Source organism: Dyadobacter sandarakinus (genome assembly GCF_016894445.1).
Taxonomy (GTDB): domain Bacteria; phylum Bacteroidota; class Bacteroidia; order Cytophagales; family Spirosomataceae; genus Dyadobacter; species Dyadobacter sandarakinus.
Genome location: NZ_CP056775.1, coordinates 1,158,357 through 1,216,027, shown reverse-complemented (window position 1 = coordinate 1,216,027; position 57,671 = coordinate 1,158,357). Strand labels below are relative to the sequence as shown.

Here is a 57,671-nt window from a genome sequence, read left to right as displayed (position 1 = left end):
GTCGCACTTTTTGTATTGACGGAAGTCATTTCCAAAGTTTCCATGCGGGTTATCTGAATAATTGGTCAAAATTCAGGCTTATATAATACAGCCCTCCTACTGCCGGCGAACCGTAAGCCTGCACCACATATTTGTTGGTGATATTGGAACCACCCACTTTCACGATCGTTTTCAGGCCTGGAATACGGTAACTTATCTGGGCGTCAAGGAGGTTATAAGCCTGCACGCGGCCGGGTCTGTTTTCGGTGAAGGTACCGTACCAGTCAAATGCACTCTGCCAGTGCCACGCCACATTGAAGCCGATCTTGTCGGTCAGCCGGGCGTTACCGAAAATCAGGTTGGTCTTCCATTCCGGTGTGTTGAATGCAGGAACATTGTTCGCATCGGCATCTCTCAGATTGAAATTGATCCAGGTACTGTTGGCGGTGAGCTTGTAGTTTTTGGGTAAAGCATAAGTCAGTCCGGCCGAGATGCCCTGAATAGATACCTTGTCCGCCGCATTGGTATACAGCTGGAACAATTGACGATCGGCTCCCAGCAGCTCAGCGGCCGCTGCCGGGTTCACCGATCCGTCGGCTAATAGAATGTCGGATTTCGCACGTGCTACCACCGTATTGATCATAAAATCGGTGTACTCACTGAAATAATAATTGATATCAAACAGGAATTTCTGCCCCAGCAAACCTTTGTAGCCCACCTCGTAGCTCTTCACTTTCTCAGATTTGATATAGGGTACGTTGGACTTCACGAGCTTGTCTTTGTTGTTTGCCACTGCCTGTGGGAAAGGCACGCCTTTCTGCATATCGGCTCCGAATGCGCTGGCAAACTGCGAAAAAGAAGCAATCGTCACCGAGTTCTCATACGCATTCAAACCCGCCGAGTTCACCGGCGCGCCGCCAAGGATAATGATCGGGCCTACGTTCAGCTTGATAAACTGGTCAGCAACAGTCGGGTTGCGGAAGCCGGTCTGGTAGGAGGCGCGGATGTGGTGGTTTTCTGTGGGTGAAAAAACAGCGGAAGCGCGGGGCGTGAAGCGGCCTACAAAGTTTTCATTCTTGTCGTACCGACCAGAAACTGTCAGCTTCAAATGTTCTTTGAACAAAGATTTGGAAGCCTGCGCAAATGCACCATATTCGTCGTTCGTCAGGTTTTTGTCTTTATCATCAAAAAGCGTCCCGCCGGTATTAAGGTAATATTTGCGGTAATTTCCACCCACCTGCAAGTTGAAAACCTTCAATGCAGAGCTGAGATCATACATACCTTCCACATGGCGCAGGCTGCATTCGCTCAGGATACCCGCTCCCGCCAGTCCGCGTGTCTGGATCAACCGGTCTTTGGCAGCTTCATACGCTTCGGAGCCCGGGAGTACACGACCCTGATCCGCAAATGAACGGGCTGCATCATGGTTTTTGCTGCCGGTTCCATTGACCAATCCATTGTAAGCTGCGGTATATCTTTCAAACCAGGTTGCATCCGCTTTGTCCGGCGTCACCACATTTCCTGCCAGGTCACGCACCCAGGTGCGGTTGATCTGCTGGCCGAGCGCGCGCGTATTATAGGAGTTGGTAGACAGCTCCTGGTTGGAGTATGCGCGCACGTAAAAGTTACTGCCACGCAACTCCAGTCTGTGCTGGATAAATTTAAAATCATTGATCACAAAGCGGTTACTGCCTGTATACTGTGCCGTACCCTGATTGAAATTTCCCTGGTAAATCGCTTCCAGCTTATCGGTAATGCGGTAATGCAGGGCTGCATTCAGTTTCAGACTGTACACGCCGTAAGTCGCCAGGTCTTTTTCCTCATAACCCGTCCGCGACACGCGGCCGATGTTCGGGATCGTCTGCGCCACTTCATCCCCGTAGATATTCAGCTGGTTCTTGCCGGGATTGGCCGGGCCGCGGTTCTCGGGAGAAGTATTGGGGTCAATGTCGGTGTAGTCGTTTGCATACCAGTCAGTTCCTTTTAAATAGGAAGCATTTACTTTAAATGCAAACTTGTTATTGAATGCTTTTGCATACCGGATTGCCAGGTCGTACAGCGGCTTTGCGCCAGGTTCAGTGCCGTCTCCTATGTGATTGAAGCCAAACTTCGTCTGCACGCTCAGTCCCTGGTATGCAAATGGATTCTTCGTCCGGGTGTTCAGCATGCCGTTGAAGGCAATCGGACCGTACAATGCAGAGGCTGCGCCGGGGATCAGCTCGGCACTTTCCACGTCGATATCGTGCGGCCCAAATAAATTACCCATCGCAAAGCCCAAACCCGAAGGCTGGTTATCGACGCCGTCGACCAGCTGCAAAAAGCGGCTGTTGCCGGTCGTGTTGAACCCGCGGGTGTTGATCTGCTTGTACGTAATGCTGCTGGTTACCATATCCAGCGATTTCATATTTACCAGACCATCGTAATAATTGGCCGAAGGTGTCTGCTGGATCTGCCGCGCATCCATTTTCTCAATGCTTACCGGCGAGCGGAGAATACTTTCCTCCACGCGGGAGGCAGTCACCACCACCTGATTCAGCTCTTCAATGGAAGGTACCAGGAAAATGCGCAGTTCTTCATTTGTGGTTCCTTCGGTCTCCATGCGGGCGTAACCCACCAGCGTAATCGTCAGTGTAGCGGGGGTACTGGTTTTCAATTCAAAATGTCCCTCCGCATTGGTTACCGTGCCGGTATTCTTTCCTTTCACCGAAACAGCAGCACCCGCAACCGGCCTTTGATTATCAGCATCCAAAACATAACCGCGGATTTGTGCCCACGCATTCTGACTCGCAGCAAGCCCCGCCACCAGGCAGAGCAGGAGTAAAAGTTTTTTCATAAAAAATGTTTGAAATCAGGAAGGTTGGTTTTCTTTTTTTAAATGGTCGTAACCATTCGGCAATCTGTTGTAACCATGCTCTTTGAGCCGCTGGCCCAAGCCTTTGTAAAAAGCTGGGTCAGCCGGCGCAACGGTATTCATCCCGTCGACATAGCGGTTGTACAGGCAAAACAAAGCGGCGATCAGCACCGTGTCGTGGATTTCCACATCGGTCGCTCCGGCGGATTTTGCCAGCGCAACTGCCTCGGGCGTAACTGCTTTTCCGCTTATCTGTACGAGTTTGGCAATTTTCAGCAAAGCCTTCATCTTGTCGCTCACGGGCGCAGTATCGATATCCTGCTTTACCATTTCGCAGGTTTCACTTTCCCCCAGCAGCACATCCGCAGCAGCCGTGTGCGCTGCCGTGCAGAACCTGCATTCGTTGTTGTGTGAAACGATAGTGGCAATCAGCTCACGCTCCGCTTCGGTCAGGCTGTTTTCACCCCGAAGCAGAAATTGCGTAAGCACGCGGATCGGATGCGCGGTAACCTTGCTGTATTCCAGCAATCCGGTAATGCCCGGCAGGTGGCCGGGCAGTGGTATGTAGGGCATCGCTTAGTCCTGCGGGGTAGCGTCAGCGTATCTGACATAACCCGTAAAAGCCATGCGCTGGCCCATTTCGCGGTAATCCTCATTGTTTTGAGGCGCCCAGGTAGCGAGTCCGTCCACATAGCGGTTGAACATGCAGAATGCAGCCGCGATCAGCACGGTATCATGGATTTCCTGATCATTGGCTCCTTCGGCACGCGCCGCGGCGATATCTTCCTCGCGCACTTCCTTGCCTGAAACCTGCACTTTGGCAGCTATATTCAACAAGGCACGCAGCTTGGAAGAGATTTCAATTTGCCGGAAATTCTGCTTTATATCGTCAAGCAGCGAAATGTCACAATCCAGGTGCGCCATGGCGGCAGCCCCGTGGGAGGTGTGGCAGAAGTGGCAGTTGTTGAGGTGCGAGACGTGGGATGCGATCAGCTCGCGCTCGCCGCCGGTCAGGGGAGATTCGCCTCTCAGCAGGGTTTCCGCGAGTAAGTTCAGGGGGCCGTGGGTTTCAGGCCGGAAGGCAAACAGGCCGACAATGCCCGGAAGGGATTCATCGGGTAAGGAGATATGCGCCATTTTTTTTGAAAGTGATCTTTGGTTAGTAAAAATTTTGAATGCTCCTTGTTGCAAATGCATGCACGTGATACAGGCCGCTACGACATATACGTCGCGGAAAGCTGTTTTTTCAGGAGAACAAAAAAGCGATTTACTAAGCCAGATCCGGCGGTGGCGAAGGTACCGAGTGTAGATTTTCTGCAGAAATAAATTGCGGCGCTGGAAAAGCCACCGTGCGGGCAGGCGCCCATTCGAGCAGGTAGAAAGTATGCTTCCTGTTCTGGCTCATGTATTCTTTAAGGAAATGTTTTAAAACAGTAGCGTGCGAGCCTTTTTGTGTATCAGAAGTATGCCCGGTTACCTGATCTGTTACCCTGGAAACCAGCTCAGTAAATCGGTCACGGGCATTCTGATCAAATTCGCAGCGCACATATAATGTGTCATTGAGTAGCTGGCGGCTCTTCATCTGGTAAAACTGGCCTTCATGCTCAATCTGCCCTGTGGCGGCCTCCGGCGCATCCCAGCTATTCTGATAAGGTACAGCAACCGGAATTTTAAGCAAAAGTTCACCGCTACCCGCAGCCTCCACATAGGGTCTGCCGCCCCTGCCCACTTCAAGCCGCTCTTCCATGAGGTACACTACCGGGTAGCCGACCATGTTGTAGAGCAACAGTCCGAAGAGCAATATGGAGATAATCCTGCCCAATGCCTGAATGATAAGATTTGAGGATGGGTAAATGTAAAAACTTGGCTTAAAGATTTTGCATTTTACCCTGAAAAAATTTTCTCACAAAAAAACGCCGGTGCCTGAGCACCGGCGTTTCTGCAAGCTTTGACAAATTACTTACTGAATTGAATCCTGCAAAGCTTCGGCCATTTCGAGGTGGTGCTGCAATGCAGGTACCTTGCTGCCTGCCCAGGTTTTAATCTCCGTATCATTCCCGCCCGACGTTTCTGTCTGGAAAACTTTGATAGTCTCCATGTGGGAGGCCACCATCATCTTGGCATACAACCTGCTGAAGGCAGCACCATTTGCGGCCGACAAACTGTCGATCTTCTGCTGCTTCGCGGCACTCAGGGTTTTTGGAACAGCGGCGCCCTTACGAGTGGCAAGCGACATCAATTCTTCGTTTACCTTGGTATGATCCATGATCATCATACGGCCATATGCCTTCACACTGAGCGTATCACCATGCATGGAGCCGAGTTTTGTGGTATCACCTTTGGATACCGCCAGCTCTCCGGCCTTTACCTCAAACATGCCTCCGTCGGCAGCATTGGTAACAAAGGTCTGGTCAACCTGCGACACCATATTTCCATTATCGTCGTCATCATCATCGTCGCATGCGACGGCAAAAAACATCGCTGCAACGAGCAGCAGGTGCACTTTCTTCATAACAAATGTTTTTAGAATGTTGATTATTGAAAGGGGCAGCCTGTGCAAAGAACCGTGCCAGCCAGCACCCTGCTCCTGTGCTTTTTATTTCGGCTCGTCCGTATTGGTGGTATCCCTGCCGGGGAGCGTCTGCTTGGCCGGGTCGCTCAGCTCGATGTCCCGGCGCACGTCTGCCTGGCTCGAATCTTTCCCGATCACTGTGCTATCAACGGGTGTGCCCTGCGCGGCATCGGAATCCTGTTTTTTGTTGTCTGCACAGCCGAATGTGATCACTGCCAGCAGCATCAGTTTTGTGATGTTTCCTGTTTTCATAATTGTTTGTTGATAAAAGTTTAAACCTTCCTTTACGCTAGAATATTTTTTTCTCGCAATACATAGCAAGCAACTTTTGCGGGGAATGCCCTCCTATGATCACCAGCCGGCATCTTCGCAGATCCCGATGGGGACAAATTCCTGTAAATCAAAATTGCTCAGCAAGCCGGGAGAAACGGCCCTAGGCTAATAAAAATGCATGCCAATATTCTTTCGGGCAGCAAACCCATCCTCCACCTCCACAATGCATTTCAGCAGCGACTCCGTACAGGAACCTTCCCGAATTATCCCTCCGGACAGCGCAAGCGAAGGCGGGCTAATCGCACTAGATTGTTGCAGGAATGTTCAGCTGACATTTAATCGGAAGAGTGTCTTTCGCGGGTGGAGAGAGCTTGCGGGCAGCCGTAAAGTGGCAATCTGGAAGTAGATTGAGTTGGATGATTTTTGATCACAACTATTAACCAAAAAGGCCGGACGAAAATCATCCGGCCTTTCCGCACCACTCAATCAAACATTAGTCTTTGATGGTGTACATGGCTGAGGGTCATTCTGCGGTGCGGAAGCACGAGCCGCGTGGATGACCCTTTTGCCAATCGTGTATGTAATCGTGTTATCATTTACGGATTCGAAATTAAGAATAAAATTGCATACCCCACAAAAATTTGGGGGTACAAAACAGTAAAATGTTGAAATAATTACTACGTATTACTTTTAAGATGCTTGGAGTTATGTAAAAAATACCCCTTCATTGCCCAAAAAAGCTGACGCCGCAATCAGCTGGCTCAGGAATTGTACGCCGGACGGTCAGAACGGGACATTTTCCCCGCACCTTATTTTTCGATACTGAACATGATAGTAAACTATACAGCGGAAGGCTGGTCCATGATCATGCAGCGATCACACGGACTTCTGGCCGCACAGATTTGTGCGCAATGGAAAAAAGAAGACCAACCTGCCCGGTGGGTGGACACGCTGATCGCCACGGCGGAGCACGACGACGCCAATGAAGAGCTCAGCATGCCTGAGATTAATCCCGAAACTGGCGGGCCGAAAAACTTTAAAATGAAGCCTTTTGACGAGGAATATTGTGACCGGCTCCTCAACATGGCATTTGCAAAGGGACGCTATGTAGGCCTGCTCATCGCAAGGCACATCCGGTTTTTGTATCGGGATGAACCCACTGCCGGAAAGTACTGCGAACAACTGGAACAAAAAGAAGCAGAATGGATTACAGAAGCCGGAACCACCGAAAAGGCCGTCGCAGCCAGCTACGAGCTGCTGGAATTTTGTGATGCCTTGTCGCTGATCATGTGCCAGGACCTGATCCCGCCGGAAGGACGTAAAATGGAGATCAGCAATGGTCCGGACGGGACGACCTACCAGCTTTTCAGGGCTGAAAACGGTGACCTGGCCGTGCAGCCATGGCCGTTTGAGCCTGCGTCCTTTGAGGTCAGCTATGAGAGCCGGTGCATCAGTCAGCTGTCATTCAAGCGGCCGGAAGCATTGCGGGACCTGCTCCAACAGGCGAATGCAAGGCTGCACGCATTTACTTTTTCCAAACCATAAACCGGCACGATAACCCTGCCGGTATATGCGCAACTTCCATCAGGACGTTCGTGGTGTTTTTGAGATAGGGCGTCTTTTCCCTGCTCAGGCACAAAGATTGCTGTACTCTGGCCCAAACCAAAGAACGTTGTTATGGAACAAATGCAGATTGATCCCGAGAACCTGATCTCCATCGATTTTGAGAATGGGCCGTATTCAAAAACGATACGCACGTTCCGTCCCGATGTTTATACAGAAGACGGCACGTACTATGCGTTGCTGGGTCCTGACAAGGCGACGGGCATTCTCGGATCAGGAGCCGGGCCCGATGAGGCGCTGCTCGACTGGGACAAGCAACTGGCCGTATTCATCTCGCAAAAACACAGTCCGGACGATCCGGTAGCAGAGTTTGTGTTTGATACCCTGGGCACTTCGAAAAAAGATGTCGGGTGACCGGAGCCGCTTCTTATTTGCCGGCACTTGGGTGGCTTGCTGCATTTACCGGCGGCCTGCCAATCGGGATGAAAAAGACAACGCATGGGATCGTTCCCGGCAGGTTTCGCTTGCTTCATGACAAATTCGGGGCACGTTGTCCGCTTCATCCAGCAATGTGCCCAGCTGTTGAAACTTATCAGATATTTAAGGGTACTTTTCCGGGTTCATTGTCTTTCCGAAGCATAGATATGCCCAAAAAAGACAGCAGAAATTTTTCCGGATAACCCTTGACGAAATGCAGGACGATGATTTGACACACCAATGGCAGCTGGCCCTGGCTGGTGACCGGACTTCATTTCAGGCGCTTCTCGACGGGACTTACGGACTGATGTTCCAGTATGGCTGCAAGTTTACCCGCGACCGCGAGCTTGTTAAGGATGGCATTCAGGATGTCTTCCTGGAAATTTTCGAGAAGCGCGCCACCATCAATGCCGATATTCCCCCAAAAGCTTATCTGCTCGCCTCCCTGCGGCGCAGGCTCCACCGCCTCGGCGAACGCCAGCGCTGGGTAGTACTCGAAGAAGACCTGCCCGAGCAGGAAGGATTCGGGATCGAAATGAGCTTTGAACATCACCTGATTCACTCGGAAACTACCCGTGACGAGGCCGACCAGCTTGCCCGCTTGATCAACCAGTTGCCGGCCCGGCAGCAGGAAGCCCTGTACCTGCGTTTTTTCCAGGGACTTGAACGGGATGATATTGCCTACCTGATGGACATCCAGCCACAATCCGTTTCTAACCTTCAGCAGGAAGCATTCAAATGGCTCCGGTTACAATGGAAGCCATTTATGGGTCTTTTCCCGCTAATTCTGCCTGCATTGTTGTTTTTTGAAAAAAAAATCTAGAATGTGCAGTATCCGGGATAAGGCCGCGTCTAATGTTGGGTGAAAGAGATGATTAAAATATGAAAAGCTATCAGGATTTTTTCTTGGAGGAATTCTACTTCGACGAAGCATTTCGCAAGTGGGTCCTCAAACCGGAGCCGGAAGATCATGCACGGTGGGAACAATGGCTGAGCGAACACACTGAAAAAGAAACGGTGGTAGCACAAGCCCGGGAACTCGTACATGCATTGCAACCTGCTGCCCAGCCTCTCAGTGCCTTCGAAAAGAAGGAAGCAATGGACGCCATCATGCGCCGATTCGACGAACATACGGTTGTTCCGCTGCACCAGAAACCCACTTTCCTGATGTCGCGCCTGCGGCTGGCAGCTGCTGCCAGTGTTGTTTTCGTGGCGCTGGCCTGCCTCTGGTTTTTCCGTAATCCGGCCGAGCGTTCGCTGAGCTACACACAACTGGTATCCGCGTCCGCCGTCGCACTTCGCGAAGTGCAAAATACGGGAACAACCGCCATGCTCATCAGCCTGAGCGACCAGAGTACTGTAAGCCTCGATCCTGGGAGCAAGCTCAGTTATCCTGATCATTTCGAGGATGGCAGCAGGACGGTGTACCTTTCCGGAAGCGCGTTTTTTCAGGTAAATGGAAATCCGTTACAGCCATTTTACGTCTATGCCGATGATGTTGTTACCAAAGTGCTGGGTACGGGCTTCCGGGTACGTTCTGTACAGGGAGAACGCAGCGCGCTTGTATCTGTGAAAACCGGACGAGTGGCCGTATTTACACGCGAAACCATCGAGGACGACCGCAAATCCGGTAATGCCGACCTGGCGGGTGTACTCATCGAACCTAATCAGCAGGTAAGTGTGGACAAGGAGAGTGCGGTGACGACCAAGACGCTTGTTGAAGAACCATACCCCACGGATCCGGGTATTATCCCCACGGATTTTGAAGATTCACCGGTTTCTGTTATTTTCAAAACACTTCAGAAAGCCTACGGCATCGAAATCACTTTTGATGAAGAGCTGATGAAAAACTGTCCTGTAACCGCTTCGCTGGCAGGACTCACCTTTTACGAGCAGCTCGAACTGGTTTGTGACGCCGTGGGAGCCGAATATAAAGTAACCGGCGACCACATTACCATTACGGGAGGAGGCTGCGGTACACCCTGAATTCACACATTATCTTATCCGGACAAGGAAAAAGCGCAGAACGAATTAATAAAAGCAATCAGACATGAGAAAGCCTGTCCGGGACGGGGATCAGCGCAACAGGATACCGCGCATGTGCTTTCTGCATCTGTTGCTGATTTTCAGCTTTTTTCATCTGGCCTCTGCGGGTGACGTATGGTCGCAGGAGTTGCTGGGCAAAAAGGTCACGATCCGGGTGGAAAATGAAGAGATGCGGACGCTGCTCAAACGCATTCAGAAGCAGACCAGTGTCCGGTTCGCATTCAGTTCCAGGCTGATACAATCTGAGAAGAAAGTATCGCTCTCGGCCCAGGACAAGCCGCTTTCGGAAGTTCTGGACGAGCTGCTTCTGCCGCGCGGGCTGATGTATGAAGTGAAGGGCAAAAGCGTCGTGATCAAACCGGCCGAACGTACCGGGGCTATCGAGGGTGCAACTTCCAAAGCTGCTCTCTCCCAGCCTGTTCTGGCCGAGATTGCGATCAGAGGCAAGGTGACCGATGCACAGACTTCCGAACCGTTGCCCGGTGTTAACATATTGCTGAAAGGCACCCAGACCGGCACGTCTACAGACAAGGACGGCCGGTATCAGATACGCGTTCCGGAAAACCATACTACCCTGATGTTCAGCTTTGTCGGGTACACTTCACTCGAAACTGTGGCAGGCAGGCAGACGGAAATCAATGTCGCCCTGAAAACGGATCACAAGGCATTGGAGGAAGTGCTGGTCGTAGGGTATGGTACGGTAAAAAAAAGTGATGTTACGGGTTCGCTCTCCTCGGTAAGGTCCGAAGATATTACGGCTTACCCCGCCCTGAGCGCTATACAGGCACTTCAGGGCCGGGCAGCCGGTGTACAGATCCAGGCCAACAACGGTGAGCCGGGATCTTCCTTCAAGGTCCGTGTCCGGGGTAGCAGCTCGATCAATGCCAATAGTGAACCTCTCTATGTAGTGGATGGCCTGGTAGGCGGCGCAATGCCGCCTCCAGAAGACATCGAGTCCGTTGAAATTCTCAAAGATGCATCGGCTACTTCCATCTACGGCTCACGCGGGTCCAACGGGGTGATGATGATTACCACAAAAAAGGGAGTACCCGGTAAAACGACCATCGCGTACAACACATCCTATTCTTCGCAGAAAGAAATCCGCCGGCTGGATTTGCTGAATGCAACCCAGTTTCTGGACTATGTCCGGGAGGTGCGGCCTGACATAGAATCAGGTGGGTATGACACCAACTGGCAGGACATGATCCTGCGAACCGGCAGCATTCAGAACCACCAGCTATCGCTTACCGGCGGCAATGATGCGGTGCGATACTACATTTCAGGATCGCTGTACAATCAGAAAGGCATTATCATCAACTCGGATTACAAGCGGTTTTCCATCACCAGCAACATTGATATCCAAGCCACCAAGCGGCTGAAAGTAGGACTTAACCTTTTTGCGCAGCGCGTCAAAAGGAACCAGTCGAAAACACAGGAAGAATCGGCAGCGCTGACGCCCGGCGTGATTGCTGCTGCCTACAAGTTTGCCCCCGACCAGCCTATCCGGGACTCATCCGGACAATTTACCATTTCCAGGGTTGACGTTCCCATTGATAACCCGTATGCCATCGCTACGCAGCTGCAGAATGAATCCCTGGCTGACCTCATGCAGGGCAATGTACTGGCGGAATATACTTTGCTTCCAAGCGTAAAGCTGAGGGCAACACTGGGGGCTTCCACCAACAGCGGCCGCATCGGCAACTACATTCCATCCACGCTGAACGACGGCCGGAATGTGGGCGGCTCGGCCACGGTTGCCGGACTGAAAAGCACGCTGATGCTCAATGAAGATTATCTGCTGTATCAGAAAAAACTCGGAGAAAACCATGATCTGTCGGCCATGGCGGGGTTTTCATACCAAACATCCTCTGTTGAAAACTGGTCAGCTACCGGCCAGTCCTTTCTGACGGATGTGGTTTCTTTCTGGGATCTGGGAGGATCGTCGGTGTGGCAAAGCCCCACATCATCCCTGACGCAGTGGCAGCTTGCATCGCTTTATGCAAGGCTTACGTACTCCCTGGCAGACCGGTATCTTTTCACGGCCAATTTCCGCCGGGACGGTTCATCCAATTTCAGCAAGAACCATAAGTGGGCCAACTTTCCGTCTGCTGCCATTGCCTGGAAAATGTCGTCCGAGCCTTTCATGAAAGACATGCACGTCATTTCGCAATGGAAATGGCGCGCGAGCTATGGACTTACCGGTAACCAGGCGATCAGCCCGTATCAGACGCTCGCGCGTTTTTCCAATGTATATACGGTGATCAATGGTGTGGCCGTAAACGGCATCCGGCCAACTTCGGTAGCCAATGAAGACCTGACCTGGGAAACGACAAAGCAATTTAACATCGGGGCAGATATCAGCTTTTTCAGGAACCGGATTAACTTGGTCGCTGATTATTACCGGCGGGTGACGTACGATCTGTTGTTTGCCGTTCAGCTGCCACGCTACTCGGGCTATGTCGACCAGCTACAAAATGTCGGGTCGGTCGAAAATAAGGGCTTTGAAGTAAGCCTGAACTCCCGCAATCTGGACGGGGCGTTCAAATGGGGTACCGAGCTCAACTTGTCGCTCAACAGGAACAAGGTTCTCCAATTACCCGGGGGCGATGATATCCTTTACAACTCTGCCCCGGGACATATGGTAGGCATCGGTCAGTCGCAGATACTTCGGGAGGGAGCGCCTGTGGGGAGTTTTTACGGCTGGATTTATGACGGTGTGTATCAGGAAAATGACCAGTTTCTGCCGGGTGCAGGTTTTGAAAAGACGGCTGGCGGAGAGAAGTTCAGGGACGTTAACGGAACCAAAGATGCCAGTGGAAAGCTCACAGGGAAGCCCGACGGTATCCTCAACAGCGACGACCGGCAGATTATCGGCAACCCTCATCCCAAGTATACCCTGGGGTTCAACAACGATTTCAGGTGGAAAGGATTTGACCTGAATGCATTTTTCCAGGTATCGCAGGGCAACGATCTGCTGAGCTACACGCTGATGGAACTGAACCTGCTTTCGGCAATCAATAATGCCACCACCGAGGCATTGGATCGTTGGACGCCCACACACACCAATACGTCAGTACCCAAAGCCTCCGCCGGTCGCAGCAGGCGGGTGTCCACGCGCTGGGTATATGATGGTAGTTTTATCAGGTTAAAAAACATGGCAATCGGCTACAATCTGCCGCGGCCGGCACTCGAAAAGCTGCGCCTGTCCAAGTTCCGTATTTATGCAAGCGCTCAGAATATCCTGACATTTACGCACTACAAAGGCTATGACCCTGAGGTGAATTACTCGTCTGAGGGCAATACGCAGGTGAACCGGAACCTCGGTCTCGATTACGCCAGCTACCCCAATGCAAAGTCCTACACCGTGGGGCTCAGCATTGGATTCTAATTGTCATGCACGTTGTATTTATTACCATGAAAAAACATTTACACAGAATCATCCTGATCATAATCCCGGCCATGCTGGCATCGTGCTTTGACATAGCCGAAAAGCCGGTCGGCCTGCTGGATCCACAAGCCATATTCAGAACACCGAAAGATGTAGAAGCCGTCATCTTCGGGGCTTATGGATGGATTGCTTCGGAGCGCCTGTATGGACGGCAGTTTGTGTCGGCACTCATGCTTCGCGACGACATGTCAGACATCGGTGATCGCGGCACGCCGGCAGAACGCCAGCAGGTAAATGATTTCAACATGGACGATAACAACTACATGGTCTACCAGTTCTGGCCTTACTGGTACCAGGTTATCAGCGCGGCGAATGCGGCCATCACCGGTGCAGGGTCGCTGGGTGTTCCCGCTGCCGAGATCAACCCGCTGGTGGCGGAAGCACGCTTTATTCGTGCATTTGCGTACTTCCATCTGGTGCGGCTGTTCGGCGACATTCCCTACGTTGATTTTTTCATTGCCGATGCGGAGTCCGTCAGCAAGCTGAACCGTACCCCTGCTGCGGTGGTGTATAAAGGCATCAGGGCAGACCTTGAATTTGCCAAACAATGGCTGCCGGACAAGCAGCCTGCCGAGGTAAGAAGCCGTGCTACCAAAGGCACCGCCGCTGCCTACCTGGCGGATCTTTACCTCACCCTGCACGATTACACGGGTGCATACCGGGAAGCCAAATGGGTGATCGAAAATAAGTCCAGATTTGGCTACGACCTCGAACCCGACTTCCAGACACTATTTCAGGCGCCTCAGGCCAATGATATGCAGGAACATATTTTTGCAATCGACTTCCTCGGGTTGCAGATCGGACTCGCCGGAGCCAACGACGACATCATGGCTCCCATGACAGGCATTCGGGGCGGTGATGCGCCGCGCAGTGGTTGGAGCGTGATTGTACCAAGCCAGCGGGTTTTTGATACCTGGGACGGTCGCGATTACCGCAAGCAAGTAAGCTTCGACACCACGATCCTGATCGGAGGCAAAGTGGTACCGTATACCGAATTTCCCAACGTCAGGCGGCCGCATATCGCGAAGTACGCGCGGTTTGCAGGTAATTCCAATGCCGAGGGCCGGGACTCCGACCAGAACTATGCGGCCATGCGCTATGCCGAAGTGCTGCTGATTGCTGCCGAAGCCGCCGGGGAGCTGGGCGGAACCACGAATGAGGCAATGGGTTATGTGAATGAAGTACGTGCGCGCGCCAGGAACCGGGCAGGTACCCTCACAGACTTCCCTGCAGATGTCGATCCGAAGCTCAGCAAAGAAGAATTTATCAGCCTGGTGCTGGAAGAACGCCGGCTGGAACTTGCGTTTGAATACAAGCGGTGGTATGACATTCAGCGCAGGAAACTGGGTGAGGTCGCATTCAAAGATTCCAGCTCGCTTGAACCCCATGCCAATTTCAGCCCGGGACGCGATTACCTGATGCCCATTCCGCGGGTAGACCTGCAAACCAACCCCAACCTGACACAGAATCCCGGGTACTAACAAGAATATGTAAAGCAAAGCTCGGAATACATTGCCATGTACTTCCGGGCAGGTTGTTGCGGCAGTTTTTGTGATTTTGGTAAACAAAAAAAGGAAGGCTCGCGTTAGCTTTTGATACTGGCATTCTATTTCGCCGAATATATCAGGATCCATGGAGCTTAAAACTTACCGCGTAAAAAAATCCCGCAGGGTATCTGCAGTCCTTCTTGCAGCAGTGATCACAGGCTGTTTTTCCGCACTTCTGGCCGACACGCTGAAAGTGATCACAGAGCATTATGAAGAGTCTTTTCTGGAAAAACTGCATCATAACCCCTACCTGATTTTTATTATTCCTCTTTTCGGATTGACGATCATCCACGTACTGCGCTACTTCTTGTTTCATAACAAAGCAAACAAAGGGATCAAGGAGGTACTCGACACGATCAACAAAAACGCGCATACCCTGCCGGCCTACAAGATTCCCTCCCATTATTTCAACGGATTTCTGACGGTGATTTTTGGCGGCTCAACGGGCATTGAAGTGTCGACCGTAGTGTCCACAGCCGCCATCGGCGCTTTGTCGAGCCGGAAAGTAGATTACCTGCGCAGGTACCGGACTGCACTCGTGTGCGGCGGTCTGGCAGCGGGCGTGACAGCCCTTTTCAATGCACCTGTCGCCGGTTTCCTGTTTGCATTTGAGGTTTTTACACGTAAAAAAAGCAAGCTGCACCACGCAGTCGTGGCTACGGCCGTACTTACTTCTTTCCTGGTCACGCACTTCTTCTTTTACCACCAGATTTTTCACTTTGCCGTAACCGACTGGCAACTGGATGCACTTCCCTACATCGTTTTGCTCGGCATCCTGGCGGGGCTGAACTCGGTGTACCTGACAAAAAGTGTCTTATTTTTTAAGAAATTCTTTGCCGCTCTGCCCAATGATCATACCCGCATCCTAGGCGGCTCACTGCTGATATCAACCCTCATCTTTTTCGTCCCACATCTGTACGGAGAAGGTTATGCGGGCATCAAAAACGTGTTTACCTATGCACAAGCCCCCTCTCCTGCGATTGTTTTTTCGGTACTCGCCCTGCTCCTGCTGAAACCGGTGGCTACTTCGGTGACCCTTGGCGCAGGGGGTGACGGTGGTGTTTTTGCTCCGAGCCTGTTTATCGGTGCTTTCCTCGGGATGCTGGTATGCAGTATCCTCAACCACTTTTTCGGGCTGGGACTTATTCCTGTCAATTTTGTCCTGATCGGCATGGCGGCGGTACTCAGCGGCAGCATCCACGCGCCTTTTACATCTATTTTCCTGGTTTGTGCACTCGCAGACAATTACGTCCTCTTCATCCCGATTGTCATTGCCAGCCTCGTTTCCAAGTGGGTCGCCTCAGCCATCTTTGCTGATTCAGTTTATACGTACCAGGTAAAACAGGCCGGATAAAAGCAGGCAGCTCCGGGAAAGCACAATTTTGTAACCGAGGGAAAGGTTAACTATCTTGTTTCGCCGTGCGAAATGTACTCGCAGGCCGCAACGAATTTGCAGTCTTTAACCTATCCTCCGCAATATGAAGCACACGTTACTAGTCCTGGTCTGCATGTTCTGCTGCTTTTCCTGCGCGAATGAACAGGGAAATAATGCTGTAACCGAGGATGTGGCCCTAATGATGCAGGTTCCTCCTCCTGTCGATGCACAGAATAATCCGGCTCCGGCCCAGAATGATAAACCTAAGATTGCCAGACAGCTGATCAAGACCGGGAACGTAGAGTTTGAGACGGATGACATTGAAAAGGCCAGAAAACAGATCCTGCAGGCCGTGACTGCAAGCCAGGCCTACGTCGGGCGTGATGAGCAGCAAAGCTTTCCGGACAAGATCCAGTACACCATCGCTGTAAGAGTCCCAGCCGCGAAATTTGACGATTTTCTGACTGCGGCTACGCGGAATGTTGCCCATTTCGACTACAAGAAGATCCATGTGGAAGACGTCACCGCACAGTACCTCGACTTTGAAGCACGCCTGAAAACAAAAAAGGACATCGAAAAAAGGTACCTTCAGCTACTGGCCTCCGCCTTAAAAGTGGGCGATATCCTCAACATTCAGAAAGAGCTCGGCGCCATACGTACCGAAATTGAGTCGACAGAGGGACAATTGAAGTACCTGGGCGATCAGATGCAATATTCTACCCTGACCATTATTTTTTACGAAGAAAATGTTGCCCCGGGCGGTTTTTTCCGTGAAGTAGTGCCTGCTTTCAGGAAAGGTTGGGACATCTTCCTCTCCTTCATCATTGTGCTCATCAGTCTCTGGCCTTTTCTGCTCACCGGTGCTGTCATTTACCTGCTTTCAAATGCATTTATAAAGAAGCGGAAGCGCCGGAAAGCATTGCAATCGCCGGCAAACGACTAGCAGGACTGCTATCCCGGAAGCTGCAACCCTGCGTTTTCATCCCGCTGCGAGCTGCCTGACACTTTGTGCCGTCACCCGAAGGCCTTTGAGGTACTTGATCCTCTTCCCGATATCCGCGCTGAACTCAAAGGTTGTTTCAGGATCAAACTGTGCCTTGAATGCATCCAGGACTTTGTTCAGCTGTGCCCGCGACACGCCGCTGTATTCCAGCTGAAGGTATTGCGATTTCTCTGCGGAGTAGGTTTTGAATTTCCAGTACTGCGGATGATTGACACCTATAAGCGGGGTGAAATCCTTTTCATGATGGTTTTTTATAAAAAAATCAAGTGTGATCGTGATTGCATTCCGTTTTTTCCCGTGTGCTCCTGTTACCTGTATCTTCACCTCGCGGTTAACCGCCAGCCGGATAATTTGTTCGTATTGCATGTATGTTGATTCTGTATGTTCAAATGGCTCCTTCACTTTCTCAATTGCCCTGCTTTCTTCCCCATATCTGACCCGATTGAGACGGGTATCCTGTCTATCCTGCACCGATATACGCCCGATACGTCAATCCCGATCGGAAAGCTCAGATTTTGAATGAATGATCGTCAGTAAGGCGAATGCCTTAATTGGTGGTGGTTGTGGTGCAAATTTAATTAAACTATTTAGTCTACCAATTTTATAGTTTAATATTTGTCACGAATAAAATTCTACTATGATAGTACATCCTGGAATACCAGCTGGAAAAGAAAGAAGTTAGTCCGCCGGATCAATGCATGCCTGCAACCCTGTCGATTAATGCATGGTACCTTTCGTCCGCCAGGTCGCCCGCAAGCCAGTCACGCGCAATGTACCTGAAAAAAAGCATCGGAGGCTCGTGCTTGTCTACCGCAGCCTGAAAGTACGCCACTGCCGTGTCCGACTCGCCGATACAGGCATGCACAATGCCGAAATCGTAGTTGGATACCACCTGCGATTTGCTGAGCGAGGCCATTTGAGTCAGTATATCATGCGCGCTTTCGGGCTCGCCGGACAAGCCGAACAAAGCGCCGCAGGCACTGAGCGTTATGCCATTATAGTTGATCTCCATCGCAGTTTCCAGTGCTTCCTGTGCTTCCGCATAATCCTGCAGGGTAATCAGGTTGAGGCCTGTGATCATATGCCCGCCCCAAAAAGCAGGGTCGAGTGCGGCAAGCTTTCTGCCCTGCGCAACCGCATTACCGAAATCACCCGCAATCCAGTACACGTAACCGCCGTAGAAGTTGTTGATCAGGGAAAACGGTTCCAGCGACAAGGCTTGCGCAATGTGTTCCTGTGCATCCGCCGTATTGCCGGTCAGTGCGAGATAAAGCCCGTACTGGCCGTGCAGTTCGGGCGCATTGGGGTTCAATGCCAGGGCTTTTTCGAATGCCTGCGCCGCACTGGCAAAGTCCCACTCGTAGAGCATGTGCATACGCGCGAGTGCCAGGTAGCTTTCATCAATGTCGGGATCCAGCTCCAATGCACGCTTCGTGGCTTCGGTCATCAGCGGGATTGCGCGGGAAGCCGGCATGAGCCTGTAAAACCACATGTTCAGGTAGCAGGAGGCAATGCCGGCGTGGGCGATTGCATAGTCAGGCTCGATGGCGAGTGCCGACTGGAAGTAGCCGATTGCCTTGTTAAACTCGGTGGTTCCGGCAAATTTATTATGAAAAAACCGCCCGTGCAGGTATAGCTGGTAAGCTTCCGGACTATTTGTATAGCGCTTGAATGTGGCGCGTGGCTCCTCGCCAAACAGCTGCACTTTCACCTGCCGCAGGATTGAGAGCGCAATTTCATCCTGTATATCAAAAATGTCTGCAATCTCACGGTCGTACTGGTCAGACCAGAGGTGTTGCCCATCGGCCGCATTGACGAGCCGGGCTGTGATACAGATGCGGTTACCCGACATCTGCACGCTGCCTTCCAGGATATGGCTCACACCCAGCTGTTCCCCGATGCTGCGAAGGTCCTGGTTTTTTCCTTTGAAGGTAAAAGAAGAAGTACGGCCGGCTACCTTCAGCCCCGGCGTGCGGCTGAGCAGATTGATAATTTCCTCGGTAACTCCGTCACTGAAATATTCCTGCTCCATATCCTGGCTCAGGTTGGCAAACGGCAGGACTGCAATGGATTTTTGCCCGTCAGGCTGAGCGGTCACATTTATTTCAGACATAAAAACGTATTCAGATTTTATGCAAGATAATAAATCCGGCAAGGCCGGGCGGCAGTAACGTCACTTTCCTACGATAGCGCTGCCGGTGCGAGCCTGAGCCTCAATGTTCTCCGTAGCGCATCTCACCGGCCTTCACGGCCAGTGCCAGCTTGTTTTGCTTAGGCGGCAACGGGCAGGTTGCGTAGGGTGAAAACGCACAGGGCGGATTGATCGCCTTGTTGAAATCGAGCCAGGCGGAGCCATCTTTTTCAACAGACGAGTACAAAAACCGTCCGGATCCGTAAGTTTCGGTCTTATTTGTGAGGTCGGCAAAAATAATGAAGAGCTCATCGGTAGTGCCTACGGCATCAAGGCTGTACTCCTGTCCATCTCTGGTAAATACCAGTCTGCCCGGCGATACCTGCTCGTCGGTCCGGCCGGTAACATCTGTGATAGCGACAGTACGACCGGTTGTAGGCTCAAAGCGGGCTTTTACGCGCCACTTCGTTTCAACCGGAAATCGGTCGATGCCGGTGAATTCTTTCAGATACGGACTTTCGAGGTCACGCAAACGGATCGCGTACTTGTCTCCTCTTTTGATGACGAACCAGCGCAAGGAATTGTGTTTCAGTGTAACTGCCTCTCCGCCAGGAAAAATATCCAGACTGGTTACCGGCTGGTCGCCATTGAAAATTTCAGCCCCCGGACCGGCATGCAGGGTAACGTTGCCCTTGTTGAGTACAAATTCTCCCAGAAAAGGTTTGCTTCGTTCTTTCGGGAACAAGATGTCGTTTTTCTCATCCGCACCAAAGGTATTGCTGCCCTCATGCAGCCAGTACAGCCCCGCGAGGTTCAGCCAGCCCGATTCCTGTTTCAGGTGCTCAATCCTTTGGGCATGCCACTCGCGGATTTCCTGCTCATAAGCATTGTCGTTACGGGTAAATGCGGACGAGCAAAGCACGGCCGCAAGCACGAACAGATAATGTATTTTGTACTTCATAAAATGACCGGTAATACGGGATAAAATGATCAACCTGCCCCTCTGCGCAGGAAAGATCCGGTACGAACCTGTACCCTGCTGCAAATTTACATAAACTATCTAGTCTACAACTTTTATAGGATAATAATTAGCCAAGCTCGCGGCACAAGCCAGCAATTTTTACCTAAACAAACACCACCCCGGGCGGTCAAATTAAAGATATTCTCACACCAGCCGCAAACGCGTAGTAGTTTCTGATTTTGTCATTTAACTTGTCGGTTCGCTATGGATCTGCAACAAAAATACATTCTGATCATCGGCTGCTTTGACACCAAGGGCAGCGTCTTTGCACATTTGCGCAGGCATGTCCTGGCACAGGGTGAGCAGGTAATTATGATGAACACAGGTGTTTACGGCACTACCGACGCCTTTGAAGTACAATTTGAGGCAGCAACCATTGCCACGGAAGGCGACTACGACCTTGACCGGCTGCGCGCGGAACGTGACCGCGGCAAAGCCATTGATGTGATGGGCCGGGGTGCTGCCAGGGTCACGGCCAGACTTGTGGCAGAGGGAAAAATCAAGGCGGTGATCGGGATGGGCGGCGGCGGAGGCACCTACATTGCGCTCGCAGCCATGCAGCATGTTCCGCTGGGCATTCCCAAATTGTGCCTGACCACACTCGCCGCCAAGGATCTCTCCCGGCAGGTGAGCGACAAGGACATTACCTTAATGCCCTCGGTTGTGGACGTGGCCGGCATGAACCACATTCTGAAAATGCTCGTGGAGCAAGCCGCAGCGGCAATATGCGCCATGGCGAACGTGCCCGTGCAGCAGGATCAGGAAGTTGCCGGCTGCGTGGCCATCAGTATGTTCGGCAACACCACGGCCTGCGTGGATCAGTGTACCAAGCTGCTCAACCTGGAAGGTTACGAGGTAATGGCTTTTCACGCGACCGGCACAGGAGGCAAAACCATGGAGGCGCTGATCCGCGAGGGAAGCTTTGATGCAGTACTCGACGTGACCACAACCGAGCTGGCCGACGACCTCTGCGAAGGCATTTGCAGCGCCGGACCAGAGCGGCTGACCGCTGCGGCTGAAATGGGAATTCCTCAGGTGGTGGTACCCGGATGTCTGGATATGGTCAATTTTGCGCAGCCCGACACCGTACCTGCGCGCTTCCGGAACCGCCAGCTTTACAGCTGGGCACCGGATGTAACGCTTATGCGGACCAACCCGGAAGAAAACAGCATACTGGGAGAAAGGCTGGCCGGAAAAGTGAGCCGGTCGGAAGCGCCTGCGGCCATCGTGATCCCCCAGCAGGGTATTTCCCAGGTTGATGCCCCCGGCGGAATATTTTACAACCCTGAGGCTGATACTGTCTTGTTTCAGGCAATCAGGCAGCATGCCGGGAGCAAGGTAAAGATCATTGAGGCTGATCTGCATATCAATGATCCTGCGTTTGCAGAGATACTGGTCCGCACGCTGCTGGAAATAGTAAAAAAATAAAAATGATCATTTAAGCACATTCTGATACAACATGCCAAATCAATGGACGGGGAAAGGAAATCCCTATACAAAACAGGAAGTAAGAGCGCGTTTGCAAAAGACCATCGACGAGGGCAAGGCCATCATTGCCGCCGGAGCCGGAACCGGGATCAGTGCCAAATTCATTGAAAAAGGTGGCGCTGACCTGATTATCATCTACAACTCAGGCAGGTTCAGGATGGCAGGGCACGGGTCTACCGCCGGGCTGATGGGTTACGGGGATGCCAATGCCGTGGCCATGGAAATCGGAGAATTTGAAGTACTGCCCGTCGTGGAAGAGGTTCCGGTAATATGCGGCGTGCATGGCTCCGACCCACGCCGCCGGATGTGGCACCACCTGCTGAAAGTGAAAGAAATGGGATTCTCAGGCGTCAACAATTTTCCCACGCATTGCATTGTCGACGGACATTTCAGGCAGGTCCTGGAAGAAACGGGCATGGGCTTCGCCAAAGAAGTGGAGATGATCCGCCTTGCAACCATGATGGACCTGTTTTCGATCGTATATGTATCCACTCCCGAAGAATCCCGCCAGATGGCCGAAGTAGGCGCAGACGCCATTGTGGCGCATGTAGGTACCACGGTAGGCGGCTCGATTGGTGTGACGGGTGCCGCGGTGTCCATGGACTATGCAGCCGAAAGAACGCAGCAGATCGCGGACGCGGGACGTGAAGTGAATCCCGATATATTCTTCCTGACGCACGGTGGCCCGGTCAATACGCCCGGCGATGTGCGCCACATCCTTTCCCGTACCAACGTGCATGGCTTTGTGGGTGCCTCTTCACTGGAACGTATGGGCATTGAGCAGTCTCTCACAGACCTGACACGGGATTTTAAAAGTATTACGCTTCAAAAATGAATGTTCTTAACACCGACCAGCAGGTACCCACTTATACACTGGAGCAAGACCCGGTCATCGGCGGCAGGTTGTTTACCATGGCCCGGTTTGAAGGTGCGCTGACACACCAGTCAGAACTGCTGGTGCCTCACCGGAAAGATTACTACCTGCTCGTTTTTACCCGTCAGGGCAACAGCAGGCATTGGGTTGACATGACACCGTACGTCACCAGGCCTCATACGATGTATGTGTTCGTACCTAATCAGCTCACCGTCAAGGAGGAGCCCAAACCTATGTGGGCGACCGCCGTTGCATTTACAAAGGAGTTTCTTGCCTTGCAGGAAAATGCGGCCCTCAGCAAGCTGCCGCTGATACAAAATCCCCGGAATGCGCATGAGCTCCTGCTGACCGACGCTGATGTGGCTTTCATTGAGGATATGCTTGAAAAAATACATGCTGAGTACCGGAGCCCCGGCGAGTGGCAGCAACGCATGCTGACTGCCTGGCTGACCGTCCTGCTCACCTACCTGAGCCGCCTGTATACGGAACAGTTTGAAAGCAGCGAAGTGTCGACCGATAAGATCTTACTAAAAGAATTTCATGGAAAGATTGGCGAAAATTTCCGCGAGCTGCACCAGGTGAGTGAATACGCCGGACTGCTGCATGTGTCAGCCGGGTACCTGAGTGAGGTGGTCAAAGCCCAGAGCGGCAGGCCGGCCATCGCGCACATCCATGAGCGGCTCGTGCTCGAATCCCGGCGCCTGCTGTTTCATACCCGGCATTCGTCCAAGGAAATCGCATTCGAGCTGGGATTTTCGGACGCTTCGTACTTCAACCGGTTCTTCAAGCGCGAAACAAACCTGACACCGGCGGAGTACCGGGCGGCTACCCGGGAAATGTACCAGTAATACCGCGAAATGTGTTTCAGGCGAAATGGAAGGCGGCAGTAATTTTGTCACATCACAAAAAATAACGAAAATGAAAAAAGTACTGATAACCGGAGCCAATAAAAGTATCGGATTTGAAACCGCCCGCCAGTTATTGCAGCAAGGCTACTATGTATACCTTGGAAGCCGCGATGCGCAAAAAGGCCGGGAGGCAGCCGATCAGCTGAAATCCGAAGGACTCGACCAGGTAGAACCTATCACGATCGACGTTACGGATGCGGGCTCTATTCAGGCTGCGCGTCAGACCATCGGCAGCAAGACCAGCGTGCTGGATGTGCTGATCAACAATGCCGGCATCAGCGGAAGTTACCCGCAAACCGCGCTCGATGCGGGTACCGGCGTATTCAGGGATGTATTCGAGACCAACTTTTTTGGTTTAATTGAAACTACACAGGCATTTATGGACCTGCTGCATCAATCGTCTGAGCCCCGGATCGTCAATGTAACGTCGGGCCTGGGTTCGCTGACGCTCCACAGCGATCCTTCCTGGAAATATTACCCGGTGAAGCCGGTAGCCTATGCAAGCTCCAAGGCAGCGCTGAACGGTTATACCATCATGCTCGCGTATGAGTTGCGGGATACGAATTTTAAGGTAAATGCGGTGGATCCGGGCTATACGGCTACGGACTTCAACCATCATAGTGGTCCGGGTACTGTACCTGATGCCGCAGCCCGCCTGGTAAAAGCAGCAACATTGGATGAGAACGGTCCCACAGGTCAGTTTTTTAGCAATGATAATGCGCCTGAAACCGGCATAAGTCCCTGGTAAACTGTTGAAGGTAAACGAATGACGGCCAGGCGCTCCGAAATCCGGTGTGCCTAGCCGTCACTGCTTTATCGAATCCGTGTCAATCCGTGTATCCGTGGCTCCCCAAAACAACCTTTTTCACCGTACTTTTCCCATCGTCCGCAACCAGTCGGATCAGGTAGGTACCGGAACTGAGTTTAGGCTTTAGTCTAACTTCACGCTCACGTTTGTCAAGCTGCTGTTCAAACACGATCCGTCCCCGGGAATCCGTCATTTGCAATGTTTCAAAATTGCCGCGGGTCCACTTTACTATAAAACTTTCACGGCTGGGATTTGGAAAAACCTGCATAATTTCCGTCTCCGGTGCCATGCCGGTAATGACTCCCCCACCCCGCAATACCACCGCTGATACAGACATAGGCGGAAGCAAAATGCCGAACGTACTGCCGCTCACATCCACTGCCGACTCCTTCAATGCATTCTCGGTATGGGAAAAAAATGTTTCCGTAGCCGGAAGCTGCGCGAGGGTATAAACCGGTGCCTTGCTCCCGGCCGCAACAAAATCATTCAACTCGCTATGCACCTGCTGCTGCGCGGCAGAACGGTTCACCAGGATCACCGTCATCGAATCTCTGGCCGCATTCAAGGTAGGGTAAGTGGAAACAAGCGTTTCATTTTCGGAAACAGCCTGCAGGAAATCCGGCTGGCTGTACCGGCTGAATAAATGCAATGTTTCCCACATCCCCGTTTTCCAGGTCCAGGGAGTGAAAACCTCCACGCCGTTTTTCATAAATTCCCCCAGCGTGGAAGCATACCAGACTGCCGTGACGGATGGGGCTATACTTTCATCAATACCCGTCTCGGTGAGGCCCAGCGTGACGCCATGCCCAGTACCCAGGTATTGCGTGAGCCACTCATTGCACCGGGCAAAAATATATTCGCGGGTCAGCGTGTTGTCGTATCCGCCGGTAATGGTTTTTACACCATTGGCTTCGGGAAAAATGTAGGTACGGTCAAAGAAAACGCGATGCAGCTGCACCACTTCTTCGGTCTTTTTTGTACTCGGGTAAAAGTGAATGTCGAGCACATCCAGTAGTCTCACGCCACTTCTTTCCTGCTCCTCTGCAATGGATTTGATAAAATATTCAAGCCATGGATAGGTTTTGCCATTTTCGGTTACAGGCTTTCCGTCCCAGTTATACCATTGCCATTCATTGGCAGTTACCGGGCCTGCTAGCTTAATCCCGGGAAACTTTGCGCGCGCCTTGCGGGCGACCTCGAAATACCGCTGCATAAATTCCTGAGGAGAAAGCTGGTTGAGCATTACATCATCGTGTGTGCCCGACCAGATTTCCGGCTCATTGTCCATATTCCAGTAGCGGATACCCTCCGGGTTCAATCCGATGCCTTCGGACCCGAACCAATGGTCCAGGATCCCAACGGTACTGTCAGCAGACCATTTTTCAAGGTACAAGTTGGTATTCCCCCCGACCTTTGCTTTGGTACCGGTTGCAGCAGGTTCGCCGCCGCCGGCCAGGTTCTGGTTTACCCCCTCCCACCATTGGGAACGGTTGTATTCCCAATCCGGGAAGTTGGCTACGCCGGTCTTTGCCGCATAACCCAGCAGTGGAAATGCCCACATACCCTGCGCATCTGGAAAATGCTGCTGCAATGTCCGTGCCGCATAATCCCAGTCTGCGGCATACACATTGTTATACCAGTCTGGGTGGCTGGCGAGCTTCCGGCGCCAGTTGTACTTACTTGCATTATTACCTCCGCTCTCCCGGAAAAAACGAACTCCCGCATCCCGCAGCCGGACCAGATCCACTTCGGATAAGGTCCGGCCGGGGTCGGGAGTAAAGGAATTATTGCGTCCGTACAGGTAGGGTGACACCGCTTTTACCGCTGTACCGGCGTCAATGGTAACTTTGATTTGCCCCAGGACAGCCTGCGGTAAGAACACCAGCAGCAGGATCAGCAATTTACCCATCGGAATATATTTTAGCTGCCTTGAACAGCCTATTTTGCTACAATCCGGAAATTATCTACACTTCCATTGAATGAAGCAATCGCCACATCCGGGCTGTTGAACAACACTTTAAGATCCGTCACTTTCGAAACATCCGTGATCGTATTACCGCCTGCATTCTTGAATTCGGAAAGCTCGATCACAGCCGTTCTCCAGCCATTGGTCTGGTAACCGGTTGCGGCATACTCCGTGGAGTTCCAGGGCTGGAACGAGTACACATACTCACTGCCGCCTGCGGTAATGGTGATGTCATACTTCCCGGCTTTCCAGGGCTCCGCAATGTTGTGCTCGAATTTGAACTGCCTGTCGGCTGCTGCACCGGCTGCGAGTTTGAAGTCAAAAGTACAGGTTGAGAAAACCCAGCCGTCTGCATAACCCGTCGCCGGCAGCTTGGTTTGTTTGATTCTTGAAAACTTACCTGAAATCGAGCCAGGGTCGGTAGCGGCGATGATCGGGGCTGCACCCCAGCAAACCTCTGCATTCCAGGTCGTGGCAGGTATATCGAAGTTGACCATATTACCTGTCATAGCATCATTGATCTTGTAGCCGGTACGGGCCGTACCAAACTCACCCTCAACCGTAACTATGTCTGAAACGGCCGCAGCAGGCATTTTGGCGGTAATCTGATCGACCGAGCTGCTCAGTATCTGCAGGCTTGTGCCGCCAACTTTCACGGATTTGATATTATAAAAGTAATCTCCCCGGATCGTAAGCGTTCCGCCCGGTTTTACAAACTCGGAATACAAACTTGAAATAACCGGCGTAGGTGCCGTCAGCACAAAATCATAGGTTGCCTCTCCGCCCCTGGTCTGCACCCGTATCTTGTTGGACACGCCCGCATCCACCGCCTTGGTCGGTGCATTGGCAGGAATAGTAACAACAAGATTTGAGTTGCTGCCGAGTGCGGCATTGAAGTTTGCTTCAAAATCATTGAAATAAACCTTCAGAACGCTACCCAGATTCTGGCCCTGGATCACGATCAGGCTACCGGGCTCAGCGGCATTCAGGGAACTGTCGGCTTTGGTGGGATCGAGCAGGCGCACGTTGCTGATCATCGGCGCACCGTCCACATCGTCATCGTTACAGCTTTGCATGGAGAGCAGCATTCCTGCTGCCATCACCAATCCCAGGGCTGTTCTGAACATATATTTAAAACTCATGGATGTCGTAGTTTGGTAGGGTTAGTCAACTAGTTTACTGAAATCAAATGCAACCGGCTCGGCCTTCAGGGAAGGTGCATTCACGATCTCGGCTTCCGGAAAAGGCAGGTATAATGTATTGGCCGACAGCGGGTAGTACTCAACCGGAGAGTACGTTACGGTATACTTCTTCGGGTTGGTCGAGCCCGGTACGTACGACATGGTATAGTTTTCCTTTTGCTGTTTGGCTGTATAGGCAATCGCCTTGGCAGGATTGAAATAGTACCAGCGAACGATTTCGTTCCAGGAGTTGCCTTCAAACACCGTCTCAATCCTTCTTTCCTGGAAAATATCCTCAAATGTCAGCGAGGTTTTGTTTGGCATACCCGCCCGTTTACGCACCGCATTGAAGTATTCCAAAGCTTTTACATCCGAAGTAGTCGTATTATTGCCCAGTACGGCATCCGCATAAATCAGGTATACTTCGGCCAGCCGCAGCATATAGGAATTGATGTTGGCTGCCATAAACCCGCCGAGCCCACCGTTATCGGACGGACCGCCGATAATGTACTTTTTAATCGCCGACAAAGCAGCCGGTCTGTTGTATTTCAGACCGCCGGTTGCCTTCTGGATGTTGGGGTAAACGTCGCTGTCGAACATGCCGATGGCTTTTCTGCGCATTGAATCTGCAGGGTTGTCTGTGAAATATTTTACAAGATCCGCTGAAAGTCCCTGTGCTGCGCCCCAGCCGTCGCCTGTACCGGTAATGTTGGCATCGTACGCAAAGTAAGCCTGGAAGGAGTTGTTGACGCCCCAGGGATTGCTCACCGGCATCCACTGCAATGCAAACAAGCTTTCCGAATTGTTCTTGGATGAATTGTTGTTTGCACTTTCAAAAAGCTCACCGTACGTCGGTGCCAGCGAAAGACCGCTTTTTGTAATCACACTTTCCGCATAATACTTCGCACTGTCGAGGTCCGACTGGCTTCGGGTTCCGTTTTGGTTCAATCCCGCGCGCATCAGGTACATTCGCGCCAGCATACCCTCCGCGGAGTACCGCGTAAGACGACCCTGGTCGGCCGTTACCGGCAGGTGCTCAGCCGCATAGCGGTAATCCTGAATCACCAGTTTCCAAACATCTTCAATGCGGTTGCGCACGGGCGGCTCGTTGAGCTGGGCCACGTTGTCGTACACAATGGGTACAGCACCCCAGTTTGTTACCAGGTAGTAGTAAGCCGTGGCACGCATAAACCGGCACTCGCCCAATCCCTGGGACTTCACGCCGTCGGATGCTGTGCTGCCCGTCGCTTCCCTAATGGCTTTGTAGGCATTGTTGCTTTGCGCGATGATTTTGTAAAAAGACTTGTAACCCGGCAAGAGCGTACCTACGTCTGTAGACGGAATTGCATGCTTGATGTAGGCTGTACGGTCGTTTGAGTTGAGGTTACCCGCCCGAGCTTCCTGAAAGGCCATATTCGCTTTATCATTGAAGTCGAACCAGACAATGTTGTACAGGGGCGCGGTGCCTGCCAGGATCTCGGCATCGGTTTTGTAAAAATTGCCCGAGGTAAGTGCGTCCAGCGGCGGGCGGTCAAGGAAGTCCTCACTGCATCCCTGCATGAGCATCAGGGCGCTGAATGCTGCTATGAGTTTGATTTTGAATTGCATATCTTTTTATTCTCTTTAGAATTTTTGACTTGGACAGAGCTGCTTAAAAATCAGCCGTTAAACCGAAAGAATACATGCGTACGGAAGGATAGCGACCTGTGTCGATACCTGCCATAATGGTACCGCCGTACGTCACCATACCGATTTCAGGATCATAGCCTTTGTATTTGGTAACGGTAAACAGGTTTTGCGCACCTACCGAAGCTTTCAGTCCGCGGATGAAGAAATTCTTCAGCAGCGATTTCGGGAAGTTGTAGCTGAGCGTAATGTTTTTCAGGCGCACATAGCTTCCGTCTTCGATGAAGTTGGTGTTCATCCGGTTGTTACCGTTCGGATCACCGGGTGCGATCCGCGGGATGGTGTTGCCCGGGTTAGTCAGGGTTACGGTTTCAGCTTGGCCGGCTTCGTAGGTGCTTGGACGCGCGTAGTTGGCTACTGATTTCCATTGGTTGCCAAACACACCTCCGTTACCCGGGATCTCAGCACGGTAGCGCGGGTAGTTGAGAATATCATTTCCAAAGCTTCCTGTCAGAAATGCATTCAGCTCAAAGTTCTTGAAGGATACATTGTTGTTGAAGCCTAATGTAAACTTCGGCCAGGGATTGCCGATCACCGTGCGGTCCTGTGCATCAATCACACCGTCACCATTGAGGTCGCGGAACTTGGTGTCCCCTACCCAGGTACCTGTCGCGGGGTTCACGGTCAGCTCACCGTTGGAAGTTTGTATCGCATGGTTTTTAATATCATTCGCATCCTGGAACAAGCCATCCGCTATGTAGCCTGTGATCATACTGGCCGGTTGTCCTACTTCCGTCTTGAAACCTACTGACGTGGCATTCCACACGGGTGTGATCGGGTTCAAAAGTGAGCTTACCTTATTGCGGTCGAACGAGAGATTCACGCCCATTTTCCAGTATACGCCCCCTTTGTCAATGTTCACCGTATTCAGCGTAAGACCGATACCCCTGTTTTTCATGGAGCCTGCATTTACCGCGGGCCAGCTCAGGTAACCCGGCGAGTAAGCGATGTCGCCGCCATAGGTAAACGGATAGGAATTCACCGTGATCAGGCTTGTGATATTTTTGATATAAGCATCCACGATCAGTTCCACCCGGTTGCCGAACATATGCAGGTCGAGACCGCCGTTGATGACATCGTCCTTTTCCCAGGTCAGGAATTCATTGGCAAAATTGGACGCCAGGAAGCCCGTTCCCCAACCCGTAGGCACGGTTTGCAGGGTCGAGTAAATTGCATTCCCTCCGCTACCCTGGTTACCCGAGCGACCGATCTCAAACCGCAGTTTCAGGTCGTTGATCGCATTCACACTTTTAAGAAAAGGCTCCTCGGAAACACGCCAAGCTACGGATACAGCGGGAAAATTGCCCCAGCGGCGACCTTCACGGAATGCCGATGACCCGTCGAGCCGGTATGTTCCCTGCAAAAAGTAACGCTCGTTGAAATTGTAATTTACACGTGCAAAATACGACTCCCGGGCTCCCGCACCTTTACCCGAACTATTGCTCACATTGGAAATCACCGAGGCATCACCTCCTGAAAGCTCCTCGATCGTATTGGTGATAAATTTCTTCCGGCTGGCAGTCAGCGACTCGTAGGTAAACGATTGCGCCTCGTGGCCCGCCATGATGTTTACGCCATGACGACCCAGTTTCAGATCATAGGTCAGCCGGCTGTGCAGGCTCCACCAGGTGTTGGTGTTGACCGAGCGTACCGAAGTAGCTGCATCCGGCGACACCACATAACCACCGATGGTATAGGACGGGTGGAATGAGTAGTACTTCAGAAATTCAGCACTGCCGTTTGTTTCTGTGTGCCAGGTAAGGTTTTTGGCGAGTTTTACATCTGCAAAAATGCTGCCGAGAATGGAAGTACGACGGTTGTAATCATTGTAGATCTTAGAGATCATCACCGGGTTGGTAAACTGAAACTGCGTGGAAGTGGGTCCGCCCCAGCTGCCGTCAGGGTTGGTTACTGCTACGCTCGGGTTTTGGTCCAATGCAAGCTGGATGATCCCTCCGTTGTTCGTATTTACTTTTTCCTCCGTAATACCCACACTCAGGTTGGCCCCGATTTTGAGCCAGCTGCGGGTCTGGTTTTCCAGGTTTAAACGACTATTGTAGCGTTTGAAGCCCGAACCCTCCACGATGCCTTTCTGATTGAAATATTCACCTGATAGGTAGTAGGTAGTCTTATCGCTGCCGCCGCTCAGACCCAGCGAGTATTTCTGCAGGGTCGTGGGGCGGAACAATGCACTCTGCCAGTCGGTACCATTACCCAGTACCGACGGGTCAGCAAACTGCGGCTCGGTGGCAGTACTTCCCACAGCAGCAGCTTCGTTCCTGAATTGTGCATATTCGCGCAGGTTCATCACGTCAATGTGCCTCGGTTCGGCCTGCAGGGTCACGAGGGAGTTAAAACTCACTTTCGCTTCGCCCGCCTTTCCGCGCTTCGTCGTGATCATGACCACGCCGTTTGCACCCACCGCCCCGTAAATGGCCGTTGCGGAAGGTCCCTGTAACACGTTAATCGTTTCGATATCGTCCGGGTTAATGCTCGACAGGATGTTGGAGAAACCCGACGGACGGTTGTTCGGGTCGTCACGCATATTGTCGGGCTTGATCTGCACCCCGTCGATTACGTACAAAGGCTGCGTCGTACCCGTCAGGGAGCTCAGCCCACGGATTACTACGGACGGGGCTGCACCGGGCTGACCGGAATTTTGCTGCACCATCACGTTGGCCGCCCGGCCCTGTAAGCCTTGTTCGAGCGAGGTATTGATGGTTTTACTCAAATCTTTGCCCGACACAGTTACCTGCGAGCTCGATACATCGGTTTTTTTCATTTCACCGTAGCCTACGACCACTACTTCGTCAAGGGACGCAATGCTTTCCTGTAACCTGATATCGATTCTGGTTTTGTTACCCACAGCAATTTCCTGCGTTTCGTACCCGATAAAAGAGAAAACAAGGGTGTTGCCTGCAGCCGCCTCAATCGTAAATTCACCCTTCGTGTTGGTTGTTGTTCCGTTGGAAGTACCTTTTACCACCACACTCGCCCCGGGGATCGCATCGTCACCATCCGCCGAAACGATGGTACCTGTGATGGTTCTCCCTGCATTTCCCTGCGCGAAGGCACCCGCAGCCGCACACATCAACCCCAGTGATAAAAGGAGCGGTCGCAGCAAACCAGCGAGAAAATGCATGCGCTGCCCTACCCGCTTAGTTTCGTAAAAATCTTGTTGCATGTTGTTTGGTTTATTAAGTAGCTATTGGTCCACCTACGATTTAGACTTTTCCGTGTTCACTTGCCGACATGCCGGAATTGGTATAAATCGAATGAATAGTTGGACAAATGTGTCGTTAAAAAATGTGCAGCAAGGGTGTCATATGTTTACAAATGGGGTATCATTTGTAAACTCAGGAGAAAAATCAGGCTATTCTTTCTCTCCTGAGTACATTTTTTGAAGGATTAGGTCACAAAGCGGCTGCGCTGGTACTTACCGGACGTGCGCCGGGAGATATGATAGGATCAGGCTGAAAAGTTGTATTATTCCTGGCCCACATGCTGTCTCCGGTACTCGGTCGGCAGCATTTTATACTCTTCCTTAAAGAGCTTGGCGAAGTATTTGGGATTGTTGAAACCGATCTGGTAGGCAATCTCGGAGATGGTGAGCTGGGTTTTTTCCAGCAGGCCCGCACCCCGGCGGATGCGGATGTGGCGGATAAACTCAATGGGCGTTTTTCCCGTGAGCGACAATATTTTTTTATAGAGGTAAACGCGGCTCATCGACATGGCATCGCTCAACTCTTCTACCGTAAAATCTGCATTGGAGAGGTTCTCCTCGACTACCTTCACCGCACTGTTGACAAACTGTTCATCGAGTGAATGCACCGCTACCTCACTCGGCCGGATCTCCACATGCTGCTGAAACTGCTGCTGAAGTTGTTTCCGCTGGCGGATCAGATTGGCGATACGTACCTGTAAAATGTCGAGCCTGAATGGCTTTGTCACGTAGGCATCGGCGCCGGTCTGATAACCCTGTAATTGCTGCTCCTCCTCGGCCCGTGCCGTGAGCAGCACCACCGGGATGTGGGAAATACGCCGGTCGGTTTTAATCATCCGGCAGAGTTCGATACCGTTCATGCCCGGCATCATCACGTCGCTCACGATCAGGTCGGGGATATGTTCCAGGGTTGCGTCAAGGCCGGCTTTACCGCTGGCAGCTTCCAGGATTTCGTATTCTTTTTCAAACACTTCTTTGAGATACGCCCTGAACTCGTCATGATCTTCCACCAGCAATACTACCGGCTTGTTTTTAGGAGATTTCTCCGGTTGCATCTCTATCCCAGTCGTAGACTCAGCGTCCGGCTCCTCGCCTGGAACCGGCGCATCCAGGGTATGCGGCAATATAGTTTCTAAAGGCAAGGTCACCGTAAACGTGCTTCCCTCCCCTACGGTACTTTCCACATCAATGGTTCCTCCATGCATCCTGACAAACTCGCTGGCAATCGAAAGTCCTATCCCGCTGCCCTGGTTCATGATATGGTCGGGCATGGGGTGCTGGTAAAACCGCTCGAATACCTTCGCCTGAGCTTCCGGCGGAATCCCGATGCCCGAATCTGCCACGCTGATTTCCAGCACCTCAGCATCCTGCTGACCGGCGATCTGCATGCTTACGGTCACCTTCCCGTTTTCCGGCGTGAATTTAAATGCATTCGAAAGCAGGTTGTACATCACTTTTGAAAGCTTATCCTGGTCAAAGTCGGTATAGTGCGACGCAATATCGGTTTCGAAGCGGTAGCGAATGTGCTTGTGCTCGGAAAGGTCCGAGAAAGTTTGCGCGATCTGGCGTACAAACCTTACGATATCCCCGCGCTCAGGGCGGAATGCAGTTTCCTCCACTTCCAGCTTTTTAAAATCGAGCATCTGCGTCACCAGGTTGAAAAGACGCTGCGCATTGCGGTGCACGAGTGAAAGCTGCCGGTGCACGGCATGGTCGGAACGGATGTTTTTCAGCAGGTTTTCCAGCGGAGTGAGCATGAGCGTAAGCGGTGTACGGAATTCATGGCTCACGTTGGTAAAAAACTTGATTTTCATCATATCCAGCTCATGCATCTGCTGCGCATACCGGCGCTCCTGTTCCAGCCGGAAGTTCATGCGCTCACGCTCAATCAAAATCCAGCGTGCAACCATCAGCGCACCGGAAATGATCAGAAAATACAGCAGATAAGCCCAGGGCGTACGCCAGAAAGGCGGCTCGATTACCACTAGCAGGCTGCGCTCAGTCGCCTGGCCGCCCTCTTTCATTTTGACTCTGAATGTGTAAGTACCGGGATCGAGGTTGGTGTAGGTCACCCTGCGGGTATTGTCCGCTTCAAACCATTGTCCGTTGAAACCTTCGAGCGTGTACAGGTAGTGGTTTTTTTCAGGATGAAGAAAATTGAGGGCCGCAAACTCAATGGTAAATACATTCTGGCTGTATTGCAGGTCGATGCGGTCGGTCAGGGAAATGGATTTAGGAAGCACCTCCGCTCCGTCGAACAACTCGCCGGGCTGTACACTCTTATTAAAAACCTGAAAGTCAGTGAGCATTACCTTACCCGAAAGCCCTTCATTGGTAATTTGCTCCGGATCAAAAATGGAGAATCCATCCGCTCCGCCAAACACCATTTCACCCGAGCGAAGCCGCAAGGCCGCATTTTCATTGAAGCCCCTCCCCTGCAAACCGTCCACTTCATTGAATGTGCGCACCTGGAATGCGGCCGGTATGCCCGCAGCACGCCGGCTGACGGCAATACTGACAAGCCCCTTGGATGTGCCGAGCCACAGGTTCTGCATGTCGTCGACGGCTACCGACAGGATTGAATTATCGGGCAGGCCCTGGCGTGTACCATAGGATACAAATGCATTGGTTTGGCTGTCGTAGCGGTTGAGGCCTTCGGCGGTACCGATCCAGATGTTACCGAATCGGTCCTGGGCCAGCGAGGTCACTGCATCGCTGCTCAGGCTGCCCGGGTTGCCTGCTTTATAAGCATAATGTACAAACCGACCCGTTTTTTGCATCAACACGTCAATACCATTTGCCGTGCCGATCCACAGGTTCCCATACCGGTCTTCGAGCAGGGCCGAAATGTAATCGGAGCTGACAGAATTGGGCGCCAGCCGGCGGTAGTGGCGGAAGGTTTTTTTCTTCCGGTCAAACAAATCCAGACCATCGGCCAGCGTACCTACCCACAATCGTTCCTGCGAATCTTCGAATATCTCCCATACGCGGTCGTCGATCAGGCTTGTGGAATCTGCGGGATTATGCAGGTACCGGGTGAAGGTTTTTCCGTCAAAGCTGTTCAGACCGCCAAAGTAGGTCCCGATCCAGAGCACATTGCTTTTATCCAGAAACAGACTGACAATCACATTGTTGCTCAGACTTTTAGGATCGCCCGGCACATTTCGGTACTGGCGGAAACTGTTGTTCGTGCGATCGTAGTAGACGAGCCCGCCGCCGTTCATACCCAGCCACAGGTTCCCTTTCCGGTCCTCGGCAAACATATTGACATCATTAAACGGGACGCTGCGCGGATTTTCGGGAGAATGCCGGATGAGTGAAAATTTGAAAATATTCTTATGGTAGCTGCAAAACCCCTGTTTGAACGTACCGGCCCAAATCATGCCTGTGGGGTCCTTGTACAAGGCCAGTATGCTGTTCTGACTGATTGTCCTCGGATCGCCGGAGTTAAAAAGTAGCGTGGACACCGTCTTGCTTTTTTTATCCAGCACATTGATTCCCCCATGATCGGTGCCGAGCCAGATGCGCCCGTCGGGGCCGGATACGATTGCACTTACGGTGTTGTTGCTCAGCCGGAAGTCGGGCCCGGCTGTATTGGCCACCCGCAATGCATTGTTTTTGAAATCAAAGTAAAAAGCTCCCCAGGCCGCTTTGACGCCGTATACCCACGGCTCGCCGTCATCATCGACAAATACTTTATGATTGGACAAGTTTCCCTTGTTCCGGTTTTGCAGCAATGCACTCTGCACGTCAACCTGGTGGGAACCTGCATTTACCCTGGCCAGGAAACCTTCGTCGCAAACTACCCAGAGATTTCCCTGTGCGTCCTCGTCAAAATCCGAGATCAGACGTTTGGAAGTGCCAAAAGAATCTTCGGAAGGGGTGAATTTAACCTTGACGAGTTTTTTTGACCGGGTCAGAAATTTCAGCAGCCCGAGGCGGTTATGGTTAATCCAGTAGTCACCGGTGCGCGTTTTTATAATGCGGCTGAAATCAGCATCCGGCAGGCCCAGCCTTTTCGCAGCCTGGTCGGGGTTGTGCTCAATGCGCTCGGTAATTGGGTCGTATACATCAAAGCCCAGCTGCGTCCTGATCCAGATGAAACCCTGGGGATCCTCAAAGATCGCGTTGATCTGATGAGCCGAAATAGTGGCGGAGTCGCCCTGAACGTGTTTAAAAACACGGAAATTATAGCCGTCAAACCGGTTGAGCCCATTGGCGGTGCCGATCCAGACAAATCCCCGGCTGTCTTTCAGAAAGCAATTGACCTGATTGTGCGAAAGGCCGCGCTCGGTGTTGTAGCGGGCAAACTGGTATTCTCCGGATTGAGCCATACCTTCCTCCACCCATCCCAGCACACCCGCCAAAACCAACCAAATACACCTGACCCAACTTCGCATGGCGCAAAAAACTTAGCCTTTTATCACTTCCCGATTTCTAACTTCCAGAAAATTAAAGGATGTGAGGCTATACTCCAACTAATTACCTGCGCATGGCAAACATATCGGTTTGAACAGGGATAAATCATCATCAGATTTCTGTATCGCCAGCTTATTGCTTAGCCTCCCGCTTGTCCAGCTCGGCATCTACCGGTTTGACGCTTTCGAGGTGCTTTTTGGAAGCTGCGGTCAGTTCTTCGATCACCTGCGGGTACTTTCTGCCGATCTCAAACTTTTCGGAAGGATCGTGTTCCAGGTTGTACAGCAGCGGCGGATTATGCACCGCAGCAGGCTTTTGCGAGTAGGATGCATTGGTTTTGAAATGCAGCTTGTAGGGTCCTTTCCGGATCGCATACAAGTCATTGTTTTCATAATAATACACGATATCCGTGACCTTATCCGCGCTTCCTGTGAAGATGCCGGTGATGTCGTTTCCATCCAGCGGGGTATCTGCCGGCGCTGCCGCCCCGGCCCATTTGAGGATCGTCGGATACAGATCCATTGAAGTTGCAACTGCGGAAGAAACCTGAGTTTTGACCGTTCCGGGCATCCAGGCAATGGCCGGCACGCGCATGCCGCCCTCGTAGGTTGACCCTTTTGCCTCGTACAGCAAGCCTGCCGAACCTCCGTTTTCATCGATCAGAGACTTCATGAGCCAGGGCCCGTTGTCGCTCAGGAACACCACAAATGTATTTTTGTCCAGTTTAAGTTCTTTCAGTTTGTTCAAAATCTGCCCCACACTCCAGTCCAGCTCTTCCACCACATCCCCGTAAATTCCCCGCTTGCTTTTGCCCGCAAAATCGGGCGAGGCATGCAGTGGCACGTGCGGAAACGGACTGGCATAGTAAATGAAAAAGGGCTTGCTGCGATTTTTAGTGATCAGGTCCGTCACTTCCGAAGTAAATCTTTTGGTAAGCAGGTTCTGGTCGGGCTCGGTTTCGACCACCTCTGTGTTGCGGTACAAAGGCAACCGGGGATTGTTGGCGATCACGGGCTTTCCATCCGCATCGGTCCGGAACGACTCTCTGCCCATATCATTGGAATACGGGATGCCGAAGTAGGCATCGAATCCATATTGGGTAGGCAAAAACTCGGGAAGCGAGCCCAGGTGCCACTTTCCTACAATCGCAGTCTGATATCCGCGGCCTTTCAGGGCTTTGGCCAGGGTAGTCTCCCGCTTGGGCAGCCCGCTCGTGGAATTGGTAAAAAACACCTTATTGGCCGCACTGGTGCCAAACACGCCATTTCGCACCGGCAGCCGGCCTGTCAGCAAGGCAGCACGGCTGGGTGAGCACACATTCGCCGCTACGTAAAACTGTGTAAACCGCGTACCTTCGAGAGCCATCTTGTCGAGGTTTGGCGTGCGTATTGTGGGGTGACCGTAAATGCCGAGGTCACCGTAACCCAGATCGTCGGCCAGGATAATGATGAAGTTGGGCTGTTTTGTTTTTTGCGAAAATGCGGGTACTGCCAGTAGCAGCAAAACAGGTACTATTAGAAAAATAGAATGGCGTTTCATGAAAATCAATGGTATAGGTTCGTCTTAGCGGGCCAAAAGTTCATTGGGCCATCTGATTTGTTTTCCGGTGTCTTTAAACTTCGGCATTTGCGCATCCAGTCGCAGGAGCTGATTGGTCAGCAATGCAGCCAGCTCCTTTGTTTTATGAAAGTTTAAGACTGAAAGGTCATTTTGTTCCCCGATGTCGTCAGCCAGATTATACAGTTCCAGCTTTTCTTCCCTATGATTGTAAATCAGCTTCCAGTCACCTTTCCGCAATGCGCTTGCGAAGTGAATATTGGGACCTTCGGCAGCAATCCACCGGTTTGGGTGATGCCATACCAGCTCACGCTGATCGTCCCTGAAGCCGGAATTTTTGAGAATCGGTAAAAAACTCTTCCCGTCGACCCGCTGGATCAGTTCCGGACTTTTCACCCCCGCGACTTCGAGAATGGTTGGAAAGAAATCTTCCGCAATCACGTACTGTCCGGCAATTGTTTGCGGCTTTACGACACCCGGCCAGCGCACAAGCATCGGCTCCCGGATCCCGCCCTCGTACACAGATCCTTTGCCGGCTTTCAGTGGCAGATTATGCGTCCAGGCTTGCCCGCCCCGCTGCGGCTTCGTGCTCAGCCCACCATTGTCCGACATAAACAGGATGATGGTATTATCACTCAGTTTCTTGTCGTCAATATAATGGAGCAGGTCCCCCAAACTTTTGTCCATTCCCTCCACCAGTGCTGCATATTTCGCTTCCGAACTGTCGAGACCGGTTTTCAGGTACTTATTTAGGAAACGCATGTCCGGGTCGAGCGGAACATGGACAGCATAGTGCGCCAGGTACAAAAAGAATGGCCGGTGCTCGGCAACAGGTTTATCCAATGCTCTCAATGCTTCGATGGTGATCGCATCGCTCAGGAAAGTATTCGTGCCATGATAGGCTTTCAGGCCGGGTACTGCATTGCGGTTCCGCTTACCATTGACCGGCCTGTCATAGTTGCTTTTACCCAGGTAGCTGGCCGGGTGACCAATTTCACTTCCTGCAATATTCACCTGAAAACCCAGGTTGCGGGGATCAGAGCCCGGGGTACCGGCTGATCCGAAATGTGCCTTCCCGCTATGGATCGTGTAGTAACCATGATCCCGCAGGATGGCAGGCAGCGCAGTGCCGTGAAAGGTATGCGGTACACCAGGTTCAGGGCTGAAACCATTGATATTCCAGTCCACAAAGTTCAGCGTGGTATCGGCATAGTCGGTATTGGTGTTCTGGTTGGGCGAGGTCCAGTGGGTCACGCGGTGGCGGGCTGCATTTACGCCGGTCATCAGGCTCACGCGCGTCGGCGTACATACCGGCATGGCATAGGCATTGGTGAACTTCATTCCTTCACGTGCCAGTCGCTCCATATTGGGCGTGTGATAGCGCCGGTTAAAGTCAGTGGTTTTGTTCCAAAAAGGCACAGAGGTATCCTGCCAGCCCATATCGTCCACCAGAAAAACAACGATGTTGGGCTTTTCCGAGGCACGTTTCTGACCAAACAAAAAAGCATCTGGTACTGACAAGATTGTCAGTACCAGAGCTCCCAATATAATTTTAACGAACCTATTTGTAACCTTCATTCTGTTTCAGATTTGGATTGCGGTCGATTTCGCTTTGAGGCAGCGGGAAGAGTACCTGGTAATCAAATGCCACCTTGCCGCGCGCCTTAGCCCACTCGATGAACTTGCCATGCCGTATCAGATCCTGCCTGCGAAGTTCCTCGGAAAAAAACTCCCACCCTCTTTCTTTCAGGATCTGTGCGCGGAAAGCCTCTTTTGTCGGGAGTTCGACCAGCGTCAGTGCTTTCAATCCCGCTTTCACGTGCACCTGGTTCAATAGTTCAAGAGCCGCGGCAACAGGTCCATTCAGCTCGTTCAAAGCCTCAGCTTTACTCAAAAGGATATCGGCATAGCGTACTACCGGAAAATCGTTGCCCAGATCGGCACCCGTCGCGTTCAGGTCTTCTTCAAATTTAAAGCTTCTTTTATCATCCTGCCCGAGTACAATGTGCTTGCCATTCAGGTCATCATATTCGGTGAGGAACACCTGGCGCCGCTGGTCTGCCGGATCAAACGAGTCGTAGAATGCGGAAAGCGTTTTCAGCTGGGTGGCATAGTTCGCCTTGGCAGTTCCTTTGTATTTATAGTTGGGCGGCGCTGCATGAGGAAGGTAGTTCGTACCCAATCCCGGCTGCGCAATGTGCGGTCTGACGTAGATAAACTCACTGTTGACTTCATTGGCCAGCTTGAACAGATCGGCCCTGTTCGCACTGTTAAACAAGCTGTAAGCATTCAGGTCGATTACCTTCTGGGCAGTTTCACCCGCTTTTGCCCAATCCTTATTGTTCAGGTAAAATTTGGTCAGAAATGCCAGCGCGGCACCCCTGGTAGCCCGGCCGTATTGCTTCGCTTTGACGGGCAGGATCTCACTGGCGGCATTCAGCTCATCCGTCACAAACTTGACAAATTCCTCCCTGGTCGCCCGAGCCGGCCTGTCCTCGCTGGTGCTGATGCTGCTCGTGATGATGGGGGTCGGACCAAAAAGATCATACAGTGACATGTACCCGCTGGCCCGCAGGAACCGCGCCTCGGCAACGATCTGCTTTTTCCTTTCTTCGTCAAAATCAATGTTCGGAACATTGTCGATCACCAGGTTGGCGCGATATATGGCGCTGTAATAACGCGTCCAGGCCACATCGAAAAATTCGTGTGATGCATTCCAGGTAAAATCTTCCAGCGGCTGCGCCAGCCCGCGGAGTCCGCCCTCGCGGATGATGAGCAGGTCGGTAGTCACCTCTGCCATCACGAAAATATTGCGGAATCCGTCGGTCCCCTGCTTCTGTTCAAGGGCATAAGCCGCATTGAGCAGCGCCTCGGCATCATCAGCAGTTTTGAAAAAGTTGTTGGGGCCAAAAGAAGAAAACACTTCTTCTTCCAGCGGCTTATCGCAGCCCAGCGTACCTAGTAACAGCAAGATATATAGTAGCTTCTTCATTTTCGTGACATTAAAAATTGATACTTAAACCCGCGGTATAGGTGCGCGATAGCGGAAATGCATTGTAATCTGCGCGCACATTGGAAGTGCCGAAAGCACTGACTTCGGGGTCATAGCCGGTGTACTTTGTGATTGTAAACAGGTTCTGGCCGGTCACATACACCTGCACGTTCCGCACGTGTTTCCATTTGGCCGTTGGAAAGTTGTAGGTCAGCTGCAGTGTTTTCAGGCGGAGGTACGAGGCAGTTTCAACTGCGCGGCTGTTGACATTACTCGTGTAGGCCACAGCCACCGGGATCGCCGATGAGTTTTGGTTGGTGGGATTGGTAGGTGTCCAGCGGTCGGTGTAAGTTTCCAGCAGTCGGTTGCGGCGGAACGAGATCGGGTTTTCAGATTCGGTGCGGTTCAGATTGAACATCTGGCTTCCCTGCACACCCTGGAAGAAAAATGAAAGATTAAAAGGCCCGTATGTAAAATCGTTATTCAAACCGTAGGTAAACTTAGGAAAAGGGGAGCCGAGGATGGTGCGGTCCTGCGAGTTGATCGCCCCGTCGCCATTTACATCACGGTACCTGTACTCACCCGGTCGCGAAAGCGGCTGCGCGGATGCACCAATGTTCTCTCCGTTTTGGAAAACCCCATCGACAACATACCCATAGTAGGAATTCAGTGGATCGCCCTTGCGGATGATCGTGAAATCATTGGTAAAACCAGCTGAACCTCCCAGAATAAACGGCAGGTCACCCAGATCGGTCACTTCGTTTTTAATGGTAGAAAAGTTTGCCGAAGTACGCCAGGTAAAGGGTGCCGTGATGTTTATGGAAGTAAGCCCCAGCTCAAACCCGGAGTTTTTCAGCCCGCCCACGTTCTTGAACGTCGTTGTAAAACCGGTGGTACGCGGTACGGGTAGTTGCAGGAGCAGGTCTTTTGTTTGCTTGTGAAAATAGTCGATGCTACCCGTCAGCCTGTTTTCCAGAATCCCGAAATCAATGCCGAGATCCAGCTGGGTAGTCGTTTCCCACTTCAGATCGGGATTGGGCAACTGGGTAGTTGAAATACCGACGTACGGGGTACCGTCGAAAATCGCCTGTCCCTGCGGTCCGAGCAGCACGAGCGACTTGTAACTTCCGATATCCTGGTTACCCGTCACGCCGTAGCTGGCGCGAAACTTCAGATCGGTGAGCGCGTTTACATTTTTCAGGAAAACTTCATCCTTGATCCGCCAGCCCACTGCTACCGAAGGAAAAAATCCATACTTCTTATTGTCCCCGAACCTTGAAGAGCCATCGGCACGGATGGAGGCAGTAAGCAGGTATTTGTCGAGCAAATTGTAGTTAATGCGGCCCAGGTAAGACAAAAGCTGATTTTTGGTCCGGCCGGAACCCAGCGAAAAGGTGTTCTGCGCACCCGCGGAAAGGTTATCCGTACCTAATGCATCCAGCGGAAAGTTCTGCGCGCCGGCCGTCAGGGTACTGGTCTCAAATTCCTGGAAAGTATAGCCGCCGAGGATTTCAAGCTTGTTGTTTTTGTTGATGGCTTTGCTGTAACGTGCCGTCAACTCAATCAGGTTGTTATAGGAGTTACTGGTAAGCACGTTGGCGACGCCTTTTGTTCCTTCTGCGCGTTTGGTCAGACGGGAGGTAAAAATATCGCGGCGGGAGTCCTGCCGGTCTGTACCAAAGTTGATTTTTGCAGACAGCTCGGGAAGGAAATAGTACTCGGCAAAAATGCTCGCGAAAGTCCGGTTGGTAGTGGCAAAATCACTCACTTCATTGGCCAGGCCCACCGGGTTTTCAAGGTTCACGATCTGGGTTTGTGTCCATGTACCATTCGGATTTTTAATGGTCAGGGTGGGATCCTGAAAAATGGCGGTGTTGATCACGCCCGCACTTTCGTTTACGCTCACGCCATTGGGCACAAAGTCATCCTTTACATTGCTGGAATTCAGGCTCAATCCGAATTTGAACTTTTCATCGGTATAATTCAGATTGACGCGCCCTACATACTTTTTGATCCCGGAACTGATTACCACCCCTTTCTGATCGAGGTAATTGAGCGAAGCGTAATAGTTGAACTTGTCCTGCCCGCCCGAAAAGCTGAGCTGATGGTTCTGTACCGATCCCGTCTTAAAGATTTGATCCTGCCAGTAGGTACCGTCGCCAATCTGCGCAATCTGCTCAGCAGAAAATTCAGGTGCCTGCTTCTGGTCGGCGCGGAGGTCATTGAGCAAACCGATGTACTGCTTTGCATTGAGCATCGGTACGCGCCTGGTCACTTCGGAAATCCCGGCAGATAGTGCATAATTGACGTTCAGCTTTCCTTTCACACCTTTTTTGGTCGTGATCAGGATCACCCCGTTTGCACCCCGTGATCCGTAAATGGCAGTAGCCGAAGCATCTTTCAGAATTTCGACAGACTCGATATCATTGGGGTTCAATGCATTCAGCGGATTCCTGGCTGCGGGTTCAGAAACTACCGTGGAGCTGGGCACTACCGAGGTATTGTTGATCGGAAGTCCGTCAATTACATAGAGCGGCTCATTGTTGGCATTAATGGAATTGGCACCGCGGATGCGGATCGTTACGCCACCACCCGGCTCAGCGCTGGACTGCGTCACCTGAACACCCGGCGAGTGGCCCGCAATAAGCTGGTCTACTGATGTTTGTACGCCTTTGTTAAAGTCTTTGGCATCCAGCGAACTGACCGAGCCGGTGAGATCACGCTTTTTCTGTGTGCCGTAGCCGACGACCACGAGCTCATTCAGCTGGCGGGTGTCATCGCTGAGCTGCACATTCACCTGCGAGCGACGCTTTACAGGTATTTCTTGGGTGAGATAGCCAATACCGGAAACCACCAGTACAGCTTCCTCACCACCCTGGATCTCGTAAATACCGTCGGCATTGGTGGTTGTCCCGGTCGTGGAGCCTTTGATCAGTACATTGATGCCCGGCAAGGCGGACTGGTCCGTGGCAAAAGTTACTTTTCCCTGGATACGGGTTTGGGCGAATCCCGGCAAGGCCAGGAGCAGCAAGCCCAGGGTAAGTTTTCGGAATTGTTGAGCATGGAAAAATTGGGGCATAGCAGAATAGTTTACCAGATGAGGCTCCCGGCAAAAAGCCGGAACATGGCCGCAAAATTATGTAAACTATTTATTCTACCAACTTTATAGATTAATAGTTTTAAAATTGCCTGTAGCTGGGCAAAGAAGGAGCTTATACCGCATTAAGAGTCATTAAACCGCTTTTACGTCCGAAGCACACGGGCCAGGCGGCAACAGCTGTCCGGACTTTATACCCGATTGGTTTCCCTGCAATCAGGCCTGCACCATTTCACCAGGCTGCATTTTCCAGCGGTTGTGCGACCATAGCCAGTACGACGGAGACTTCCAGATGCTGTTTTCGAGAATGCGGTAGTATGCTTTTGTAATGCCCATGGGTATGGCAGGATCGGCATTTTCCATGAGCGAAAAAGTGAACTCATACTTGAACTGGGCGCTTTTATGTGCTTCCACATACACCACTGTCGCATCCGACGAAGCAACCATGCGCTCTCCGCCGGTTTGTACAGCCGTATCCTGATCGAGAAACGGGATGTGGAACTTGTTGCTTCCGGGCGCCGGGCGCTGGTCGGCGATGATGACGAGGAGCTTAGGAAGCCCGCTTTGCCTCAGCAGCGACAATGCCTGCCGGTAAAATCCTTGCTTGGGAATCAGCTTGACACCCATAAATGAACGCAGTCCTACCATCAGCATATCGATCCGGCGGTTTTTGATCGGAGAATAGGCCGTGTAAACGTCATAGCTCGTTTTTTGAGGAAGCCCGATCAGGTATTCCCAATTGCCATAGTGAGAGGCAAATACGATTACCTGCTTGTCCATACGGTACAGCTTTTCCAGGAGCTCGGGATTGGTGTAGGTAGCAAGACGGCCGCGGAGTGTCGCCGGGGCAGCATAAAAAAGGAAAGGTTCGATCACCAGGTCGCTCATGTGCCAGTAGTAGGCATGCATCAATGTATTGATCTCAGCGGCAGATTTGGACGGGAAAGATGTGGTAAGATTTTGAATGATCAGCTGCTTACGATATGCGAGCACATAGCGCAGCAACACGAAAATCAGCAAAGCGAGCAATTTACCCACCAGGAGCAGGACCTCTCCTGCAATATGCTGAAGCGTGTTGCGCGGCAGGCCGGAAACAGGCGGGCGCGGGGATTGGGGATTTGAAAATGATGATGATTTCATGGCGGCTGGTGATTGGGGTGAAAGCAAATTTTTCTACCCGGAATTGACTTAAAGCAGATTGGTATGAAACAAAAAATCCTCCCCTTTTAGCAGGGAGGATTTTCACTGACAGGATATATGACGATCAGATAACTGTAACGTTAACTGCATTCAGCCCTTTTCTTCCATTTTCAACTTCGTATGACACGCTATCGTTTTCACGGATATCATCAATAAGACCTGATGTGTGTACAAAAACGTCAGCTCCCCCATTCTCAGGAGCTATAAAACCAAAACCTTTGGTTTCGTTGAAAAACTTAACTGTTCCTTTGTTCATAATTTTCTTTTTTATTACCTCTCAAAGGTAAAATAAAATTTTGGAAAAACTTTACAAAATTAAATGTAATAAAATTTTATTTTAAACATTCCTACTCTGCTGCCTTCCTGTGACGTAATTTCAAGAGAACAGTACTATATAGAGGCTCCATCATTTCGCTGTTGCCTGGCACAGTCTTGTTAAAAATGAAAGCTTTTTACAATGAACGCAGTTTCAGGAGATTCATACCAGGTCAAAGCGTCCCGCCAGAGACACCTGGCTTGTCAGTAATACCGGTCAAACCGCAAAAACAAAATTAACAGATGCAGAATCGCACCAACTACGGATCTTCCAAAAGCAGGGAAGCATCCTTTGACACAGAAACCTTTCTAGATGATCTTCCCCGGGCCGTGCTGAGGCCGAATGAATACATCCTGCTGGACGGCGAATGGAATTTCGCCGTGGATGCGAACGACAGGGGCCTTAACGAAACCTGGTACGTAAGCCACAACTATACGCAAACCGCGCATTGGCCGGGAAGCGTGGAGCAGCATCTCGCCATATCCCAGCATGATGGCACCTCCTGGAAAGACAAGATCGTAGTCTGGTATGAGCGCACCTTCAAAATGCCAGAATATGTACCGGACACCGAACAAAATGATACGATTTTGCAGCTCACCTTCGGCGCATGCGGATACGAAACGCAGGTATGGCTGAATGGTCACCCGCTGTCAACGATTGAGGGAGAGCAGGTGCATATGGGCGAGTACACCTCGTTTTCCTACGAACTGGAAGCTTTGCAGCCGGTTAACCGCCTTACGGTGCGCGTGTCGAGCAGCATGGATGCAGACATCCCGAGAGGTAAGCAGGAATCACACGTTTACAAACGCGGGGGCATCTGGTACCAGACTTTTACCGGCGCTGTACGCAGCGTATGGCTGGAACGGGTGGAAAGAAACCGGCTGCGGTCGAGAGTAGGTGTTGTGAGCATTATCGAGGATAACCTGGTACGGTTTACCCTCACTACCCGCATCCACGATCCGGGTTTATACAAAATCATACTGAAAGTGTTCCCCGCTGATGCCGGTAGGGACGACACGCCCGTCGCCACGGACGAATTCCCGCTCATGCTCGACGCCGGGCAAAAGTCGCAGCGCCTGGTACTGGATGTACCGGATGCAAAAGTCTGGTCGCCGGAATCCCCTACCCTTTACAGGCTGGTGGCCCGACTGGTCAATGATCAGGGTGGCGTATCCGAAATCGAGACCAAGTTCGGATTACGGAAATTTGAAGCCCGTGGCAGCCGCATTTTCCTGAATAATCAGGCCATATACCTCGACGGAATTCTTTACCAGCCCGGAAATTCGTCCTATGATCAGATCAAGAAACACCTGCTTGCCATGAAAGAGCTGGGCTGTAACCTGGTCCGGATCCATATTGCCGGGGTGGACCCGCGCATTTACAGGCTTGCGGATAAAATCGGGATGCTGCTCTGGGTGGAAGTACCCAGCCCGCACCAGTCTACATTGAAAAGCCGGGAAAACCACCGGGCCGAGCTGATGCGGATGCTTGCTTTGATCGGCACCCACCCGTCGGTTGTGATATGGAGTTTGTACAATGAAGACTGGGGCGCGCAGGACATTGCCCACAACAGGGAAACACGGCAGTACATTACCGATATGTACCATTTCATGCAGCTTGCCTATCCGCAGTTCCTTGTCGTGGATAATGACGGCTGGCAGCATATCTCCTTTGAAGGAAGGCTCAAATCCGATCTCCTGACCGCCCACATCTACACCCCCAACCTGGAACAGTGGGAAAAGACGCTCGATGAGCTGACAGCGGGAAACATGGATACGGTTGCAGCATTTCCGCTGGTAGTGGGAGATCCGTTCTTTTTCCGGAAACAGGTACCACTGATTGTCAGTGAGTGGGGCGGGTTTGGATTTGAAAACTATGGCGGGCCGCAGGACGACACCTCCCGGGCCAGTCAGATTGCGCTATTCAAGGCAGCGTTGCGGAAACGTAGCATTTCTGGCGATGTATATACACAGGCAACCGACATTGAGGACGAACGGAACGGATTGATCGACTCTGCCACAGGGGCCCTCAACGTACCTGCGGGTCTTCTTGCCTCGGGAACCTACGCCAGCGAACAAAAATGAGCCTGAGCGGAATGATTCTCATCATTCTGCTCAGGCCCGGCCTGTATGCATTCATTAAAATGCAAATTCTTGCTATTCTGTGATCCGCCTGCGGTTCCTGTAAAACTGCTGATCATTAAAATGCTCGTGCTCGTAGAAACCTTCCGGATGACTCTGGTAGGTTTCTGCCCCGGCAGCTACGGCTGCCGCGAGTCCCGTAAAGGTATCTCGAATGCGCGCTTCCACATGCGGCGTGATCTTTCCTTTTTCGTACTCAGGAAGTACATTCAGGCGATCGGCGGTAAGTGCCGCCAGGATCACATCATCATCACTCTCGTGCAGCGTAGCCAGGCCGATTGGCAGCAACACTACCCTTGGATTGATACCTACGACATTATCAGCAAGGTCAATCACCAGATACCGCACCTTCCGCGATTGCTTATCGAAGATCAGCTCATTTACCTCTCCAAGCTCTCTGCCGCTCGTATCTTTCACATCCCAGCCGCGGATATCCGGCTGGTCATCAACGATTTCGAAATCACTCCCTCCAAGTTCTTCCAGGTAGCCGGAACTTCCTGTATTTTCATTTAAATCCATGTTGATTCAGATTTTGGTTGATTTTCTCTGCCTATCTACTTTTTAATTCTTGCTACAATATCCACCCGCCGGTTCATCTGCCGACCTTCGGGAGTCGCATTCGCCGCGACCGGGCTAGACTGTCCCCGCGAGTACACCGAAATAGAACTTGCGGGAATGTCCGCATTGGCAACCAGCCAGTTTTTCACGGCTTCCGCCCTTGTTTTTCCCAGTTCCTTGTTCGTCGCGGCGCTTCCGGTAGAGTCGGTACTGCCGTACACGGCCAGGGAAACACCTTTATAACGCTGGTTCAGGGAAGTTGCAATTTGCTTGAGTGCACTTTGAGCGCTGGCCTGAATGGCAGTATCCCCTACTGAGAAAAGGATATTTTCACCCAGTCCGTAAATCGCATAATCCGCATTGCCTCTCACACTGATTGAAGAGTCGGTCAGCTCGCCATACGTGGTTTCGGCAGCATCAAAGTCAACATTGTCAAAGTCGGACAGGGTTGCCGCGCCTGTCATGGCAGTGGTATCACCTTTACCGGCACCTTCCGCCTGATTCAGGTTATCGTCGTTCCGGCTCTGAATAAAAAAGATGAGCGCAATTACAATTGCTGCCACAATCAGCCAGATCCACCAGGGACTTTTTTTCTTGGGTTGTACGTCTAACTCAGCCATAGTTTTGTTGATGTTAATGTTACCAAATGCAGCAACCTGCGCTGCAAGCCGGTTACACAGTGAAAACTGTGCCAGGCATGCCGTGCCAATTCTTACCATCATCATTGCACAACCTGGTAACAGGCTGCGCACGGTAGTAAGGTGCATCAAAACTTGCGAAATGCAGGAAAGGTTGTTTGAGATCAGTGTCCTGGACGACCGCCCGGCTCAGGACAAAGCAGCCGGGATGGTTAAGGCTGGCGGCATCGAGGGAGTACAACTACCTGCCGGATGCCGGTTACTCAAGCAGGATTGTTGCTGCCGGGTGCTTCCTGGCCGTCGGGCAGATTCTGACGGAGCGGTATAGCTATGGTAAAACAAGCACCGGCACCTTCCCTGCTTTCGGCTGAGATAGTACCTCCGTGCCGCTCGATGATCTTTTTTGTGATCGAGAGGCCAATACCTGAACCTTCATAGCTCTCCTTATTATTGAGTCTCTCAAAAAGAGAAAATATCTTCTCGCCATATTTCATATCAAACCCGATCCCATTGTCCTCCACCACGATGCGGCACAAAGCATGCGCAGGTGCTACATCGCCCGGCGCACCTTCTTCCGCCGGCAGTGCGTAAATTTTGATGACGGGATGCGTATGGGCACTGGCAAACTTGATGGAGTTGCTGATCAGGTTCTGAAACACCTGCTTGATCTGCGAGCGGTTACCTTCCACGACGGGCAGCTCACCCAATATCAGCTCCACATTCTTTTCTTCGATCAGGAGCTCGTAGTCATCCTCAATCTCCCTGATCAGTTCATTGATCCCAAAAAGCTGAGGGGCAGCCTGCTGGCTGGAAAGGCGGGAATATTTCAGAATGTCGCTCACCATGCTGCGCATGCGCATGGAAGAGGCCGAGATTTTATCCAGGTAGGTCCTGATCTCCGGCGTGATCTCATTCCCGTAGGATGTGGCCAGCAGATTTGAAAAAATCAGGATTTTACGCAAAGGCTCCTGCATGTCGTGCGATGCCACAGACGCAAATTGCTGCAGATCATGGTTACTGGCTTCGAGCTGCTGGTTGGCTTCTTCGAGACGCCTGTTATTTTCTTTTAACAGCTTCTGGATGTCTTTCTGAAAGGAAAGATCCGTCACGATCACGCTGAGCGACTCACGCCCGTCCAGTTCAAGGGTCGCCACCGAGAGCTGGCATGGGATGATCTTGTTGTGCTGCCGGATAGACAGTTCCAGTTTCTTATCGTTTTCCCAACCCGAATGAATCAGTTCCTCAAATAACTGCAGGCAGTTTTCGGCTATAAAGGATTTCAATGACGATCCCACGATATCTGAAAGAGGCGTGCCCACCATCCTAGCAAACATGGAATTGCAATACAGCACAGTACCCTGGCGGTCCAGGGTCACCGCACCTTCATTCATTTGTTCAATAAATACCCGGTAAGTCTGATCGGCCGATTTGAGCGTGTACAACTTATCCCCTGCCACCGGATCATTCACTATGATGGCATCCACCTGGCCGGTCCTGATCGCTTCGATGGTATCGTTTGCTTCCTGTAATTGCTGCGAAAGGTGCCTTACCGCTTCCTGCAGCGATTCATATGTTCTTGATTGGTCCATTTCTATGCCGGGGAAATCCCGAGGCCATTTAAAACTTTGGCAGTGTCGGACATATCTCCGACGAGTTTCTTTTCAGGATAGGGACGTTCCCTTACAAGAAGCGGCAAAGCGAGCAGCTGCTCCCGCGACGCCAGTGTTTTATCCTGATACACATCAATGATCTGCAACTTGTAATTACCACTCAGATGCCGTTCACAAATTTCCCGGATGTTCACAATCGCCCGCGTAGAATTGGGCGAAGCGCCCGCAACATATAACCGCAGCACATACATGCCGCTGTCGTCGTGGTCCTGACCTGACTCCGGTGCCGGCTGATCCTGGTTCATGGCTGTCTGTCCGTCGAACGGATATCCAGACCGACCAGTACCTTCTCTTCATTGGACAAGTCACCGATGATCTTGCGGATGGGTTCGGGCACCTTCTTGACCAGTGTCGGGATAGCAAGTATCTGGTCTCCCTCAGCCAGTTGCGGATGCTGGAGTAGGTCAATCACTTCAATGGTGTACTTGTCTTTAAGATGCTCCTCGCAGTACCTTTTAAGGTTGGAAAGCGCAGCCACCGATCTGGGTGTTTGTCCGGCGATATAGAGCCTGAGCTCCCAAATGCCGTTGGCCGGCTCTGTATTTGTCATGTCTGAAATCATTGCTTATCTCTTTTTTGGGTGAGCTCCTGTCTGTTCTCCTCTAAAATATTCTTCCTGAGCTCTTCCTCGATGTATGTCTTGTTAAGATCCTCCTGTACCGATTCGAATTCTTCCTTGAGGGACGTGATTTTCGATTCCAGTACCAGGCGCTTTCTTTCAATTTCGCGGTCTTTTCGTGATACCGCGTGATCGCGGATCGCCAGACCGGTTTTTTCGATCAGCTGCTGTGTTTCCCTGGCTGAGCCCGTTAGTACGCCGTCGGGGCCGAGGAATACATCAACGAGCTTGATCCCTTCATCTGAAATGACAAACTCCCTGACCTGGTTGGAATGCTTCATACCTCTGGATTTCATCACGTACAGGCCCCTGTTGCGTTCTCCATTGGATTCAATGTCCCGCACCAGCAGCCAGGCGTCTACCAGGGACGATATTCCTTCGTCGGATTGTTCCGACTTGTTGTCCCTCAAAGCAAGTGCGGTAAACATGACCGTAATCTGCTTCATTTGTAGATAATCGATCAGCCTCGTCAAAAGGCTCTTCACCTCGCTGGTTGAGCCTACCGTGATCAGGTTCGTGATCGGGTCCAGCACAACAATGTCGGGATTAATCTTTTCGATCGTCTTGGTCATCGATACGAGGTGCAACTCAAGGCCGTGCAATGTGGGCCTCGACGCACTGAAATGCAGGAGTTCATTGTCAACATGTTCCTGAAGATCAATGTTGATAGACCGCATGTTGCGGATAATCTGCTGCTGGGATTCTTCGAAAGCAAAAAACACGCACCGCCTTCCATCCCTGCATGCCTGATCCACAAAATTCGCTGCAATGCTTGTTTTACCCGTACCTGCCGTACCGGAAACCAAAATGCTGCTGCCTTTGAAAAAACCTTCACCTCCCAGCATCTTGTCCAATCCCTGAATGCCGGAAGGAATCCTTTCCAGGGATACGTCATTGTTTAGTTTGAGAGAGGTTACCGGCAGCACGGATATGCCCTCCTCGTCGATCAGAAAAGGATATTCATTGGTACCATGCACCGTACCGCGGTACTTGACAATGCGGAGGATGCGGGTTGATACCTTATTTTCAATGCGATGGTCAAGCAGGATCACGCAGTCCGAAACGTACTCTTCAAGGCCCTGCCTCGTCAGGTTGGCATCGCCTTGCTCACCCGTGATCACAGCGGTAACCTGCTTGTCTTTCAGCCATTGAAACAACCTTCTCAGCTCGGCCCTCAGGATAGCTTGGTTGCTCAACCCGGAAAAAAGGCTTTCGAGCGTATCCAGTACCACACGTTTTGCGCCAATACTGTCGATCGCATAGCCGAGCCTGATGAACAATCCTTCAAGATTATATTCGCCTGTCTCCTCAATTTCGCTGCGCTCCACACGCACATGATCAACTTTGATCAGCTTGTCCTTTTCCAGCTGTTTGAGGTCAAAGCCGAGTGATATGACATTCTGAGCGAGTTCATCTGATTTTTCTTCAAAAGCCACAAAAACGCCGGGCTCGTTGAAGGTCTGGGCACCATGCACCAGGAACTCCATGGCCATCAATGTTTTTCCCGAACCCGCTCCTCCGCAAATCAGCGTCGGCCTTCCTTTGGGCAGTCCGCCGTAGGTAATCTGGTCCAGGCCGGCTATGCCCGTTTGCGCCTTGGGCAGTTTTTGAAAATTCAGTTTGGTTGGATCGTCAATCATAGCGTCCGTCGAAGAGAGTTTTTGTATTAAAGTAGAAATTTTGCCTGAAGTTGTTGAACCAGCCGGTCAAATTCTTCGAGAGAATTTGGCTTTTTATATACGGCTGCAACCCCGGCTCTGGATGCCTTGTCGGCGAGATGCTCGCCCGGCGATGTTGAAATAATGACCACCGGTACTTCCTGTATGCCGGGAATCTGCCGAACGTGCGAAATGGTCTCCATCCCGTTCATTTTGGGCATGTTCATATCGACAATGATCAGTGATGCTTCCTGCGCGGTACTTTTCAGCAGGGCTATGAGCGCGAGTCCGTCCTCCGCTTCGATGACCTCCGCCTTTATGTCAGACGAAGTAATTGCATTTTTAATAAAAAATCGGTCGTCGCTGTCATCGTCTGCAATGAATATTGCCTTTCCTGAACTTGAATCGGTCATTCTATTTAATCTGCGATTTGCTGCTACAATATACCCACGGGCCACGTTCCCGCATGTGAACAGCCTCAGAAATGTAAAACTAATCGGTTTCTGTCAAGAAAGTATCTACCCGGCCGGAAGTTGTAGAAGAAGAGGCTTGGCGGGGTCGTATTTTGGCTTACCAGCATTATCACGGAGGCTTTTGTACTAAGTGCCGGGAAATGAAGCGCCCGGCATTTTCAGGCCGGGCGGGTCATGCAGCATTCTGCATTAAAGTGTAATGCCTGCCGAGATCTGGACAACCCGGCTTCTGGGGATCGTGTAGGTTCCGCCCAGGGCCGGATCGTCAAAAACTTCTTTTTTCTTTACATCTTCAATGACCCGAACCGTGAGCGGAATCGTAATCTTTCCGAGATCGATCTCCACACCCGCCGCGGCCAGGGCACCCAGCTGGCGTGTCTGCTCGGAAACTTTGTATTTGTTTTTGCTATCATATGGTAAACAGCCGCTGCTGCCGGAACAAGCCCATCTTTTACTTTCAATGGTAAATGGCAGGCCGTAGCGCCAGTTCAGGCCGAGCTCTGCAAACGGCCTGACCTTTCCGCCCAAAAAGTTGTAGTGGATGAGCAAAGGCAGGTAAATGGTATTCGATTTCATTTTTGTACTCATGTAGGTTGCATTGCTGGGTGAACCCTCCACACGCCTGGTCCTGTAAGTGTTGATGCCCGGCTGCATGTGCACGGACCATCCTTTGCGTGGCGCCTGCAAACGATAACTCACGTCGGCAGCCGCCATAAAGCCCTTACTCCATTTTTCGCCCTCAACCCGGGGCGCGCTGTTCATAAACTGCGGGCCTGCCATCAGCCCGAACTGCCAGCGCCTGACCGTACCCGCTTGTCCATACGCATGCATTTGCGCCAAAGCTGCCCCAAGTGCCAATAGGAAATACGTTTTCATAGCCATCTTGTCTGTTTTGCACCCACTGTTACCTAAATGTACACAGTTGTGAAAACATATTGCGCGCTACTATTATTTTATCATGAAAAACTAAGATCCTGCCGGTACTACCAAGGGCAATTTGCCGGCGCGGGGAAATATTCTTCACTGAAAAACTTCCCGGTCGGCCCATCCTGATCAATCAGCGCGTACCGGGTTATACGTTGTGCAGCTTCTTCGGCGGTGCTGGTACCCTGGTTTGCAGTGAAGTCGGTCTTTGTCCAGCCGGGACATACCGCATTGACTTTGAATGCAGTTTCGCGCAGTTCGTATGCCAGGTTGATCGTATACATATTGAGGGCTGATTTGGAAGACTGGTACGCAACGTAGCGTGCAGCATATTGGTCACCGAATATATCCGCAGCGAGGGTCAGCGATGCCATGCTCGTACTGACATTTACGATGCGCGGAGCCGCTGACTTTTTCAGCAAAGGCATAAATGCCTGCGTAACGCTGACCACGCCAAACACATTGGTTTCGAAAACGCTTCTAAATACGTCCGCCGGAGTATCCAGGGTGGACTGCCGGAACCCGCCGGAAATCCCTGCATTGTTGACCAGCACATCCAGTGTATCCGTTTTTGCAGCGATTGCGGTACTGGCATGCAGAATGGATTGAGCATCCGTGACGTCCAGCTGAATTGCCTGCGTATTCGTGATTCCCAATGCTCCGAGCTTTTCTGCCGCTTGCTTGCCACTTTCGAGATTGCGGCTGCCGATGTAGACGAAAAATCCTTCTTGCGCGAGCAGTTTTGCGACTTCAAAGCCGATGCCTTTGTTGGCTCCTGTTACGAGTGCTGATTTCATTTTCTGATTGTTTTAAAGTGAACAATCAAAAGTACCAGACCGAAAAATCGCAGGGATGGACGGATCTTCTCAGTTGCTGGACAAATCACGCAGATCTTCCAGAAATGCACTCACGCTTTTGCCGGTGCTCTTTTTGAACAATCTTGAAAAATAATCCGGATCATTGAATCCCAGCTCATAGGCAAGTTCTTTCACGGGAACAGGCGCATAGTGCAGCTTGCGCCGGGCCTCCTGCATGAGCCGGTGCGTGATCCATTCTTTGGGCGAAAAGCCTGAGAATTCTTTGACAATCCCGTACAAATTTCCCGTCGTCATGGCCAGCTTCGCAGCAATGGAATGCACATCCTGCTGCTCGGTCAGGTGTGTTTCGACAGCTACCTTGAAGGCCACATACTTGGAAAGCTTGCTGTTTGGTAGCATTTCAGCCCCGCCCTGCTGGAAGTAGGCGCTGTTGATCTCGGTCAGCAGCGTATGCAAATGCGCTAGGATGATTTCCGCATTGCGCTGCTTGCCGGGCGTATGCAGTAATTTGAACAAAGTAGAAAAAAGCACCTGCACACGCTCCCTGGCATCGCTGTCGAAGGTGATCGTATTGGACGCGAAAGGATTGACCAAAAAAGCATAGGCATGCGGAAGCAGCGCCAGCGTTTGTTCATCAAAGGACACGGCATAATGCTGATCGCCAGCACCAAAAGGCATATTGGTGAAGATCTGGTTGGGAAGCCCGAAAACCAGCTGGCCGTCTGTAAGCCTAATCTCCTCCATGTCGGCCTTAAAGCTTGCTGACCCCTGGTGGACGTACATCAGGTAATAAAACGAAAGTTTATGCGGACTAAACAATGTTTTAAGCACATCGTCAGGCAGGGGAATGGCGCAGTTCTCATTCACAGCGAGCGCGAGCTTGTCGTGGTGCCTGATCTGGTCAAGAAGACCGGTTGTTTCCTGCATGGTAACCTGAAGTGACTGTATAGGGTAAAAATTAATGCGGTGAAATAATTCCGCAGGGCGGTCAAAGTTGCTAAAAAAAAGTCCTGTGCTGTCAGATGCACAGGACTTTCTCGGCTTTCAAATAAAACCCTGGTAGCGGCAAACATGCGATTACCCAGAATTTACTCCGTACTTTCCGCCTGCTACTTAGCGTTGCGAACCGCCCTGATCGGGAAGTCGCCGTATTGAGAGCCTATTGAGCCGGTGAGCGTGTCTCCTTTTTGCATGAATGAATATTTGAATTCTCCGTGTTCATTTTCTGTCGTGAAAGTGACTTTTCCCTGATCAGCCATCAGGTTCTTCATCTCGTTTTTCGCTCCGCTCTCCACATACCCGACCATTTTGTTATCTTTTTGTTCAAAAACCATTGTCCCGGCTTCATATTCCGGCGGCACATCACTGATCCGGTACTGCCAGGTACCGATCAGATCATCCGCCATAAAGCCTGGCCGTGCTGCGATGAAAAAGGTGCTGAGTGCGGCAAGGATCAGAAAGTAGTGCTTTGTTTTCATAACGTTTTCATGTTTAAAATGGAATGTTCCAAAAATTAAGCTAAATATTAATAAAAATCATTTCTGATCTACAACTTCTGCAAACCGGTCAAGCAAAATCCTCAGTTTTGGGTCGATGTACACCTTGCAAAAAGGCTTGTCGGGGTTGCTGTAATAGTAGTCGAGGTACTCCTGCTTGTTAAGCCTGAATGCACCAAATTCAAGAACCTGCGTAATGATCGGACTGGGAAAATCCTTTTGAAACCCACGGATCGCCGCCCCTGCTGCCTGTGCCTGCTGCGCATGGTAGGTGTACACCGCCGACCGGTATTTAGAACGCATGGAATGCACCGAAGTACAGCTGTGCGTGTGCAGGTGTACTTCAATCAGTGTTTCTACCGAAATCACAGCCGGATCGAAATGCACGACTACGGCTTCGGCAAATGCCTCCGGTTCGCTGCTGGGGCTGATCCAACCCTGCTCGACCTGCGTGACCCCTCTCAGGGAACGGAATATGGCCTCGGTACACCAGTGGCAGCTCCCCCCAAAACCCACCTGATCTCTTAATAAAATGCTCATGGTATGACGGTGTTTTTCAATCCAGATAGTCCGGCGGGTAAAGCACCTGCCCGTACTTTCCGGCGATCGCATTCAGCTTTGCCATGTCGGGAGCCTGGGTTGGTGTTCCCGGCACCGGTGCGGTAACGGCCGCAA

47 protein-coding genes (2 of these 47 cut by a window edge) are annotated in these 57,671 nt (G+C 51.6%); 13 read left to right on the top strand and 34 right to left on the bottom strand.

The genetic code is table 11. The features are described 5' to 3' along the window. The 7 genes from HWI92_RS04865 to HWI92_RS04835 all read right to left on the bottom strand — a co-directional run. Nucleotides 1–44, bottom strand: the 5' portion of a protein-coding gene (locus tag HWI92_RS04865) for an MFS transporter (protein WP_204661159.1). 1,174 nt of this gene lie to the left of the window's left edge; the window shows 44 of its 1,218 coding nt (coding positions 1–44); its start codon is at nt 42–44; the stop codon falls past the left edge of the window. Between the two features lie 5 nt (nt 45–49). Beyond that, on the bottom strand, nt 50–2,812 hold the full coding sequence (locus HWI92_RS04860; RefSeq protein WP_204661157.1) for a TonB-dependent receptor: 2,763 nt from the start codon (nt 2,810–2,812) through the stop codon (nt 50–52). 15 nt (nt 2,813–2,827) lie between these two features. Then, nucleotides 2,828–3,403 carry a carboxymuconolactone decarboxylase family protein gene (locus tag HWI92_RS04855; RefSeq protein ID WP_204661156.1) on the bottom strand — a complete coding sequence of 192 codons (576 nt, stop codon included), beginning with the start codon at nt 3,401–3,403 and terminating at the stop codon, nt 2,828–2,830. A 3-nt stretch (nt 3,404–3,406) separates the two neighbouring features. Beyond that, entirely contained in the window at nt 3,407–3,967 is a 561-nt protein-coding gene (locus HWI92_RS04850) for a carboxymuconolactone decarboxylase family protein (RefSeq protein ID WP_204661154.1), read from the bottom strand. A gap of 133 nt (nt 3,968–4,100) precedes the next feature. Continuing rightward, a complete protein-coding gene (locus HWI92_RS04845; RefSeq protein WP_229248915.1) occupies nt 4,101–4,652 on the bottom strand; it encodes a hypothetical protein in 552 nt (183 codons plus the stop codon). A gap of 138 nt (nt 4,653–4,790) precedes the next feature. Beyond that, nucleotides 4,791–5,342, bottom strand: a complete 552-nt coding sequence (locus HWI92_RS04840; protein ID WP_204661152.1) for a DUF4142 domain-containing protein — start codon at nt 5,340–5,342, stop codon at nt 4,791–4,793. 84 nt (nt 5,343–5,426) lie between these two features. Continuing rightward, on the bottom strand, nt 5,427–5,654 hold the full coding sequence (locus HWI92_RS04835) for a hypothetical protein (RefSeq protein WP_204661150.1): 228 nt from the start codon (nt 5,652–5,654) through the stop codon (nt 5,427–5,429). 849 nt (nt 5,655–6,503) lie between these two features. On the opposite strand from HWI92_RS04835, the gene HWI92_RS04830 reads away from it, so the two are divergent. From HWI92_RS04830 to HWI92_RS04795, 8 genes are all read left to right on the top strand, one after another. Continuing rightward, nucleotides 6,504–7,220, top strand: a complete 717-nt coding sequence (locus HWI92_RS04830; protein WP_204661148.1) for a DUF3891 family protein — start codon at nt 6,504–6,506, stop codon at nt 7,218–7,220. A 132-nt stretch (nt 7,221–7,352) separates the two neighbouring features. After that, nucleotides 7,353–7,652 carry a hypothetical protein gene (locus HWI92_RS04825; RefSeq protein WP_204661146.1) on the top strand — a complete coding sequence of 100 codons (300 nt, stop codon included), beginning with the start codon at nt 7,353–7,355 and terminating at the stop codon, nt 7,650–7,652. 277 nt (nt 7,653–7,929) lie between these two features. Next, nucleotides 7,930–8,538, top strand: a complete 609-nt coding sequence (locus tag HWI92_RS04820; RefSeq protein WP_204661144.1) for an RNA polymerase sigma factor — start codon at nt 7,930–7,932, stop codon at nt 8,536–8,538. 59 nt (nt 8,539–8,597) lie between these two features. Further along, on the top strand, nt 8,598–9,701 hold the full coding sequence (locus HWI92_RS04815; RefSeq protein ID WP_204661142.1) for a FecR family protein: 1,104 nt from the start codon (nt 8,598–8,600) through the stop codon (nt 9,699–9,701). A gap of 64 nt (nt 9,702–9,765) precedes the next feature. Then, the gene (locus tag HWI92_RS04810) at nt 9,766–13,149 is read left to right on the top strand and encodes a TonB-dependent receptor (protein ID WP_229248913.1); all 3,384 of its coding nucleotides are present in this window, start codon (nt 9,766–9,768) and stop codon (nt 13,147–13,149) included. 26 nt (nt 13,150–13,175) lie between these two features. Further along, nucleotides 13,176–14,690 (top strand): RagB/SusD family nutrient uptake outer membrane protein, encoded by a 1,515-nt coding sequence (locus tag HWI92_RS04805; protein ID WP_204661140.1) that lies wholly within the window; start codon nt 13,176–13,178, stop codon nt 14,688–14,690. 151 nt (nt 14,691–14,841) lie between these two features. After that, nucleotides 14,842–16,110, top strand: a complete 1,269-nt coding sequence (locus HWI92_RS04800; protein ID WP_204661138.1) for a chloride channel protein — start codon at nt 14,842–14,844, stop codon at nt 16,108–16,110. Nucleotides 16,111–16,234: 124 nt separating this feature from the next. After that, on the top strand, nt 16,235–17,074 hold the full coding sequence (locus HWI92_RS04795) for a DUF4349 domain-containing protein (RefSeq protein ID WP_204661136.1): 840 nt from the start codon (nt 16,235–16,237) through the stop codon (nt 17,072–17,074). 36 nt (nt 17,075–17,110) lie between these two features. Here the strand turns inward: HWI92_RS04795 and HWI92_RS04790 are convergent, their stop codons facing one another. From HWI92_RS04790 to HWI92_RS04780, 3 genes are all read right to left on the bottom strand, one after another. Further along, complete coding sequence (locus tag HWI92_RS04790; protein WP_229248911.1) at nt 17,111–17,500, bottom strand: hypothetical protein; 390 nt, start codon at nt 17,498–17,500, stop codon at nt 17,111–17,113. Between the two features lie 325 nt (nt 17,501–17,825). Beyond that, on the bottom strand, nt 17,826–19,247 hold the full coding sequence (locus HWI92_RS04785; protein ID WP_204661134.1) for a tetratricopeptide repeat protein: 1,422 nt from the start codon (nt 19,245–19,247) through the stop codon (nt 17,826–17,828). 100 nt (nt 19,248–19,347) lie between these two features. Continuing rightward, nucleotides 19,348–20,226 (bottom strand): DUF1684 domain-containing protein, encoded by an 879-nt coding sequence (locus tag HWI92_RS04780; RefSeq protein WP_204661132.1) that lies wholly within the window; start codon nt 20,224–20,226, stop codon nt 19,348–19,350. 264 nt (nt 20,227–20,490) lie between these two features. Here HWI92_RS04780 and HWI92_RS04775 point away from each other — a divergent pair, with 264 nt between their 5' ends. The 4 genes from HWI92_RS04775 to HWI92_RS04760 all read left to right on the top strand — a co-directional run bounded on the left by HWI92_RS04775 (nt 20,491) and on the right by HWI92_RS04760 (nt 24,304). After that, nucleotides 20,491–21,714 carry a Tm-1-like ATP-binding domain-containing protein gene (locus HWI92_RS04775; RefSeq protein WP_204661130.1) on the top strand — a complete coding sequence of 408 codons (1,224 nt, stop codon included), beginning with the start codon at nt 20,491–20,493 and terminating at the stop codon, nt 21,712–21,714. 31 nt (nt 21,715–21,745) lie between these two features. Beyond that, the gene (locus HWI92_RS04770; protein ID WP_204661128.1) at nt 21,746–22,609 is read left to right on the top strand and encodes a phosphoenolpyruvate hydrolase family protein; all 864 of its coding nucleotides are present in this window, start codon (nt 21,746–21,748) and stop codon (nt 22,607–22,609) included. Further along, nucleotides 22,606–23,496 carry a helix-turn-helix transcriptional regulator gene (locus tag HWI92_RS04765; protein WP_204661126.1) on the top strand — a complete coding sequence of 297 codons (891 nt, stop codon included), beginning with the start codon at nt 22,606–22,608 and terminating at the stop codon, nt 23,494–23,496. Before HWI92_RS04770 ends, HWI92_RS04765 begins: the two co-directional genes overlap by 4 nt. 70 nt (nt 23,497–23,566) lie before the next feature. Continuing rightward, a complete protein-coding gene (locus tag HWI92_RS04760; protein ID WP_204661124.1) occupies nt 23,567–24,304 on the top strand; it encodes an SDR family oxidoreductase in 738 nt (245 codons plus the stop codon). Nucleotides 24,305–24,383: 79 nt separating this feature from the next. On the opposite strand, the gene HWI92_RS04755 is transcribed toward HWI92_RS04760, so the two are convergent. The 11 genes from HWI92_RS04755 to HWI92_RS04705 all read right to left on the bottom strand — a co-directional run bounded on the left by HWI92_RS04755 (nt 24,384) and on the right by HWI92_RS04705 (nt 45,941). Beyond that, the gene (locus tag HWI92_RS04755; protein WP_204661122.1) at nt 24,384–26,273 is read right to left on the bottom strand and encodes a glycoside hydrolase family 44 protein; all 1,890 of its coding nucleotides are present in this window, start codon (nt 26,271–26,273) and stop codon (nt 24,384–24,386) included. A 29-nt stretch (nt 26,274–26,302) separates the two neighbouring features. Then, nucleotides 26,303–27,472 (bottom strand): glycan-binding surface protein, encoded by a 1,170-nt coding sequence (locus HWI92_RS04750; protein WP_204661114.1) that lies wholly within the window; start codon nt 27,470–27,472, stop codon nt 26,303–26,305. Nucleotides 27,473–27,493: 21 nt separating this feature from the next. After that, complete coding sequence (locus HWI92_RS04745; RefSeq protein WP_204661106.1) at nt 27,494–29,119, bottom strand: RagB/SusD family nutrient uptake outer membrane protein; 1,626 nt, start codon at nt 29,117–29,119, stop codon at nt 27,494–27,496. Between the two features lie 43 nt (nt 29,120–29,162). Further along, the gene (locus tag HWI92_RS04740; RefSeq protein ID WP_204661099.1) at nt 29,163–32,381 is read right to left on the bottom strand and encodes a SusC/RagA family TonB-linked outer membrane protein; all 3,219 of its coding nucleotides are present in this window, start codon (nt 32,379–32,381) and stop codon (nt 29,163–29,165) included. 302 nt (nt 32,382–32,683) lie between these two features. Next, on the bottom strand, nt 32,684–36,820 hold the full coding sequence (locus HWI92_RS04735) for a hybrid sensor histidine kinase/response regulator transcription factor (protein ID WP_204661091.1): 4,137 nt from the start codon (nt 36,818–36,820) through the stop codon (nt 32,684–32,686). A gap of 151 nt (nt 36,821–36,971) precedes the next feature. After that, the gene (locus HWI92_RS04730) at nt 36,972–38,378 is read right to left on the bottom strand and encodes a sulfatase family protein (protein WP_204661083.1); all 1,407 of its coding nucleotides are present in this window, start codon (nt 38,376–38,378) and stop codon (nt 36,972–36,974) included. A 24-nt stretch (nt 38,379–38,402) separates the two neighbouring features. Continuing rightward, nucleotides 38,403–39,974, bottom strand: coding sequence for a sulfatase (locus HWI92_RS04725; protein WP_204661081.1), 1,572 nt, complete (start codon nt 39,972–39,974; stop codon nt 38,403–38,405). Beyond that, a complete protein-coding gene (locus HWI92_RS04720) occupies nt 39,958–41,388 on the bottom strand; it encodes a RagB/SusD family nutrient uptake outer membrane protein (protein ID WP_204661079.1) in 1,431 nt (476 codons plus the stop codon). Before HWI92_RS04720 ends, HWI92_RS04725 begins: the two co-directional genes overlap by 17 nt. A gap of 10 nt (nt 41,389–41,398) precedes the next feature. After that, nucleotides 41,399–44,467, bottom strand: a complete 3,069-nt coding sequence (locus tag HWI92_RS04715) for a SusC/RagA family TonB-linked outer membrane protein (RefSeq protein WP_204661077.1) — start codon at nt 44,465–44,467, stop codon at nt 41,399–41,401. Between the two features lie 234 nt (nt 44,468–44,701). Continuing rightward, the gene (locus HWI92_RS04710) at nt 44,702–45,625 is read right to left on the bottom strand and encodes a lysophospholipid acyltransferase family protein (RefSeq protein WP_204661068.1); all 924 of its coding nucleotides are present in this window, start codon (nt 45,623–45,625) and stop codon (nt 44,702–44,704) included. Nucleotides 45,626–45,749: 124 nt separating this feature from the next. Next, the gene (locus HWI92_RS04705) at nt 45,750–45,941 is read right to left on the bottom strand and encodes a cold-shock protein (protein ID WP_204661066.1); all 192 of its coding nucleotides are present in this window, start codon (nt 45,939–45,941) and stop codon (nt 45,750–45,752) included. Between the two features lie 302 nt (nt 45,942–46,243). Here HWI92_RS04705 and HWI92_RS04700 point away from each other — a divergent pair, with 302 nt between their 5' ends. Then, complete coding sequence (locus HWI92_RS04700; RefSeq protein ID WP_204661064.1) at nt 46,244–48,085, top strand: glycoside hydrolase family 2 protein; 1,842 nt, start codon at nt 46,244–46,246, stop codon at nt 48,083–48,085. A gap of 72 nt (nt 48,086–48,157) precedes the next feature. On the opposite strand, the gene HWI92_RS04695 is transcribed toward HWI92_RS04700, so the two are convergent. From HWI92_RS04695 to HWI92_RS04635, 13 genes are all read right to left on the bottom strand, one after another. Beyond that, nucleotides 48,158–48,661 carry a PRC-barrel domain-containing protein gene (locus HWI92_RS04695; RefSeq protein ID WP_204661062.1) on the bottom strand — a complete coding sequence of 168 codons (504 nt, stop codon included), beginning with the start codon at nt 48,659–48,661 and terminating at the stop codon, nt 48,158–48,160. A gap of 35 nt (nt 48,662–48,696) precedes the next feature. After that, nucleotides 48,697–49,425, bottom strand: a complete 729-nt coding sequence (locus tag HWI92_RS04690; protein ID WP_204661060.1) for an OmpA family protein — start codon at nt 49,423–49,425, stop codon at nt 48,697–48,699. Nucleotides 49,426–49,601: 176 nt separating this feature from the next. Beyond that, nucleotides 49,602–50,927, bottom strand: a complete 1,326-nt coding sequence (locus tag HWI92_RS04685; protein ID WP_204661057.1) for a sensor histidine kinase — start codon at nt 50,925–50,927, stop codon at nt 49,602–49,604. Nucleotides 50,928–50,929: 2 nt separating this feature from the next. Next, complete coding sequence (locus tag HWI92_RS04680) at nt 50,930–51,253, bottom strand: circadian clock KaiB family protein (RefSeq protein ID WP_204661049.1); 324 nt, start codon at nt 51,251–51,253, stop codon at nt 50,930–50,932. Beyond that, complete coding sequence (locus HWI92_RS04675; protein ID WP_204661047.1) at nt 51,250–51,558, bottom strand: circadian clock KaiB family protein; 309 nt, start codon at nt 51,556–51,558, stop codon at nt 51,250–51,252. The genes HWI92_RS04680 and HWI92_RS04675 overlap by 4 nt, the downstream gene beginning before the upstream one ends. 8 nt (nt 51,559–51,566) lie before the next feature. Continuing rightward, complete coding sequence (gene kaiC, locus HWI92_RS04670; RefSeq protein ID WP_204661044.1) at nt 51,567–53,267, bottom strand: circadian clock protein KaiC; 1,701 nt, start codon at nt 53,265–53,267, stop codon at nt 51,567–51,569. A gap of 26 nt (nt 53,268–53,293) precedes the next feature. After that, on the bottom strand, nt 53,294–53,698 hold the full coding sequence (locus HWI92_RS04665) for a response regulator (RefSeq protein WP_204661042.1): 405 nt from the start codon (nt 53,696–53,698) through the stop codon (nt 53,294–53,296). Between the two features lie 249 nt (nt 53,699–53,947). Then, nucleotides 53,948–54,634 (bottom strand): outer membrane beta-barrel protein, encoded by a 687-nt coding sequence (locus HWI92_RS04660; protein WP_204661040.1) that lies wholly within the window; start codon nt 54,632–54,634, stop codon nt 53,948–53,950. A 107-nt stretch (nt 54,635–54,741) separates the two neighbouring features. Further along, nucleotides 54,742–55,479 (bottom strand): SDR family oxidoreductase, encoded by a 738-nt coding sequence (locus HWI92_RS04655; RefSeq protein WP_204661038.1) that lies wholly within the window; start codon nt 55,477–55,479, stop codon nt 54,742–54,744. A 69-nt stretch (nt 55,480–55,548) separates the two neighbouring features. Next, nucleotides 55,549–56,427 (bottom strand): helix-turn-helix domain-containing protein, encoded by an 879-nt coding sequence (locus HWI92_RS04650; protein WP_204661029.1) that lies wholly within the window; start codon nt 56,425–56,427, stop codon nt 55,549–55,551. 182 nt (nt 56,428–56,609) lie between these two features. Next, nucleotides 56,610–56,978: a hypothetical protein gene (locus HWI92_RS04645; RefSeq protein ID WP_204661027.1), complete on the bottom strand. Its 369-nt coding sequence runs from the start codon at nt 56,976–56,978 to the stop codon at nt 56,610–56,612. A gap of 57 nt (nt 56,979–57,035) precedes the next feature. Then, a complete protein-coding gene (locus tag HWI92_RS04640; RefSeq protein WP_229248909.1) occupies nt 57,036–57,536 on the bottom strand; it encodes a peptide-methionine (S)-S-oxide reductase in 501 nt (166 codons plus the stop codon). Between the two features lie 16 nt (nt 57,537–57,552). Then, nucleotides 57,553–57,671, bottom strand: the 3' portion of a protein-coding gene (locus HWI92_RS04635; protein ID WP_204661025.1) for a cupin domain-containing protein. 373 nt of this gene lie beyond the right edge of the window; the window shows 119 of its 492 coding nt (coding positions 374–492); its start codon lies off the right edge, out of view; it ends in the stop codon at nt 57,553–57,555.

What these genes read in the sequence shown, in the direction of transcription:
- HWI92_RS04795 (WP_204661136.1), top strand. Translation starts at nt 16,235, where the DNA reads ATGAAGCACACGTTACTAGTCCTGGTCTGCATGTTCTGCTGCTTTTCC.
- HWI92_RS04735 (WP_204661091.1), bottom strand. Translation starts at nt 36,820, where the DNA reads ATGCGAAGTTGGGTCAGGTGTATTTGGTTGGTTTTGGCGGGTGTGCTG.
- HWI92_RS04725 (WP_204661081.1), bottom strand. Translation starts at nt 39,974, where the DNA reads ATGAAGGTTACAAATAGGTTCGTTAAAATTATATTGGGAGCTCTGGTA.
- HWI92_RS04675 (WP_204661047.1), bottom strand. Translation starts at nt 51,558, where the DNA reads ATGACAAATACAGAGCCGGCCAACGGCATTTGGGAGCTCAGGCTCTAT.
- HWI92_RS04655 (WP_204661038.1), bottom strand. Translation starts at nt 55,479, where the DNA reads ATGAAATCAGCACTCGTAACAGGAGCCAACAAAGGCATCGGCTTTGAA.
- HWI92_RS04820 (WP_204661144.1), top strand. Translation starts at nt 7,930, where the DNA reads ATGCAGGACGATGATTTGACACACCAATGGCAGCTGGCCCTGGCTGGT.
- HWI92_RS04810 (WP_229248913.1), top strand. Translation starts at nt 9,766, where the DNA reads ATGAGAAAGCCTGTCCGGGACGGGGATCAGCGCAACAGGATACCGCGC.
- HWI92_RS04645 (WP_204661027.1), bottom strand. Translation starts at nt 56,978, where the DNA reads ATGAAAACAAAGCACTACTTTCTGATCCTTGCCGCACTCAGCACCTTT.
- HWI92_RS04695 (WP_204661062.1), bottom strand. Translation starts at nt 48,661, where the DNA reads ATGGATTTAAATGAAAATACAGGAAGTTCCGGCTACCTGGAAGAACTT.
- HWI92_RS04835 (WP_204661150.1), bottom strand. Translation starts at nt 5,654, where the DNA reads ATGAAAACAGGAAACATCACAAAACTGATGCTGCTGGCAGTGATCACA.
- HWI92_RS04780 (WP_204661132.1), bottom strand. Translation starts at nt 20,226, where the DNA reads ATGAAGTACAAAATACATTATCTGTTCGTGCTTGCGGCCGTGCTTTGC.
- HWI92_RS04720 (WP_204661079.1), bottom strand. Translation starts at nt 41,388, where the DNA reads ATGAAGAAGCTACTATATATCTTGCTGTTACTAGGTACGCTGGGCTGC.
- HWI92_RS04690 (WP_204661060.1), bottom strand. Translation starts at nt 49,425, where the DNA reads ATGATGATGGTAAGAATTGGCACGGCATGCCTGGCACAGTTTTCACTG.
- HWI92_RS04680 (WP_204661049.1), bottom strand. Translation starts at nt 51,253, where the DNA reads ATGAACCAGGATCAGCCGGCACCGGAGTCAGGTCAGGACCACGACGAC.
- HWI92_RS04665 (WP_204661042.1), bottom strand. Translation starts at nt 53,698, where the DNA reads ATGACCGATTCAAGTTCAGGAAAGGCAATATTCATTGCAGACGATGAC.
- HWI92_RS04705 (WP_204661066.1), bottom strand. Translation starts at nt 45,941, where the DNA reads ATGAACAAAGGAACAGTTAAGTTTTTCAACGAAACCAAAGGTTTTGGT.
- HWI92_RS04765 (WP_204661126.1), top strand. Translation starts at nt 22,606, where the DNA reads ATGAATGTTCTTAACACCGACCAGCAGGTACCCACTTATACACTGGAG.
- HWI92_RS04710 (WP_204661068.1), bottom strand. Translation starts at nt 45,625, where the DNA reads ATGAAATCATCATCATTTTCAAATCCCCAATCCCCGCGCCCGCCTGTT.
- HWI92_RS04855 (WP_204661156.1), bottom strand. Translation starts at nt 3,403, where the DNA reads ATGCCCTACATACCACTGCCCGGCCACCTGCCGGGCATTACCGGATTG.
- kaiC (WP_204661044.1), bottom strand. Translation starts at nt 53,267, where the DNA reads ATGATTGACGATCCAACCAAACTGAATTTTCAAAAACTGCCCAAGGCG.
- HWI92_RS04785 (WP_204661134.1), bottom strand. Translation starts at nt 19,247, where the DNA reads ATGTCTGAAATAAATGTGACCGCTCAGCCTGACGGGCAAAAATCCATT.
- HWI92_RS04770 (WP_204661128.1), top strand. Translation starts at nt 21,746, where the DNA reads ATGCCAAATCAATGGACGGGGAAAGGAAATCCCTATACAAAACAGGAA.
- HWI92_RS04800 (WP_204661138.1), top strand. Translation starts at nt 14,842, where the DNA reads ATGGAGCTTAAAACTTACCGCGTAAAAAAATCCCGCAGGGTATCTGCA.
- HWI92_RS04760 (WP_204661124.1), top strand. Translation starts at nt 23,567, where the DNA reads ATGAAAAAAGTACTGATAACCGGAGCCAATAAAAGTATCGGATTTGAA.
- HWI92_RS04830 (WP_204661148.1), top strand. Translation starts at nt 6,504, where the DNA reads ATGATAGTAAACTATACAGCGGAAGGCTGGTCCATGATCATGCAGCGA.
- HWI92_RS04755 (WP_204661122.1), bottom strand. Translation starts at nt 26,273, where the DNA reads ATGGGTAAATTGCTGATCCTGCTGCTGGTGTTCTTACCGCAGGCTGTC.
- HWI92_RS04775 (WP_204661130.1), top strand. Translation starts at nt 20,491, where the DNA reads ATGGATCTGCAACAAAAATACATTCTGATCATCGGCTGCTTTGACACC.
- HWI92_RS04840 (WP_204661152.1), bottom strand. Translation starts at nt 5,342, where the DNA reads ATGAAGAAAGTGCACCTGCTGCTCGTTGCAGCGATGTTTTTTGCCGTC.
- HWI92_RS04640 (WP_229248909.1), bottom strand. Translation starts at nt 57,536, where the DNA reads ATGAGCATTTTATTAAGAGATCAGGTGGGTTTTGGGGGGAGCTGCCAC.
- HWI92_RS04730 (WP_204661083.1), bottom strand. Translation starts at nt 38,378, where the DNA reads ATGAAACGCCATTCTATTTTTCTAATAGTACCTGTTTTGCTGCTACTG.
- HWI92_RS04715 (WP_204661077.1), bottom strand. Translation starts at nt 44,467, where the DNA reads ATGCCCCAATTTTTCCATGCTCAACAATTCCGAAAACTTACCCTGGGC.
- HWI92_RS04750 (WP_204661114.1), bottom strand. Translation starts at nt 27,472, where the DNA reads ATGAGTTTTAAATATATGTTCAGAACAGCCCTGGGATTGGTGATGGCA.
- HWI92_RS04825 (WP_204661146.1), top strand. Translation starts at nt 7,353, where the DNA reads ATGGAACAAATGCAGATTGATCCCGAGAACCTGATCTCCATCGATTTT.
- HWI92_RS04790 (WP_229248911.1), bottom strand. Translation starts at nt 17,500, where the DNA reads ATGCAATACGAACAAATTATCCGGCTGGCGGTTAACCGCGAGGTGAAG.
- HWI92_RS04660 (WP_204661040.1), bottom strand. Translation starts at nt 54,634, where the DNA reads ATGAAAACGTATTTCCTATTGGCACTTGGGGCAGCTTTGGCGCAAATG.
- HWI92_RS04700 (WP_204661064.1), top strand. Translation starts at nt 46,244, where the DNA reads ATGCAGAATCGCACCAACTACGGATCTTCCAAAAGCAGGGAAGCATCC.
- HWI92_RS04860 (WP_204661157.1), bottom strand. Translation starts at nt 2,812, where the DNA reads ATGAAAAAACTTTTACTCCTGCTCTGCCTGGTGGCGGGGCTTGCTGCG.
- HWI92_RS04815 (WP_204661142.1), top strand. Translation starts at nt 8,598, where the DNA reads ATGAAAAGCTATCAGGATTTTTTCTTGGAGGAATTCTACTTCGACGAA.
- HWI92_RS04685 (WP_204661057.1), bottom strand. Translation starts at nt 50,927, where the DNA reads ATGGACCAATCAAGAACATATGAATCGCTGCAGGAAGCGGTAAGGCAC.
- HWI92_RS04805 (WP_204661140.1), top strand. Translation starts at nt 13,176, where the DNA reads ATGAAAAAACATTTACACAGAATCATCCTGATCATAATCCCGGCCATG.
- HWI92_RS04850 (WP_204661154.1), bottom strand. Translation starts at nt 3,967, where the DNA reads ATGGCGCATATCTCCTTACCCGATGAATCCCTTCCGGGCATTGTCGGC.
- HWI92_RS04740 (WP_204661099.1), bottom strand. Translation starts at nt 32,381, where the DNA reads ATGCAACAAGATTTTTACGAAACTAAGCGGGTAGGGCAGCGCATGCAT.
- HWI92_RS04745 (WP_204661106.1), bottom strand. Translation starts at nt 29,119, where the DNA reads ATGCAATTCAAAATCAAACTCATAGCAGCATTCAGCGCCCTGATGCTC.
- HWI92_RS04650 (WP_204661029.1), bottom strand. Translation starts at nt 56,427, where the DNA reads ATGCAGGAAACAACCGGTCTTCTTGACCAGATCAGGCACCACGACAAG.